This window comes from Cellulomonas sp. P5_C5, from assembly GCF_054049655.1.
Genome location: NZ_JBFULY010000005.1, coordinates 114,270 through 170,811, shown reverse-complemented (window position 1 = coordinate 170,811; position 56,542 = coordinate 114,270). Strand labels below are relative to the sequence as shown.

Annotated in this window: 56 protein-coding genes and 1 tRNA gene (2 of these 57 only partly in view); 45 read left to right on the top strand and 12 right to left on the bottom strand. The window is 72.4% G+C overall.

What is annotated here, in order from left to right:
- Window positions 1-1,606, bottom strand: partial view of a PhoX family protein gene (locus ACXJKF_RS06880; protein ID WP_456786984.1) — the 5' portion only. It extends 479 nt beyond the left edge of the window; only the first 1,606 of its 2,085 coding nucleotides appear in the window; it begins with the start codon at window positions 1,604-1,606; its stop codon lies beyond the left edge, outside the window.
- A 161-nt stretch (window positions 1,607-1,767) separates the two neighbouring features.
- Between ACXJKF_RS06880 and ACXJKF_RS06875 the strand changes: the two genes are divergently transcribed.
- Together ACXJKF_RS06875 and ACXJKF_RS06870 are read left to right on the top strand one after the other, a co-directional pair.
- Complete coding sequence (locus ACXJKF_RS06875; protein WP_456786983.1) at window positions 1,768-2,037, top strand: hypothetical protein; 270 nt, start codon at window positions 1,768-1,770, stop codon at window positions 2,035-2,037.
- 49 nt (window positions 2,038-2,086) lie between these two features.
- On the top strand, window positions 2,087-2,596 hold the full coding sequence (locus tag ACXJKF_RS06870; RefSeq protein ID WP_456786982.1) for a hypothetical protein: 510 nt from the start codon (window positions 2,087-2,089) through the stop codon (window positions 2,594-2,596).
- On the opposite strand, the gene ACXJKF_RS06865 is transcribed toward ACXJKF_RS06870, so the two are convergent.
- Window positions 2,589-3,044: a GNAT family N-acetyltransferase gene (locus tag ACXJKF_RS06865; protein WP_456786981.1), complete on the bottom strand. Its 456-nt coding sequence runs from the start codon at window positions 3,042-3,044 to the stop codon at window positions 2,589-2,591. The two genes, ACXJKF_RS06870 and ACXJKF_RS06865, sit on opposite strands and share 8 nt — an antisense overlap.
- Before the next feature lie 22 nt (window positions 3,045-3,066).
- Window positions 3,067-4,359, bottom strand: coding sequence for an RICIN domain-containing protein (locus tag ACXJKF_RS06860; RefSeq protein ID WP_456786980.1), 1,293 nt, complete (start codon window positions 4,357-4,359; stop codon window positions 3,067-3,069).
- Between the two features lie 146 nt (window positions 4,360-4,505).
- On the opposite strand from ACXJKF_RS06860, the gene ACXJKF_RS06855 reads away from it, so the two are divergent.
- The gene (locus ACXJKF_RS06855) at window positions 4,506-6,098 is read left to right on the top strand and encodes an MFS transporter (protein WP_456786979.1); all 1,593 of its coding nucleotides are present in this window, start codon (window positions 4,506-4,508) and stop codon (window positions 6,096-6,098) included.
- Here ACXJKF_RS06855 and pdxR read toward each other — a convergent pair.
- Window positions 6,095-7,513 carry a MocR-like pyridoxine biosynthesis transcription factor PdxR gene (pdxR, locus tag ACXJKF_RS06850; protein ID WP_456786978.1) on the bottom strand — a complete coding sequence of 473 codons (1,419 nt, stop codon included), beginning with the start codon at window positions 7,511-7,513 and terminating at the stop codon, window positions 6,095-6,097. The genes ACXJKF_RS06855 and pdxR overlap by 4 nt on opposite strands.
- A 73-nt stretch (window positions 7,514-7,586) precedes the next feature.
- Here pdxR and ACXJKF_RS06845 point away from each other — a divergent pair, with 73 nt between their 5' ends.
- Window positions 7,587-8,573 (top strand): aldo/keto reductase, encoded by a 987-nt coding sequence (locus ACXJKF_RS06845; RefSeq protein ID WP_456786977.1) that lies wholly within the window; start codon window positions 7,587-7,589, stop codon window positions 8,571-8,573.
- A gap of 10 nt (window positions 8,574-8,583) precedes the next feature.
- On the opposite strand, the gene ACXJKF_RS06840 is transcribed toward ACXJKF_RS06845, so the two are convergent.
- Window positions 8,584-9,087 (bottom strand): N-acetyltransferase family protein, encoded by a 504-nt coding sequence (locus tag ACXJKF_RS06840; RefSeq protein WP_456787035.1) that lies wholly within the window; start codon window positions 9,085-9,087, stop codon window positions 8,584-8,586.
- Window positions 9,088-9,092: 5 nt separating this feature from the next.
- Window positions 9,093-9,458: an ArsR/SmtB family transcription factor gene (locus ACXJKF_RS06835; protein ID WP_456786976.1), complete on the bottom strand. Its 366-nt coding sequence runs from the start codon at window positions 9,456-9,458 to the stop codon at window positions 9,093-9,095.
- 110 nt (window positions 9,459-9,568) lie between these two features.
- Between ACXJKF_RS06835 and arsM the strand changes: the two genes are divergently transcribed.
- The 15 genes from arsM to ACXJKF_RS06760 all read left to right on the top strand — a co-directional run bounded on the left by arsM (window position 9,569) and on the right by ACXJKF_RS06760 (window position 27,213).
- Window positions 9,569-10,309 (top strand): arsenite methyltransferase, encoded by a 741-nt coding sequence (arsM, locus tag ACXJKF_RS06830; RefSeq protein WP_456786975.1) that lies wholly within the window; start codon window positions 9,569-9,571, stop codon window positions 10,307-10,309.
- The gene (locus tag ACXJKF_RS06825) at window positions 10,309-10,503 is read left to right on the top strand and encodes a hypothetical protein (RefSeq protein ID WP_456786974.1); all 195 of its coding nucleotides are present in this window, start codon (window positions 10,309-10,311) and stop codon (window positions 10,501-10,503) included. Before arsM ends, ACXJKF_RS06825 begins: the two co-directional genes overlap by 1 nt.
- 25 nt (window positions 10,504-10,528) lie before the next feature.
- Window positions 10,529-11,911, top strand: coding sequence for an FAD-dependent oxidoreductase (locus ACXJKF_RS06820; RefSeq protein WP_456786973.1), 1,383 nt, complete (start codon window positions 10,529-10,531; stop codon window positions 11,909-11,911).
- A gap of 328 nt (window positions 11,912-12,239) precedes the next feature.
- A complete protein-coding gene (locus ACXJKF_RS06815; protein WP_175346430.1) occupies window positions 12,240-12,332 on the top strand; it encodes a potassium-transporting ATPase subunit F in 93 nt (30 codons plus the stop codon).
- Entirely contained in the window at window positions 12,329-13,993 is a 1,665-nt protein-coding gene (gene kdpA, locus ACXJKF_RS06810; RefSeq protein WP_456786972.1) for a potassium-transporting ATPase subunit KdpA, read from the top strand. The genes ACXJKF_RS06815 and kdpA overlap by 4 nt, the downstream gene beginning before the upstream one ends.
- Window positions 13,990-16,071: a potassium-transporting ATPase subunit KdpB gene (kdpB, locus tag ACXJKF_RS06805; RefSeq protein WP_456786971.1), complete on the top strand. Its 2,082-nt coding sequence runs from the start codon at window positions 13,990-13,992 to the stop codon at window positions 16,069-16,071. The genes kdpA and kdpB overlap by 4 nt, the downstream gene beginning before the upstream one ends.
- The gene (kdpC, locus tag ACXJKF_RS06800; protein ID WP_456786970.1) at window positions 16,071-16,712 is read left to right on the top strand and encodes a potassium-transporting ATPase subunit KdpC; all 642 of its coding nucleotides are present in this window, start codon (window positions 16,071-16,073) and stop codon (window positions 16,710-16,712) included. Before kdpB ends, kdpC begins: the two co-directional genes overlap by 1 nt.
- Entirely contained in the window at window positions 16,709-19,231 is a 2,523-nt protein-coding gene (locus ACXJKF_RS06795) for a DUF4118 domain-containing protein (RefSeq protein WP_456786969.1), read from the top strand. The genes kdpC and ACXJKF_RS06795 overlap by 4 nt, the downstream gene beginning before the upstream one ends.
- Window positions 19,231-19,917 carry a response regulator gene (locus tag ACXJKF_RS06790; RefSeq protein WP_456786968.1) on the top strand — a complete coding sequence of 229 codons (687 nt, stop codon included), beginning with the start codon at window positions 19,231-19,233 and terminating at the stop codon, window positions 19,915-19,917. The genes ACXJKF_RS06795 and ACXJKF_RS06790 overlap by 1 nt, the downstream gene beginning before the upstream one ends.
- Before the next feature lie 38 nt (window positions 19,918-19,955).
- Complete coding sequence (locus ACXJKF_RS06785; RefSeq protein WP_456786967.1) at window positions 19,956-20,972, top strand: formylglycine-generating enzyme family protein; 1,017 nt, start codon at window positions 19,956-19,958, stop codon at window positions 20,970-20,972.
- Between the two features lie 67 nt (window positions 20,973-21,039).
- Entirely contained in the window at window positions 21,040-23,406 is a 2,367-nt protein-coding gene (locus ACXJKF_RS06780; RefSeq protein ID WP_456786966.1) for a sulfatase-like hydrolase/transferase, read from the top strand.
- Window positions 23,407-23,810: 404 nt separating this feature from the next.
- Entirely contained in the window at window positions 23,811-24,377 is a 567-nt protein-coding gene (locus ACXJKF_RS06775; RefSeq protein WP_456786965.1) for an NADPH-dependent FMN reductase, read from the top strand.
- Between the two features lie 196 nt (window positions 24,378-24,573).
- Window positions 24,574-25,299: a VIT1/CCC1 transporter family protein gene (locus tag ACXJKF_RS06770; protein ID WP_456786964.1), complete on the top strand. Its 726-nt coding sequence runs from the start codon at window positions 24,574-24,576 to the stop codon at window positions 25,297-25,299.
- A gap of 10 nt (window positions 25,300-25,309) precedes the next feature.
- Window positions 25,310-25,975, top strand: coding sequence for a response regulator transcription factor (locus tag ACXJKF_RS06765; RefSeq protein ID WP_456786963.1), 666 nt, complete (start codon window positions 25,310-25,312; stop codon window positions 25,973-25,975).
- Window positions 25,972-27,213 carry a sensor histidine kinase gene (locus ACXJKF_RS06760; protein ID WP_456786962.1) on the top strand — a complete coding sequence of 414 codons (1,242 nt, stop codon included), beginning with the start codon at window positions 25,972-25,974 and terminating at the stop codon, window positions 27,211-27,213. The genes ACXJKF_RS06765 and ACXJKF_RS06760 overlap by 4 nt, the downstream gene beginning before the upstream one ends.
- On the opposite strand, the gene ACXJKF_RS06755 is transcribed toward ACXJKF_RS06760, so the two are convergent.
- The 5 genes from ACXJKF_RS06755 to ACXJKF_RS06735 all read right to left on the bottom strand — a co-directional run bounded on the left by ACXJKF_RS06755 (window position 27,170) and on the right by ACXJKF_RS06735 (window position 30,645).
- Complete coding sequence (locus tag ACXJKF_RS06755; protein ID WP_456786961.1) at window positions 27,170-27,904, bottom strand: FAD:protein FMN transferase; 735 nt, start codon at window positions 27,902-27,904, stop codon at window positions 27,170-27,172. The genes ACXJKF_RS06760 and ACXJKF_RS06755 overlap by 44 nt on opposite strands.
- Window positions 27,905-27,928: 24 nt before the next feature.
- The gene (locus ACXJKF_RS06750; RefSeq protein WP_456786960.1) at window positions 27,929-28,417 is read right to left on the bottom strand and encodes an FMN-binding protein; all 489 of its coding nucleotides are present in this window, start codon (window positions 28,415-28,417) and stop codon (window positions 27,929-27,931) included.
- Window positions 28,417-29,784, bottom strand: coding sequence for a ferredoxin reductase family protein (locus ACXJKF_RS06745; RefSeq protein ID WP_456786959.1), 1,368 nt, complete (start codon window positions 29,782-29,784; stop codon window positions 28,417-28,419). The genes ACXJKF_RS06750 and ACXJKF_RS06745 overlap by 1 nt, the downstream gene beginning before the upstream one ends.
- Before the next feature lie 88 nt (window positions 29,785-29,872).
- Window positions 29,873-29,945, bottom strand: a tRNA-Arg gene (locus tag ACXJKF_RS06740).
- A 49-nt stretch (window positions 29,946-29,994) separates the two neighbouring features.
- Window positions 29,995-30,645, bottom strand: coding sequence for a FadR/GntR family transcriptional regulator (locus tag ACXJKF_RS06735; RefSeq protein WP_456786958.1), 651 nt, complete (start codon window positions 30,643-30,645; stop codon window positions 29,995-29,997).
- 128 nt (window positions 30,646-30,773) lie between these two features.
- Here ACXJKF_RS06735 and ACXJKF_RS06730 point away from each other — a divergent pair, with 128 nt between their 5' ends.
- From ACXJKF_RS06730 to rho, 7 genes are all read left to right on the top strand, one after another.
- Window positions 30,774-32,030: an MFS transporter gene (locus tag ACXJKF_RS06730; protein WP_456786957.1), complete on the top strand. Its 1,257-nt coding sequence runs from the start codon at window positions 30,774-30,776 to the stop codon at window positions 32,028-32,030.
- Between the two features lie 30 nt (window positions 32,031-32,060).
- Entirely contained in the window at window positions 32,061-33,740 is a 1,680-nt protein-coding gene (gene argS / locus ACXJKF_RS06725; RefSeq protein WP_456786956.1) for an arginine--tRNA ligase, read from the top strand.
- Entirely contained in the window at window positions 33,737-35,098 is a 1,362-nt protein-coding gene (gene lysA / locus ACXJKF_RS06720; protein ID WP_456786955.1) for a diaminopimelate decarboxylase, read from the top strand. Before argS ends, lysA begins: the two co-directional genes overlap by 4 nt.
- Window positions 35,099-35,188: 90 nt before the next feature.
- Window positions 35,189-36,511, top strand: a complete 1,323-nt coding sequence (locus tag ACXJKF_RS06715) for a homoserine dehydrogenase (protein WP_456786954.1) — start codon at window positions 35,189-35,191, stop codon at window positions 36,509-36,511.
- On the top strand, window positions 36,511-37,602 hold the full coding sequence (gene thrC / locus ACXJKF_RS06710; protein ID WP_456786953.1) for a threonine synthase: 1,092 nt from the start codon (window positions 36,511-36,513) through the stop codon (window positions 37,600-37,602). The genes ACXJKF_RS06715 and thrC overlap by 1 nt, the downstream gene beginning before the upstream one ends.
- A gap of 8 nt (window positions 37,603-37,610) precedes the next feature.
- A complete protein-coding gene (gene thrB, locus ACXJKF_RS06705; protein ID WP_456786952.1) occupies window positions 37,611-38,543 on the top strand; it encodes a homoserine kinase in 933 nt (310 codons plus the stop codon).
- Window positions 38,544-38,824: 281 nt separating this feature from the next.
- On the top strand, window positions 38,825-40,840 hold the full coding sequence (rho, locus tag ACXJKF_RS06700) for a transcription termination factor Rho (RefSeq protein WP_456786951.1): 2,016 nt from the start codon (window positions 38,825-38,827) through the stop codon (window positions 40,838-40,840).
- A 58-nt stretch (window positions 40,841-40,898) separates the two neighbouring features.
- On the opposite strand, the gene ACXJKF_RS06695 is transcribed toward rho, so the two are convergent.
- Window positions 40,899-41,390, bottom strand: coding sequence for a DUF6326 family protein (locus ACXJKF_RS06695; RefSeq protein ID WP_456786950.1), 492 nt, complete (start codon window positions 41,388-41,390; stop codon window positions 40,899-40,901).
- A gap of 160 nt (window positions 41,391-41,550) precedes the next feature.
- Here ACXJKF_RS06695 and ACXJKF_RS06690 point away from each other — a divergent pair, with 160 nt between their 5' ends.
- The 19 genes from ACXJKF_RS06690 to nucS all read left to right on the top strand — a co-directional run.
- A complete protein-coding gene (locus tag ACXJKF_RS06690; RefSeq protein WP_456786949.1) occupies window positions 41,551-42,699 on the top strand; it encodes a sensor histidine kinase in 1,149 nt (382 codons plus the stop codon).
- Window positions 42,696-43,343 carry a response regulator gene (locus ACXJKF_RS06685; protein ID WP_456786948.1) on the top strand — a complete coding sequence of 216 codons (648 nt, stop codon included), beginning with the start codon at window positions 42,696-42,698 and terminating at the stop codon, window positions 43,341-43,343. Before ACXJKF_RS06690 ends, ACXJKF_RS06685 begins: the two co-directional genes overlap by 4 nt.
- Window positions 43,344-43,418: 75 nt before the next feature.
- Entirely contained in the window at window positions 43,419-44,273 is an 855-nt protein-coding gene (locus ACXJKF_RS06680) for a polyphosphate kinase 2 family protein (protein ID WP_456786947.1), read from the top strand.
- Window positions 44,274-44,397: 124 nt separating this feature from the next.
- A complete protein-coding gene (gene rpmE / locus ACXJKF_RS06675) occupies window positions 44,398-44,613 on the top strand; it encodes a 50S ribosomal protein L31 (protein ID WP_055918063.1) in 216 nt (71 codons plus the stop codon).
- 114 nt (window positions 44,614-44,727) lie between these two features.
- A complete protein-coding gene (gene prfA, locus ACXJKF_RS06670) occupies window positions 44,728-45,816 on the top strand; it encodes a peptide chain release factor 1 (RefSeq protein ID WP_456786946.1) in 1,089 nt (362 codons plus the stop codon).
- The gene (gene prmC / locus ACXJKF_RS06665) at window positions 45,813-46,700 is read left to right on the top strand and encodes a peptide chain release factor N(5)-glutamine methyltransferase (RefSeq protein ID WP_456786945.1); all 888 of its coding nucleotides are present in this window, start codon (window positions 45,813-45,815) and stop codon (window positions 46,698-46,700) included. The genes prfA and prmC overlap by 4 nt, the downstream gene beginning before the upstream one ends.
- Window positions 46,697-47,347: an L-threonylcarbamoyladenylate synthase gene (locus ACXJKF_RS06660; protein WP_456786944.1), complete on the top strand. Its 651-nt coding sequence runs from the start codon at window positions 46,697-46,699 to the stop codon at window positions 47,345-47,347. Before prmC ends, ACXJKF_RS06660 begins: the two co-directional genes overlap by 4 nt.
- Window positions 47,344-48,468: a glycosyltransferase family 4 protein gene (locus ACXJKF_RS06655; protein ID WP_456786943.1), complete on the top strand. Its 1,125-nt coding sequence runs from the start codon at window positions 47,344-47,346 to the stop codon at window positions 48,466-48,468. Before ACXJKF_RS06660 ends, ACXJKF_RS06655 begins: the two co-directional genes overlap by 4 nt.
- On the top strand, window positions 48,465-48,896 hold the full coding sequence (locus ACXJKF_RS06650; RefSeq protein WP_456786942.1) for a hypothetical protein: 432 nt from the start codon (window positions 48,465-48,467) through the stop codon (window positions 48,894-48,896). Before ACXJKF_RS06655 ends, ACXJKF_RS06650 begins: the two co-directional genes overlap by 4 nt.
- Before the next feature lie 146 nt (window positions 48,897-49,042).
- The gene (atpB, locus tag ACXJKF_RS06645; protein WP_456787034.1) at window positions 49,043-49,861 is read left to right on the top strand and encodes a F0F1 ATP synthase subunit A; all 819 of its coding nucleotides are present in this window, start codon (window positions 49,043-49,045) and stop codon (window positions 49,859-49,861) included.
- Window positions 49,862-49,949: 88 nt separating this feature from the next.
- The gene (atpE, locus tag ACXJKF_RS06640; protein ID WP_055918092.1) at window positions 49,950-50,156 is read left to right on the top strand and encodes an ATP synthase F0 subunit C; all 207 of its coding nucleotides are present in this window, start codon (window positions 49,950-49,952) and stop codon (window positions 50,154-50,156) included.
- Between the two features lie 38 nt (window positions 50,157-50,194).
- Window positions 50,195-50,740, top strand: coding sequence for a F0F1 ATP synthase subunit B (locus tag ACXJKF_RS06635; RefSeq protein ID WP_307488751.1), 546 nt, complete (start codon window positions 50,195-50,197; stop codon window positions 50,738-50,740).
- The gene (locus ACXJKF_RS06630) at window positions 50,740-51,552 is read left to right on the top strand and encodes a F0F1 ATP synthase subunit delta (RefSeq protein ID WP_456786941.1); all 813 of its coding nucleotides are present in this window, start codon (window positions 50,740-50,742) and stop codon (window positions 51,550-51,552) included. The genes ACXJKF_RS06635 and ACXJKF_RS06630 overlap by 1 nt, the downstream gene beginning before the upstream one ends.
- 81 nt (window positions 51,553-51,633) lie before the next feature.
- On the top strand, window positions 51,634-53,262 hold the full coding sequence (gene atpA, locus ACXJKF_RS06625) for a F0F1 ATP synthase subunit alpha (RefSeq protein WP_456786940.1): 1,629 nt from the start codon (window positions 51,634-51,636) through the stop codon (window positions 53,260-53,262).
- A 1-nt stretch (window position 53,263) separates the two neighbouring features.
- Window positions 53,264-54,157 carry a F0F1 ATP synthase subunit gamma gene (locus tag ACXJKF_RS06620; RefSeq protein ID WP_456786939.1) on the top strand — a complete coding sequence of 298 codons (894 nt, stop codon included), beginning with the start codon at window positions 53,264-53,266 and terminating at the stop codon, window positions 54,155-54,157.
- A gap of 35 nt (window positions 54,158-54,192) precedes the next feature.
- Window positions 54,193-55,680 carry a F0F1 ATP synthase subunit beta gene (gene atpD / locus ACXJKF_RS06615; protein ID WP_456786938.1) on the top strand — a complete coding sequence of 496 codons (1,488 nt, stop codon included), beginning with the start codon at window positions 54,193-54,195 and terminating at the stop codon, window positions 55,678-55,680.
- Between the two features lie 84 nt (window positions 55,681-55,764).
- Window positions 55,765-56,058 carry a F0F1 ATP synthase subunit epsilon gene (locus ACXJKF_RS06610; RefSeq protein ID WP_456786937.1) on the top strand — a complete coding sequence of 98 codons (294 nt, stop codon included), beginning with the start codon at window positions 55,765-55,767 and terminating at the stop codon, window positions 56,056-56,058.
- A 13-nt stretch (window positions 56,059-56,071) separates the two neighbouring features.
- On the top strand, window positions 56,072-56,479 hold the full coding sequence (locus tag ACXJKF_RS06605) for a DUF2550 family protein (RefSeq protein ID WP_456786936.1): 408 nt from the start codon (window positions 56,072-56,074) through the stop codon (window positions 56,477-56,479).
- A gap of 36 nt (window positions 56,480-56,515) precedes the next feature.
- A protein-coding gene (nucS, locus tag ACXJKF_RS06600; RefSeq protein WP_456786935.1) for an endonuclease NucS crosses the window boundary here: on the top strand, window positions 56,516-56,542 show its 5' portion. It continues 669 nt past the right edge of the window; 27 of the gene's 696 nt are visible here — the first part of the coding sequence; it begins with the start codon at window positions 56,516-56,518; the stop codon falls past the right edge of the window.

Sequence of the window (56,542 nt, the reverse complement as noted above, 5' to 3'; positions counted from 1 at the left end):
CGACGACGTGACCGTCGCGGTTCCCGCTGCGCGGGTTCGGCTCGGTCGCGCCCTCCTTGCCGGCCTTGCCACGGTCGGTGTTGTTGGTGCACACGACGTACACGCGACCCGACGTGGGGTGGGGCTCGACGTCCTCGCAGCGGTCCATCTTCGTGGCGCCGACGGTGTCCGCGGCCAGCCGCGTGCTCACCAGGACCTGCTCGGTGGTGAACCCCGGGACGTGGCTGACCCCGTCGATCACCAGCGGCACCCACTCGCCGGTGCCGTCGAACGCCCCGTCCGACGGGAGCGCCCCCGTCCCGGTGATCTCCTCGACCGGCGAGTCCCCGGAGAACCGGGCGACGTACAGGCTGCCGGCCGTGAGCAGCGTCTTGTTGTGCCGGCGGGCACGCAGGCTGGCGCCCGGCTTGTAGGTGTCCGTCGAGACGAACTTGTACAGGTAGTCGAACCGCTCGTCGTCGCCCATGTACGCCACGGCGCGGCCGCCTCGGCTGATCCGGACGTTGGCGCCCTCGTGCTTGAACCGGCCGAGCGCCGTGTGCTTCACGGGCGGGGTGTGCGGGTCGAGCGGGTCCACCTCGACGATCCAGCCGAACCGGTTCGGCTCGTTCTCGTACCCGGGCGTCCGCGCGTCGAACCGGGGGTCGACCGACTCCCAGCCCCGGACGGTCGCCTTGTCCGCGAGGCCGTAGCGCAGGTCGGCGGCGCTGGTGCCGGCGGTCCGGAAGTAGCCGTTGAAGTTCTCCTCGCCCGACAGCACCGTCCCCCACGGGGTCGTCCCGCCCGCGCAGTTGCCCAGGGTGCCCCGCGCGGTCGTGCCCGTCGGGTCCTCCACGGTCCGCAGCAGCGCCGACCCGGCGGCGGGCCCGCTGAACGTGAACGGGGTGTTGCCGGTGATCCGCCGGTTCAGCGGAGCGCCCACCGCGTACGTCCACGGCCTGCCCTTGCGGGTCCGGTACAGCTGCACGACCGCCATGCCGTGCGCGGCGATCGCGACGCGACGCTGCTCGTCGAGCTGCTCGGGCGTGGTGGCCGGCGGGAACATGATGTTCTCGTTGGTGTACTCCTGGTTGGCGACGAGCACGGCGCCCAGGCCCAGCGGCCCCTCGATGATGTCCAGGTAGTCGTTGTTGTAGCCGAACTGGCGCTCCTGCAGCGCCGCGGTCTGCGCGGTCGGGTCGAACACGTCGCGCTTCGAGAACAGCGGGTCGCCCCAGCGGATGATCGGTGACCACGTGTAGCCGTCCGGCACGACGAACGCGTCGACCGACGCGCTCACCGGTGCGATCGGCGTGAAGGGGAGCTTGCCCTTCACCGGTCGCCCCCACGCGGCGGCGGGCTGCGCGTCGCCGACGGCCGAGCCGATGACGATCGCTCCGCCCGCGGCGACGGCACCCCAGAGCACCGACCGGCGCGTCAGGCTCGCGCTCGCGATGTCCCGGAAGTACGCGTTGTCGCTCGTGTTCGGCACCGGGTGGAAGCACGCGTCGGCGCACTTCAGGTGGCAGGTGACCGGGGACCGCTTGCCTGCGGTGTGGCCGGCCATGGGCAGCAGGAGCCGCCGGGACGCGCCGCGCACGGCATCCCGGTCGTCGGTGGTCGTCATGGCGTCCACCGTGCCGGTCGCCGGATGCGGCAGGACGGACACCGCGTGACGGCCGCGTGAACCCCTGCCGACGAGGTGCCGCCGCAGCGCCACCCGGCGGTCACGGACCGTTCACCCGTGCCGAGCACGATGGGCGGACAACCGTCGCGAAGGAGCCTGCCGTGCGAGTCGAACGTGGTCTGACGCCGTGGTCGTCGACCGTGGTCACCGAACCTGTGTACGTCGTCGAGTTCTGGACGAGCGGCGGCGAGAGCGAGCTGTGGCGGGTGCTCGACGCGGAGGACGTCGAGGACGTCATGGACTGGGCGCGCAGCAGGCAGATCGGCCGGGTCCTGTCGGTCAGCATCGAGCACCACGACGAGTACGGGACGTCCGTGCTGCGGCTCCTGGGGGAGTCCCGCGCGCGCCGCAGGGTCGTGCGCTCGGCGTGAGTTCCGGCGAGTCGGTGACTCGCGCGCCTGGTCACGGCACTATGGGCGCGTGGGCGACGGCGCCGACGGCTCGGGCGAGGGGGTTGCAGTGATGGTGAACAGGGTTCGGCTGGTCGGCACGCTCCTGGTGGTCCTCGGCGCGTTCTCGCTGTCCGGGTGCGCCTCTCCGACGGCGATCGAGGACTTCTCCGGGGTCCCGCTCGTCCCCGTCGCGGCCGAGGGTGCCGACGAGGGCGAGGAGGCGGAGCCGGCGCTCGAGGAGGTCGAGGTCGACGAGGGGGAGACCAGCGTGTTCTACCTCGACTACGGCGACCGCCTGGCCGTGGTGACGTGGGGGAGCTCGACCTGCCCGGTCGTCGGCTCGGACATCGAGGTCGTCGAGGACGCGAACAGCGGGAACTCCGTGCGGATCGAGACGGTGGAGATCCCCGCCGACGCCATCTGCACCTCCGACTTCGTGCCGCACACGACCATCTTCGGCACCCCGGAGAACCTGACGACGACGAAGCCGCTGAACGTCGAGATCAACGGCGAGGAGATCGTCGTCCCGGTCAAGTGAGCGGGCGGACGTACCGCAGCAGCTCCGGGTAGGGCGCGAAGGTGCTGGAGGTCCGCTGACCGGTCGGCTGCCAGCCGAGCCGCTCGTAGAACCGTCGGGCGCGCGTGTTCCCCGTGAACACCCAGAGCTGGGCGTCCTGCTCGCCCTCGGCCCGCATCCGGTCGAGGACCGCGTCGAGCGCCCGGTCGGCGACGCCCGTGCCCCAGTGCTCGACGGCGATCCCGAAGTGCAGCAGCTCGTCGCCCCGGACCGCGACGAAGCCGACGACGGCGCCGTCCACGCGCACGGTCCAGCAGTCGATCCCGCGGGTCTCGATCTCCTGGCGCCAGCGGTCGGCGACCGTGTCCCGCGGGAACGGGTACCGGTCCTGGGGGAACACGTCCACGAGCGCGCGCACGGAGCCCGGCACCTGGACGTCGAGCACCCGGCCGACGTCGGCCGCCGTCATCGCACGAAGCTCCACAGGGCGGTCATACCACCGCGCGCGCCCACAGCTGGTTGTTGCCGCCCGTGCAGTCCCAGAGGTTCAGGACGGTGCCGTTCGACGTCGACCAGCCGGGGACGTCCAGGCACCGGCCGGAGCGCCGCTCGACGATCCGCACGTACCCGCTGCCGGCGTTCTGCAGCGTGAACTGCTGGTTGGTCCCGCCGTTGCAGTCCCACTGCTGCACGTACGCGCCGTTGGCTGTCCCGGACCCGTCCAGGCACTTGCCGGAGTGGGCCGACCGCAGGCGCACGTACCCGCTGCCGACGTCCTCGACAGTCCAGCGCTGCCACGCCCCGGCGTTCCACGCGTACTGGCCCACCCGTGCGCCGTTGGAGGTGTTCGGGTTCTGCACGTCGAGCACCAGGCCGCTGTGCCGGTTGGTGATCCGCTCGCTGCCGCTGCCCGCGTAGCCGGTGTCCAGGATGACCGTGCCGTGCCGGCAGCCCGAGCAGCCGACCTGGGACAGCCCGCTCCACGAGGTCAGGTTCGCGCTGGTCGACGTCCACATGCCGCCGCTGGGGTAGCGGTCGATGTAGGCGCGGTAGGTGCCGTCGGACTGGAGCACGACGGACGGGCCCTCGTGGTACTGCTGCCAGAGGTTGCCCTGGTTGGTCCAGCTGGTGAGGTTGGTCGACGTCCAGCGCTCGATCCACTTGGTCGACTCGTTCTTCACGAACGCGTGGTACGTCGACCCGCTCTTCACGATGTAGGTGTCGATGTGGTTGGCGGGGATGCCCAGGGCGGCCGGGCTGCTCCACGACGACAGCCCGCTGTTCTGCGCCGTGTACACGTACGGCGTGAACTGGTGGTCGGACGTGCCGAGGCTGACGACGACCCGCACCGTGGAGCCGTCGACGAAGAACTCCGGTGCCCAGGTGTACGCCGTGCCGGAGATCCCGGCGTTGACGCTGGTGACGTGCGTCCAGTCCCGCAGGTTCGTGCTGCGCGCGATGTGGAAGGTCGTCGACTGCGTGGTCCACGACTGGACCGTGTACGCGATGTAGTAGGTGCCGTCGCGCTTGATGATGCTGGGGTCGCGCAGCGCGCCGGACGGTCCGCGGAAGTTGGTGTCGGCGAGCGCCGAGAAGGTGGTCGCGTCGGACGACGTGTAGACCCACAGCTCCTGGTCGGCGGCGGCGTCCCCCTTGAACGTCGTGTAGATGTACGCCGTCGCTGCCTGCGCCGGGGGAGCGGTGGCGACGGCCGCCACCGCGACGAGGGCGAGCGCGAGCGCCGCGAGGACGGCCCAGAGGCGCCGGGAGAGTGGCTGAGTCATGCGGGGACTCCTTTGTCCGCCGGGCATCGTTGGGCGCCATGTTAGCGATCACATGTCCGACGTCAACGGCGCTCTGACTGGGGGCGCGCGCAACCAGATCGGTGCAATTGACCCACGCCGGACCGTTCTGCTCCTACGCTGCGGAAATGACGACACCACCCGCGGGACCCGCACCGGCGCTGGACCGGCGCCTGGCCATCCTGCTCGCGATGGCGATGTTCGTCCTGGTCGTCGACACCTCGTTCATGAACGTCTCGATCTCGGCGGTCGTCGCCGACCTCGACACCACGGTCAGCGGGGTCCAGTCGGCGATCGCGCTCGAGGCCCTCGTGTCCGCCGCGTTCATCCTGATCGGCAGCAAGGTGGGCGACCTGGCCGGTCGCAAGCGTGCATACGTCCTCGGCCTGCTCGCGTACGCGACCGGCGCGGTCGCCATGATGCTGGCCCAGAGCCTGACCGCGGTGATCATCTTCTGGGCGATCATCGGCGGCCTCGGCGCGTCGCTCCTCCTGCCCTCGATGCAGTCGCTGATCCACGGCAACTTCAGCGGCGGCGCCCAGGTGAAGGTCTACGCGCTGGTCGGGGCGTCCGCGTCGATCGCCGCCGCCGTCGGTCCCCTGCTCGGCGGGTTCATCACGACCTACCTGTCCTGGCGCGTGGCCTTCGGGCTCGAGGCGCTGATCATCCTGGTCGTGCTCAGCGGCATCAAGCTGGTCAAGGACGTGAAGTACACGGGCGACCGCTCGATCGACGTCGTCGGCGCGGGCCTGTCCGCGCTCGCCATGGGCGGCATCGTCCTCGGGATCCTCGTGTGGCAGGAGGGTGGCGAGGCGGTCGGCGCGCTGATCGCCCTCGGTGGCATCGCGCTGGCGGCGCTCGTCTGGTGGCTCCTGCGGCGCAAGCGTCAGGGCAAGCCCGTGCTGCTCGACCCCGACCTGTTCCGGCTGCCGCTGTTCCGCGTCGGGGTGTCCCAGCAGACGCTCCAGCAGATCACGCTCGGCGCCGCCATGATCACGCTGCCGATCTTCCTGCAGATGGTGCTCGAGTACGACGCGATGTCCGCGGGCCTCTCGCTCGCGCCCCTGTCGCTCAGCATGTTCGCGATGGCCCTGCTCGCCGGGAAGCGCTCGGGACGGCGCCGACCGGCCACGATCGTCCTGGTGGGCTTCGCCCTGGTGGTCGTCGGCATCCTCGTGCTCATCCCCGTGGTCCCGCGCGCGACGTCCGGCTGGTACCTCGTGCTCCCGCTGCTCGTCGTGGGCTCCGGGCTCGGCCTGCTCGTCTCGCAGCTGAACAACTACACGCTCTCGCCGATCACGGAGGAGCGCGTGAGCGAGGCCGCCGGCGTGAACTCCGCCGCCGGCTCGTTCGGGCTGTCGTTCGGGCTCGCGTTCGCCGGTGGGGTCATGCTCGCCGCCCTCTCGCTCGGCTTCACCGCGCAGGCCGACGCGAGCACTGTCCTGTCGTCCGAGGAGCAGACCCAGGTCTCCACGGCGCTCGAGGAGGACGCCGAGCTCATGAGCAACACGGCGCTCGAGGAGACCCTCGTGGGCCAGCCGGAGGACGTGCAGGCCGAGATCCTGCGCATCAACACCGAGGTCCGGCCGCGCGCCCTGCAGATCGCGCTCCTGGTCCCGCTGCTGGCCGGCATCGTCGGTGTGGTCAACGGCTTCCGGATGAGGCGGCTGCCCGACCCGCAGCCGAACGCAGCGGTCGAAGGCGCGTCCCTCGGCGGCTAGGTCGCCTCGGTGACCGCGTCGGCCAGGAGCGCCACCGCCTCGTCCAGCCGGGCGTCGACCAGGTTCCCGTAGCCGACGACGAGCGCCGGCGCCGACGCCACGGCCCCGACCCGGTACCGGCCCGACGGCACCACGCGCACGTCCCGCCGGGTGGCCAGCCGGGCGACGTGCTGCTCGTCGACGCCGGGCGGCAGCCCCAGCACGACGTGCAGCCCCGCGGCCAGACCCGTCACGGGCAGGGCCGGCAGGTGCCGCTCGAGGGCAGCCAGCAGCGACGCCCGCCGGCGCCGGTACCGGGTGCGGGCCGACCGCAGGTGCCGGTCGTAGGCGCCGCCGGACAGCAGCGCGGCGCAGGCGAGCTGGTGCAGCGACGGCGGGGCGCTCGCGTCCACGTCCAGGCCGGCGCGCGCGGCGGGGACGTCGTCGGGAGGGACGAGCCACCCCACGCCGAAGCCCGGCGCCAGCGTCTTGCTCAGGGAGCCCAGCAGGGCGACGCGGTCGGGTGCGAGCGCGCGCAGGGCCGCCACCGGCCGGCGGTCGTACCGGAACTCGGCGTCGTAGTCGTCCTCGACCAGCACGCCGTCCACGGCGCGGGCCCAGCGGACGAGCACCTCGCGCCGGGCGGGCGCGAGGGCGGCACCGACGGGGAACTGGTGCGAGGGGGTGACCAGGGCGGCGCGCGCACCTGAGCGCTCGGCGGCTGCCATCAGCGCGTCGACGTCCACCCCCTCGTCGTCGACGGGTACCGGCACCGGTCGCAGGCCGGCGGCCGCGGCGACGTCGCGCAGGCGCGGCCAGCTCGGGTCCTCGACGAGCACGGAGGTGTGGCCCGCGGCGCGCAGCGAGCGGGCGAGACGCGTCATCCCGTCCGCCGCACCGTGGGTCACGACGAGCGCGTCGGCGTCGACGAGCACCGCGCGCGTCACGGCGAGCCGGTCGGCGAGCGCCTGCCGCAGCGCAGGGACGCCGCGAGGGTCGGGCGCGACGAGGTCGCCGGGCGTGGCAGACCCGACGGCCGTGCGGACGGCCGCGACCCAGGCGGCGCGCGGCAGGTGGCGCAGGTCCGGCACACCCGGCCCGAGGTCGAACCGTGGCCGGGGCCGGACCGGGTGGTCGACGACGCGGGCCGCCGTCTGCGCGGGCCACGACGTCGACGCGACGCGGGTGCCCGCGCCGGTGCGGGCATCGAGCGCACCCTCGGCCACGAGGGCGCCGTACGCCTGCGTGACCACCCAGCGGGAGACGCCCAGGTCGCGGGCCAGCGCCCTGCTCGGGGGCAGCGGGTCGCCCGGGCGGAGGCGGCCCTCGCGGACGGCGGCGCGCAGCGACCGTTCGAGGGCGACGTGGGCCGGCTGGCCGCCCTCGATCGTGACGAGCGCGTCGCCGACCCAGCGATTGGTCTGGTCATCTGCCACAGGAATGGACCGTACTCCCGGTCCGCTGCGCGCCTAGCGTCGAACCTGTCACCAGATCGACGAGGAGAACACCATGCAGCAGCGCACCATCGGCTCCGGCCCCACCTCCACCGACGTCAGCGTCCTGTGCCTGGGCACCATGCGCTTCGGCACGCACACCCCGCGCGAGACGGCCTTCGACGTCCTCGACCGCTTCGTCGACGCCGGCGGCACGTTCCTCGACACCGCGAACAACTACAACGCCTGGGACGCGGGCGGCCACGGCCACGAGAGCGAGGACGTCATCGGCGCCTGGCTGGCGTCGCGCGGGCTGCGGGACCGCGTCCGCATCGCGACCAAGTGCGGGGCCGCCAAGAAGGACCCGGCGCTGCCGCTGTCGGGCACGCCGCCGACGAACTACCAGGGCCTGGCCGCCGAGACGATCCACCGCGAGGCCGCCACGAGCCTGCGTCACCTGGGCGTCGACCGGCTCGACGTCCTCTACGGGCACGTCGACGACCGCGACACGGCCCTGGAGGAGACCGTCGGCGCCTTCGGCAAGCTCGTGGCCGACGGGGTGGTGGGCGTGCCGGGGATCTCCAACGTCACCACGTGGCGCGTCGTCGAGGCGCGGGAGACCGCCGCCCGGCTGGGTGTCGAGCCGTACGGGCTCGTCCAGCAGCAGGGCGGCTACGTCTACCCGAGCCCGACGCCGTTCCGGTCCAACTGGGTGTCCGGGGACCTGCTCGACTACGCCGCGTCCACGGGGGTCGACGGACGCCCGCCGCTCGCCGTGACCGTCTACTCGCCGCTGCACCAGGGCGCGTACACGCGCGCCGACAAGTCGCTGTTCGGCGGTGCGGACCACCCGAGCAGCCGACGCCGGGTCGAGGTGCTGGGCGAGGTGGCGCGCGAGGTGGGCGCCACGGCGAACCAGGTCGCGCTCGCGTGGCTGCTCGGTGGGCCGACGCCGGTCATCCCCATCGTCGGCGCCCACACGGTCGCGCAGCTCGACGAGTCGCTGGGTGCGCTCGACCTCGTGCTCGACGACGAGCTGCGCACGCGGCTCGACGAGGCCTGACGGTCGCCCGTCAGGCGTCGGTGGCGAGGCGTCGTTCCATGAGGACGACGTCTCGCCACCGTCCTGCCAGCGGTCCGTAGGTCATGCGGCCGAGCCGCTCGCGGGTGCCGACCACGCGGAACCCGGCCGCGGTGTGCAGGGCGATGCTCGCGGAGTTCTCCGGGAAGATGCCGGACTGCACGGTCCACACACCCCCGGCCTGCGCGGAGCCGAGCAGCGCGTCGAGCAGCGCCCGGCCGACGCCGCGCCCGTGCGCCGCCGGGTCGACGTAGACGGAGTGCTCGATCACCCCGGCGTACACGCACCGGTCGGACACCGCCGACGCGGCAGCCCAGCCGAGGACCCGCCCGTCGTCGTCGAGCGCGACGAACCGGTGCTCGCGCACCTTGCCGGCGTCGAACGCGTCCCACGTCGGCGGTGCCGCCTCGAAGGTGGCGTGCCCGGTCGCGATGCCGGCGGCGTAGATGCGCTCGACGTCCGCCCAGTGCTCGGCGGCCAGCGGGGCGAGGTGCACCCCGGTCACGCGACGCTCCTGGTCAGGTGGGTACCGAGGTGGCGGGTCACCTGCTCGAGCGCGCCGGGCACGAGCGCGAAGTAGGCCCACACGCCGCGCTTGTCCCGGGTGATCAGCCCGGCGTCGGTGAGCACCTTCAGATGGTGCGACACGGTCGGCTGGCTCAGGCCGACGGGCTCGATGAGGTCGCAGACGCAGGCCTCCGCGCCGTCCTGCGCCGCGATGAGGGACAGCAGCCGCAGCCGCGCGGGGTCCGCGAGCGCCTTGAGCGTGCGGGCGAGCTGGACGGCGTCCTGCTCGCTGATCGCCGCGCTGGTGGCAGGGGTGCAGCACGCGGCGGGCGTCGAGACGGGCAGCAGGTCCAGAGGCATGTGGCAAGTATGCAGTGGAGATTGACGACTGTCGATATTGACACCCATGGATGTGTGGGTGCAGAGTCCCTCTCAACGCATCGACACACATCGATATCTGAGGAGACACCATGGACGACGTCCGCGAGCAGGTCCGTCAGCGCTACGCCCTCGCCGCAGTGCAGCCGGCGAACGAGGGGTGCTGCGGCGGGTCGTGCGGCCCCACCGACGACAGCTTCGGTCAGGCGCTCTACGACGCGACGGACGTCGCCGGCCTGCCCGTCGAGGCGGTCACGGCGTCGCTCGGCTGCGGCAACCCCCTCACGGTCGCGGAGCTCGCCGCGGGGGAGCGGGTGCTCGACCTCGGATCGGGAGGCGGCATCGACGTGCTGCTGTCGGCCCGCCGCGTGGGACCCACCGGGTTCGCGTACGGCGTCGACATGACCGACGAGATGCTCGAGCTGGCACGGGCGAACGCGGCGAAGGCGGGCGCGACGAACGTCGAGTTCCGCAAGGGCACCATCGAGGAGCTGCCGTTCGCGGACGGCTCGGTCGACGTCGTCATCTCGAACTGCGTCGTCAACCTCTCGCCCGACAAGTCCGCGGTCCTGGGCGAGGTGTTCCGGGTGCTCACCGACGGCGGCCGGGTCGGCATCTCCGACGTCGTCGCCGAGGACCACCTCACACCCGAGCAGCGCGCCGAGCGCGGCTCCTACGTCGGCTGCATCGCCGGCGCCCTGTCCCGCGCCGAGTACCTCACCGGCCTGGCCGACGCCGGGTTCGTCGACGCGGACGTCACCTTCACGCACCAGGTCGCGGACGGCATGCACGGCGCCGTCGTCCGCGCCCGCAAGCCCGGCAGTGAGGTCTGATGCACCCCGACCTGTACTACGTCGTCCACCAGCAGCGCGAGCGCGAGCTCGACACGAGGTTGCGCCGGCGGCTCGTCGCCGAGGAGCGCGCGGCCGCGAGGACCGCCCCACCTCCGCGGCTCCCGCGGCTCGTCGCCGGGCTCCGGGCCGCATGGCCCGCTCCCCGTCCGGCACCCGTGTGCTGCCCCGCCTGAGTCCCACCCCGACCGAAGGAACCGCATGACCACCCAGCATCCCGACCTGCCCGTCGTCGTGATCGGCGCCGGCCCGGTCGGTCTCGCCGCCGCCGCGCACCTGCGCGAGCGCGGTCTCGAACCCCTCGTCCTGGAACAGGGTGACACCGTCGCGGCCGCGGTCGCGTCGTGGGGCCACGTCCGCCTGTTCTCCCCGTGGCGGTACGCGATCGACGCCGCCGCCCGTCGGCTGCTCGACGCGACGGGCTGGACCGCCCCCGACCCCGACGACCTGCCCACCGGGGCCGACCTCGTCGAGCGCTACCTGTCCCCGCTGGCCACCGCGACGCCGATCGCCGCGCACATCCGGACCGGCACGCGTGTCCTCGGGGTCTCGCGGGACGGAGCCGACCGGACGCAGTCCCTCGGCCGCGAGCGCCGCCCGTACCGCGTCAGGACGCTCACGTCGGACGGCGAGGTCCGGGACGTCGTCGCGGCCGCGGTCCTGGACGCCTCCGGGACGTTCGGGCACCGCAACCCGGTCGGTTCCGGAGGGCTGCCTGCCGTCGGCGAGGCCGAGGCGCAGACCTACCTCACCGGACCGCTGCCCGACGTCCGCGGTGCCGACCGCGCCCGGTTCGCCGGCCGGCACACCCTGGTCCTCGGCATGGGCCACTCCGCCGCCACCAGCCTGCTGGCCCTCGTCGACCTCGCGCGCGACGAACCCGGGACGACCATCACCTGGGCGATCCGCGGAGGATCGGCCCGCCGGCTGTTCGGCGGGGGCGCGGACGACGAGCTGCCCGCCCGGGGTCTGCTCGGCAGCCGCCTGCGCGACGCGGTCGACGCCGGTGCGCTGACGCTCCTGACGCGGGTGTCGATCGATCGCCTCGCGCCCGGCGGCGACACCGTGCACGTCTCGGGGACCTCCCGCGACGAGCCGATCGGGCTCGACGTGGACGCGGTCGTGGACGCCACGGGCTTCCGGCCCGACCTCGACCTGCTGCGCGAGATCCGCCTCGACCTCGACCCGGTGGTCGAGGCACCGCGCCGGCTCGCGCCGCTCATCGACCCCAACCTGCACTCGTGCGGGACGGTCCCGCCGCACGGCGAGAGCGTGCTGGCCCATCCCGATGCGGGGTTCTACCTGGTCGGGATGAAGAGCTACGGCCGCGCGCCGACGTTCCTGCTCGCCACCGGCTACGAGCAGGTCCGCTCCGTCGCGGCGGCGCTCGCCGGTGACCGCACGTCCGCCGACGAGGTCCGACTCGAGCTGCCCGCGACCGGGGTCTGCTCGACGGACACCGCCGTCGGCAGCGAGGACGCGGCGTGCTGCGGCACGGCCTCCGGTCCGGTCGTCGCCTCCCTGGCAGCACCGGTGCTCGGCTTCCGGTCCGGGGTGCTGCACGGACGCAGCGGCGACCTGTGACGCCACCCGGACCGGCGGCCGCGCTGTCACCCCAGTGCGCGGGCTCGCCGGCCCCCGCCCACGACCGGTGGACGGGCCCGGCCCGACAACGTTGCGCTAAGGCATCGGGCGCCTGCGTCAAGGTTCCGTCAACACCGGCCGTCCACCCCCGGAGGCGGGCGTAGACCTGCGGGTGCGGCCCTGGTGAGAGGGCCGTCGGCAGCCCTCCGACGGCGCTGCCGACCGTCGTCGAAAGCGCTGTGAGACCCATGGCCGATCTGGCCTTCCTCGCGCTGACCGTGGTGTTCTTCGCCACCGTCGCGCTGCTCGCCCGCCGGGCGGACCGAACATGAGCGGCCTGGACATCACCGGTCTGGTCGTGGCCGGTGCGCTCCTCGTGTACCTGGTGGTCCAGCTGCTGCGTTCGGACAAGGTCCGATGAGCGCCACGTGGACCGCGATAGGCCAGATCGGGATCGTCGTCCTGGTCCTCGCCGTCGCGCACCGTCCCCTGGGTGACTACATCTTCCGGGTGCTGACCTCGCCGAAGCACCTCGCCGTGGAGCGCGTCGGGTACCGCGTCATGCGCGTCGACCCCGACGCCGAGCAGCGCTGGAGCACCTACCTGCTGTCCGTGCTCGGGTTCTCGCTGGCCTCCGTCCTGGTCCTGTTCGGCCTCGGCCGGCTGCAGGACAGGCTGCCCCTCGACATCGGGATGGCCCCGCTGGACCCGGCGGGCGCGTGGAACACGGCGGTCTCGTTCGTCACCAACACCAACTGGCAGTGGTACTCGGGTGAGGCGGCCGCCGGTCACCTCTACCAGATGGCCGGGCTCGCTGTGCAGAACTTCGTGTCCGCCGCGGTCGGCATCTCCGTCGTCGCGGCGCTGGCCCGCGGGTTCGCGCGGCACGGGACCGACTCCCGCGTCGGCAACTTCTGGGCGGACCTCGTCCGGGTGACCGTCCGGGTGCTGCTGCCGATCGCGTTCGTCGCGGCCCTCGTGCTCGTCGCCGCCGGCGTCATCCAGAACCTGAGCGCCCACACCGAGATCGGGACTCTGGCCGGCGGCACGCAGTCCGTGCTCGGCGGGCCGGTCGCCTCCCAGGAGGCCATCAAGGAGCTCGGAACCAACGGCGGTGGGTTCTTCAACGCCAACTCCGCCCACCCGTTCGAGAACCCGACCCCGTGGACCAATGCCCTCGAGGTCGTCCTGCTGCTGCTCATCCCGTTCAGCCTGCCCCGCACGTTCGGCCGGATCGTCGGCGACCGCCGCCAGGGCTGGGCCATCCTCGCCGCGATGGCGACGCTGTGGATCGCCGCCGTCGGCCTGCTCACCTGGGCGGAGATGGCTGGTCCCGGGCTGGTGCCCGCTGCCGCCGGAGGCGCGATGGAGGGCAAGGAGGTCCGCTTCGGCGAGGCCGCGTCCGCGCTGTTCGCGGCCTCGACGACGATGACCTCGACCGGTGCCGTCAACTCGATGCACGACTCGCTGACCGCGCAGGGCGGCGGTGTCGCCCTCGTCGGGATGCTGCTCGGTGAGGTGTCGCCGGGCGGCGTCGGCAGCGGGCTCTACGGCATGGTCGTGCTGATCATCGTCGCGGTGTTCCTGGCCGGGCTGATGGTCGGGCGGACGCCCGAGTACCTGGGCAAGAAGATCGGCCGGCAGGAGATCACGCTCGTCGCGCTGTACGTCCTGACGATGCCCGCGGTCGTGCTGATCGGCTCCGCGATCGCGATCTCGGTCCCCGCAGGTCTTGCCGGGCAGCTCCAGGGTGGTCCGCACGGCCTCTCGGAGATCGTCTACGCCTTCGCGTCCGCCGGGAACAACAACGGCTCCGCGTTCGCGGGCCTGACCGTGGGCACGCCGTTCTACAACACGTTGCTGGGCCTGGCGATGCTGGTCGGCCGGTTCGTGCCGATCGCGCTCGTGCTGGCACTTGCCGGCCGGTTCGCCAGCCAGCGGAAGGTACCCGAGGGTGCCGGCACGCTGCCGACCCACACGCCGCTGTTCGTCGGCCTCCTGGTGACCGTGACCCTCGTGGTCGTCGGCCTCACGTTCGTCCCTGTCCTGTCCCTCGGTCCCGTCGTGGAGTCCCTGTCATGAGCACCACCCTTCTCGAGAAGCCGCGCCCGGTCGCCGCCGCCCCGACGACGTTGTCCCCGGGGCAGCTCGCCACGGCCCTGCCCGGCGCCCTGCGGGGGCTGGATCCCCGCCGGCTCTGGGACTCGCCTGTCATGTTCGTCGTGGAGGTCGGCGCGGCGTTCACGACGGTCCTCGCGGTCGCCGAGCCGAGCGCGTTCGCGTGGTCGATCACCGTCTGGCTGTGGCTCACGGTCGTCTTCGCGACGCTCGCGGAGTCCGTGGCCGAGGGGCGCGGCAAGGCGCAGGCGGCGAGCCTGCGGGCCACGCAGCGGGAGACGACGGCCCGCAAGGTCGTGGGATCCAGCACCGCCGAGGTGCCCTCGTCGTCGCTGCAGGTCGGCGACGTCGTGGTCGTCGTCGCGGGGGAGACCATCCCCGGCGACGGCGACGTGATCGAGGGCGTCGCGAGCGTCGACGAGTCCGCGATCACGGGCGAGTCGGCACCGGTCATCCGGGAGTCCGGGGGAGACCGGTCCGCCGTCACGGGCGGCACGGTGGTCCTGTCCGACCGGATCGTCGTGCGGATCACCGCACCTGCTGGTCACACCTTCGTCGACCGGATGATCGCGCTGGTCGAGGGCTCGGAGCGGCAGAAGACGCCGAACGAGGTGGCGCTCAACGTGCTGCTCACCACGCTGACGATCGTGTTCCTGCTGGCGGTCGTCACCCTGCAGCCGTTCGCGGTGTACTCGGGCGCGCCGCAGACCCTGATCGTGCTGGTCGCGCTCCTGGTCTGCCTCATCCCGACCACCATCGGCGCCCTGCTGTCCGCGATCGGCATCGCGGGCATGGACCGGCTCGTGCGCCGCAACGTGCTCGCGATGTCCGGTCGCGCGGTCGAGGCCGCGGGCGACGTCGACGTGCTGCTCCTCGACAAGACGGGCACGATCACGCTCGGCAACCGGCAGGCCGCGGACCTGATCCCCGCGGCCGGGATCGACCCCGCGCTCCTCGCGGACGCCGCCCAGCTCTCGTCGATGGCCGACGAGACCCCGGAGGGGCGCTCGGTGCTGGTGCTGGTCAAGGAGCGGTTCGGGCTCCGCGAGCGGCCCGAGGGAGACCTCGTCGGCGCCGAGCTGGTGCCGTTCCAGGCGCGGACCCGGATGAGCGGCGTCGACCTGCCCGCCGCGGCGGACCGACCCGCACGGTCGGTCCGCAAGGGCGCCGCCGCCGCGGTCACCCACTGGGTCCGGTCCACGGGCGGCCACGCGGGCGACGACGTCGCGGCGACGGTCGACGCGATCTCCGCGTCGGGCGGTACCCCGCTCGTCGTCGCAGAACAGCACGACGACGGTCCGGCGCGCGTCCTGGGGGTCATCCACCTCAAGGACGTCGTGAAGGAGGGCATGCGCGAACGGTTCGATGCCCTGCGGGCGATGGGCATCCGGACGGTCATGGTCACGGGCGACAACCCGCTGACGGCCAGGGCGATCGGGCTCGAGGCCGGGGTGGACGACGTGCTCGCCGAGGCGACGCCCGAGGACAAGCTCGCGCTGATCCGGCGTGAGCAGGAGGGCGGACGGCTCGTCGCGATGGCTGGCGACGGCACGAACGACGCCCCCGCGCTCGCCCAGGCCGACGTCGGCGTCGCGATGAACACCGGGACGACCGCCGCGAAGGAGGCCGGCAACATGGTCGACCTCGACTCGAACCCGACCAAGCTGCTGGAGATCGTCGAGATCGGCAAGCAGCTGCTCATCACGCGCGGGGCCCTGACGACCTTCTCGGTGGCGAACGACGTCGCCAAGTACTTCGCGATCCTGCCGGCGATGTTCGTCGTCGCGTTCCCGCAGCTCGGCGTGCTGAACGTCATGCACCTGACCAGCCCGCAGTCGGCCATCCTCTCGGCCGTCATCTTCAACGCGCTGATCATCGTGGCGTTGCTCCCGCTCGCCCTGCGTGGCGTGCGGTACACGCCGTCGTCGGCCAGCGCCCTGCTGCGCCGCAACCTCCTGGTCTACGGGCTCGGCGGCGTCATCGCCCCGTTCCTCGGGATCAAGCTCATCGACCTGCTCGTCACTGCCCTGGGGATGTCCTGATGACCACGATCCGCCCGCACCACTCCGCAGGGTCCGACACCGTCGCCTTCGTCCGCCAGACCTGGGCCGGTCTGCGGGTGCTGCTCGTGCTCACGCTGGTGCTCGGGTTCGCCTACCCCCTCGCGGTCACCGGCATCGCGCAGGTCGCGTTCCCGTGGCAGGCGCAGGGATCGCTCGTCTCGTCGACGGGGGAGCGCGTGACGTCGCGCGACGACGCCGCGGGCTCTCTGCTGATCGGGCAGGCGTTCGACGGTCCTGAGTGGTTCCATCCGCGGCCGTCGGCCGCCGGCGACGGCTACGACACCCTCGCGTCCGCCGGGTCGAACCTGGGCCCGCTCAACGACGATCTCCTGGCCGCCGTCGAGGAGCGACGGACCGCCGTGGCGGACGCGGAGGGCGTCGAGCCGCAGGACGTCCCCGTCGACGCGCTCACGGCGTCAGGATCCGGGCTCGACCCGGACGTGTCGCCGGCGTACGCGGAGCTCCAGGTCGCTCGTGTCGCGCGGGAGCGGGGGCTCTCGCAGGACGAGGTCCGCGCACTCGTGGACGACGCCACCGTCGGTCGCGATCTCGGCGTCCTCGGCGAGCCCCGGGTGAACGTGCTCCGACTGAACCTCGCACTGCAGACAATGGGCACATGATCCGACCCGACGAGGGCGGCGCCGGCCCGCGCCGTGGCCGGCTGACCGTCTACCTCGGCGCCGCCCCCGGCGTCGGGAAGACGTACGCGATGCTCGACGAGGCCCACCGCCGGCTGTCCCGCGGGACCGACGTGGTGGTCGGCTTCGTCGAAGACCACGGCCGGCTCGCGACGGCGGCGCTCCTCGAGGGCCTCGAGGTCCTGCCGCGCCAGGTCCTGACCCATCGCGGGAGCGAGTTCACGGAGCTGGACGTGCCCGCGGTGCTCGCCCGGGCGCCGCAGGTGGTGATGATCGACGAGCTCGCGCACACGAACGTGCCCGGCAGCGTGCACGCCAAGAGGTGGCAGGACGTGCACGACCTCCTCGCGGCCGGCATCGACGTGGTGACCACCGTGAACGTGCAGCACCTGGAGTCGCTGAACGACGACGTCGAGGCGATCACCGGCGTCAAGCAGCGCGAGACGGTGCCCGACCACGTCGTGCGCGACGCGGACCAGATCCAGCTCGTCGACCTCGCGCCGGAGGCCCTGCGGCGGCGGCTCGCGCACGGCAACGTGTACCGGGCCGAGCAGATCGACGCCTCCCTGACGCAGTACTTCCGCGTCGGCAACCTCACCGCGCTGCGCGAGCTCGCCCTGCTGTGGCTGGCGGACCGGGTCGACGACGCGCTGACCACCTACCGGCGCGACCACCGGATCGAGTCGCCGTGGCCGGCACGCGAGCGCGTCGTCGTCGCGGTCACGGGCGGACCGGAGGGGGACACGCTCCTGCGGCGCGGAGCGCGGATCGCCCAGCGCGCCGCAGGCTCGGAGCTCCAGGCCGTGCACGTGCTGGCCACGGACGGTCTGCCGAGCGCGCCGCCCGCGCGGATCGCGGAGCAGCGCGCGCTGGTGGAGTCGCTCGGCGGGACGTTCCACACCGTCGTGGGGGAGGACGTCCCGAGCGCCGTCGTCGACTTCGCGCGCGGGGTGAACGCCACGATGATCGTCGTCGGCGTGTCCCGACGCAGTCGCTGGCGGGAGGCCGTCCGGGAGAGCAACGGCACCGAGATCGCCCGCCTGGCCGGCATGATCGACGTCCACCTGGTGACCCACGAGCGGGCCCGGGCCGGCCGTCGCCGGACCGGCCGCGGCTCCGCGTTGTCGGGGCCGCGGCGGACCGCCGGCTGGGTGGTCGCCCTGCTCGGGCCCGTCCTGCTCACGCTTCTGCTCTCGGTGATGGGTGACCTCGTCAGCCTGCCGACCGACCTCATGCTCTTCCTCGCGCTCACCGTCCTGGTCGCGCTCGTCGGCGGACTCTGGCCGGCCATCGTCAGCGCGGTCGTCGGCTTCCTGCTGCTCAACTGGTTCTTCACGCTCCCCACCGGGAAGCTCACCATCGCCGAACCCGAGAACGCGCTCGCGCTGGGAGTGTTCCTGCTGGTGGCGGCAGGGGTCGCCTCCGTGGTGGACCTGGCCGCCCGGCGGACGACCGAGGCGTTCCGCGCGCGCGCCGAGGCGTCCGCCCTGGCCGCGATCTCCCGGTCGGTCCTGTCGGGCGAGGACACCGCTGCTGCACTCGTCGCCCGGCTGCGCGAGACGTTCACGCTCGAGGCGGTCTCCCTGCTCGCGAGGAGCGGTGCCGGGTGGGAGGTCCTGGCGACGGACGGCGTCGACCCCGCCCTGGACCCCGACGCGGCCCAGGTGGTGCTCGTGGTCGACGACGAGCGGGTGCTCGCCCTGACCGGTCGGGTGCTGCCCGCGAGCGACCGCCGGGTGCTCGAGGCCTTCGCGTCGCAGGTCGGGATCGTGCTGGAGCAGGAGCGGCTGCGCGCCCAGGCGGAGCAGGCGCGCATCCTCGGCCAGGCGGACGCCACCCGCACCGCCCTGCTGGCTGCCGTCTCGCACGACCTGCGCACGCCGCTGGCGACCATCCGCGCCTCGGTCGACGGGCTGACGTCCACGGACCTCGACCTCGGCGACGCCGATCGGGCGGCCCTCGTCGGCACCCTCGAGGAGTCCACGGCCCGGCTGGAACGCCTCATCGACAACTTGCTCGACCTGTCACGGCTGCAGACCGGTAGCGTCCGACCCGTGCTGCGGGCGACGAGCATCGACGAGATCGTGCCGTTCGCGATCGAGGGATACCCGCCCGGCGCAGTCGTGCTCGACGTCCCGGACGATCTGCCTCTCGTGCACACCGACCCGGGCCTCCTGGAGCGCGTCGTCGCCAACCTGGTCTCCAACGCAGTGCGGCACGCGACGCCGGGCAGCCCGGTCGTCGTGGGGTCGGCGGTCGTCGGCAACGACGTCGTCGTGCGGGTGGTCGACGACGGGCCCGGCGTGCCCGACGACGTCAAGGAGCACATGTTCGCCGCGTTCCAGCGACTCGGAGACACCAGCGGCACGGGCCTCGGCCTCGGGCTCGCCGTCGCGGACGGGCTCGCGACCGCCGTCGGCGCCGAGCTGAGCGTCGAGGACACCCCAGGCGGGGGTCTCACGATGCTGGTGACGGTCCCGCTCGCGGAGACGGTGGCCTGATGGCCGGCAACAGGATCCTGGTCGTCGACGACGAGCCCGGGCTCGCGCACGCCCTGTCGATCACGCTGCGCGCCACCGGCTGGGAGGTCACGACCGCCGGCGACGGCGCCTCGGCGATCTCGGCGGCGGCGTCGCACGCACCCGACGTCGTGCTGCTCGACCTCGGCCTGCCGGACATGAGCGGGCTCGACGTCATCACCGCGATCCGCGGCTGGAGCCACGTGCCGATCGTGGTCCTGTCCGCTCGTCAGCACGGCGAGGACAAGGTCGACGCCCTCGACGCCGGTGCCGACGACTACGTGACCAAGCCGTTCGCCATGAACGAGCTGCTCGCCCGCCTGCGTGCGGCGGTCCGGCGGGCGTCCGTCCCGTCCGACACCGACGACGCGGTCGTCACCGCGGGTTCCCTGACCGTGGACCTCGCACGCCGGCGGGTGCTCCGGGACGGGGTCGAGGTCCGGCTGAGCCCGACGGAGTGGTCGATGCTCGAGGTCCTCGTCCGCAACCGTGGTCGGCTGGTCGGCCGGGTCCAGCTGCTCCAGGAGGTCTGGGGGCCGGGGTACTCCGACGAGACCCACTACCTGCGCGTGTACTCGGCTCTGCTCCGCCGCAAGCTCGAGGACGACCCGGCCCACCCGCGGCACATCATCACGCAGCCGGGCATGGGGTACATCTTCGAGCCGTGACGGGCCGTGTGCGCAGCTCAGGCCACGGCCGACGAGGAATGACGGGCTCGACGCGCGGCGGGGAGCCTCGCGAGGAGGATGGCGTCGTGACCACCGACGATGCGTGCTGCGCGCCCGGCGCCGTCCACGACCCGGCACCCCTGACGCTCGGCGTCCCCACTCTCGGCCGGGACGCGGCGGCGTCCCTGCGCGCCTCCGTCGTCGCGGACCTGGTCGACGTCCTCGGTGGCGAGTTCGTCATGGGTCACGACGGGCCTGACGGCTATGCGTCCGACGGCGAGGGCCCGGCCCACGTCGTCGCGCTGCGACCGTTCCGGATGATGCGGACGACCGTGACCAACGCCCAGTTCGCCGGCTTCGTCGGCGCGACGGGCTACCGGACCGAGGCCGAGGTCTACGGGTGGTCGTTCGTCTTCGCGGGTCTGCTGCCCGACGACTTCCCGCCGACCCGCGGGGTCGCCGCCACCCCCTGGTGGCGTCAGGTCGAGGGTGCCGACTGGCGGCACCCCGAGGGGTCGCACTCCGACGTGGTCGACCGGGCCGACCATCCGGTCGTCCACGTGAGCTGGTCGGACGCCACCGCGTTCGCCTCGTGGGCCGGGCTGCGGCTGCCGACGGAGGCCGAGTGGGAGCGCGCGGCGCGGGGCGGCCGTGCGGGCGCGCACTACCCGTGGGGGCACGAGCGGGAGCCCGGCGGCGAGCACCGGATGAACGTGTGGCAGGGGGAGTTCCCGGCGCGGAACACCGTCGAGGACGGCTACCTGGGCACGGCCCCGGCGGCCGCGTTCGCGCCCAACGACCTCGGCCTGCACAACACCACGGGCAACGTGTGGGAGTGGTGCCAGGACTGGTTCGCCGTGGACACCTACGGATCGTCGGCAGGCTCCGACCCGACGGGACCGGACCAGGGCTCGGCGCGGGTCATGCGGGGTGGGTCGTACCTGTGCCACGAGTCGTACTGCTTCCGGTACCGGGTCGACTCGCGCAGCTCGAACGCCCCGGACTCCTCGGCCGGCAACGTCGGGTTCCGGTGCGCCGCCGACGCGGCCTGGTGATGTCGGGTCGGGGGCCCCTAGTGTCGAGGAAGGCGGGCGATATGCCCGTGTCCGGACGGAGGACCCGATGCGCCCCGACAGCCACGCCCGCACCATGCTGCCGATCCCGGACCGGCCGGCGCCGACGCTGACGACGTACGACGCGAAGGACCCGGACACGGCGTTCCCGCCGATCGAGCCGCTCCTGCCGCCGCCGGGCGCACCGAACGTCGTCGTCGTCCTCCTCGACGACGTCGGCTTCGGCGCGTCGAGCGCGTTCGGGGGCCCGTGCAGCACGCCGACGGCCGAACGGCTGGCGAGCGACGGGCTGCGCTTCAACCGCTTCCACACGACCGCGCTGTGCGCCCCGACGCGGCAGGCGCTGCTGACCGGCCGCAACCACCACTCGGTCGGCATGGGCAGCATCACCGAGACGGCGACCTCGGCGCCCGGCAACAGCTCGGTGCGGCCGAACACGAAGGCGCCGCTCGCCATGACCCTCAAGCTCAACGGGTACTCGACGGCGCAGTTCGGCAAGTGCCACGAGGTGCCCGTCTGGCAGTCGTCGCCGATGGGCCCGTTCGACGCCTGGCCGTCCGGCGGGGGAGGTTTCGAGACGTTCTACGGGTTCATCGGTGGCGAGAACAACCAGTGGGACCCGGCGCTGTACGAGGGGACGACGCCGGTCGAGCCGCCCGCGACGGCCGAGGAGGGCTACCACCTCACGGAGGACCTGGCGGACCGGGCGGTGGGCTGGATCCGGCAGCAGAAGGCCCTCATGCCGGACAAGCCGTTCTTCGTCTACTTCGCGCCGGGCGCGACGCACGCCCCGCACCACGTCCCCAAGGAGTGGGCGGACAAGTACGCCGGGGTGTTCGACGACGGGTGGGACGTGCAGCGCGAGCGGACGTTCGCCCGGCAGATGGAGCTCGGGGTGATCCCGCAGGACGCCGAGCTGACCCCCCGTCACGACGAGATCCCGTCCTGGGAGGACATGCCCGACGAGCTCAAGCCCGTGCTGGCCCGCCAGATGGAGGTCTACGCCGGGTTCCTCGAGCACGTCGACCACCACGTCGGCCGGATCGTCGACACCCTGGACGACCTCGGGATCCTCGACGACACGCTCGTCTACTACATCATCGGCGACAACGGTGCGTCGGCCGAGGGCACCCTCAACGGCGCGTTCAACGAGATGGCGAACTTCAACGGCATGGCCGCCCTCGAGACGCCCGAGTTCCTGGCCGGCAAGCTCGACGAGCTCGGCTCGCCGTCCTCGTACAACCACTACGCGGTCGGCTGGTCCTGGGCGATGAACTCGCCCCTGCAGTGGACCAAGCAGATCGCGTCGCACTGGGGCGGCACCCGCAACGGGACGATCGTGCACTGGCCCGGCGGGATCGCCGAGAAGGGCGGGCTGCGCTCCCAGTTCACGCACGTCATCGACGTGGCCCCCACCGTCCTGGAGGCCGCCGGGCTGCCCGAGCCGGCGATGGTCAACGGTGTGCAGCAGTCGCCCATGGAGGGCACGAGCATGCTGTACACGTTCGACCAGCCGGACAGCCCGGAACGCCACGACCTGCAGTACTTCGAGATGTTCGGCAACCGCGGGATCTACCACCGCGGGTGGAGCGCGGTCACCAAGCACCGCACGCCCTGGATCATGGTCGGCGGCACGGTGCCGGCGTTCGACGACGACGTGTGGGAGCTCTACGACGGCTCCGTCGACTTCAGCCAGGCCCACGACCTGGCCGCCGAGCGCCCGGACCTGCTCGCCAAGCTGCAGCGCCTCTGGCTGATCGAGGCCACGAAGTACAACGTGCTGCCCATCGACGACCGCACGTCCGAGCGGCTCGAACCGTCGATGGCCGGGCGGCCGACGCTCCTGCGCGGCACGTCCCAGCTCTTCTTCGCCGGCATGGGCCGACTGTCGGAGAACAGCGTCGTGAGCATGAAGAACCGCTCGTACTCGATCACGGCCGAGGTCGACGTCCCCGGGCCGGACGTGCACGGGGTGCTCATCGCGCAGGGCGGGCGGTTCGGCGGCTGGAGCGTGTGGGTCGACCGGGGTCGCCTGACGTACACGTACAACCTCCTCGGGATCCAGGAGTTCACCGTCACCGCGGACGAGCCGGTGCCGTCCGGCAAGCACCAGCTGCGCATGGAGTTCGCGTACGACGGCGGCGGCCTGGCCAAGGGCGGCGACGTGGCCCTCTTCCACGACGGCACGCAGGTGGGCACGGGCCGCGTCGCGGCGACGCAGCCGATGATCTTCTCCGCCGACGAGACCACCGACGTCGGCTACGAGTCCGGCACCTCCGTGAGCTCGGGCTACGACTCCCGGACCAGCCGCTTCACGGGGAAGATCCACTGGGTCCAGCTGGATGTCGGCACCGACGACCACGACCACGTCATCGACCCCGAGGAACGCCTGCGCATCGCCATGGCCCGGCAGTAGCGGGGTCGGCAGAGCGTCGTGACGGGCACGGCGCCGGGGCCGCGGTCTCGACGAGCGTCCGCGAGGCGCGGACGTCCGCGGGCACTGCAGCACGTGCCCGGGTCGAGAGGCTCGAGCGCGGCGATCGTGACCGCCGAGAACGTCGGCACCTGCCATGGCCGAGGGGCACGCTCGCACGTAGGCTCGACACCGTCCGCAACGCATCGTCGGGGCGCCGACCGTCCACGTTCAGGCAGTCGGGCCCTCGACCTCCGCTCTCCGCTGGTCACACCTCCGCTGGCCAGACCCGCACAGGCGCAGGGCGTCCACGCACATGATCGGCGACGCCGGCGCCCGGTCGCCGGACCGCGTTCGCGCTGTCAGGGCGACCGTGCGCGACGCGCCACCACCAAGGCTGGTGACTCGTGGCTACGTACAAGGTCGGGTACTTCGTGGGCAGCCTGTCCTCGACGTCGATCAACCGCACCCTCGCGACGGCATTGATCCGGCTGGCGCCGGACGACCTGGAGTTCAGCGAGATCCCGATCCGGGACCTGCCGCTGTACAGCCAGGACTACGACGAGAACTTCCCGCCTGAGGCCCAGGCGCTCAAGGACGCGATCGGCGGCGTCCAGGCGCTCCTGCTCGTCACGCCGGAGTTCAACCGGTCGATCCCCGGCGCCCTCAAGAACGCCATCGACTGGGCGTCACGGCCGTGGGGTCAGAACTCCTTCGACCACATCCCGGCCGGCGTCATCGGGATCTCGATCGGCGCGATCGGCACCGCGATGGCGCAGCAGAGCCTGCGCGCAGTGCTGAGCTTCGTCAACGCCCGGCAGATGACCGCACCCGAGGCGTACCTGACGTGGAGACCAGACCTGTTCTCGGAGGACGGCGAGGTGCTCGTGGAGTCCACCAAGCAGTTCCTGACCGCGTTCATGGCCGAGTTCCGCGAGCACGTCGTCCGAGTCCTGACCGTGCTGCCGAGGTAGCACCTGGCGAAGACCGGGCACGCGACCGCGGTGCTGGAGGGTGTCTGCGGACGCGACGGCGCCGACTCGCCGGCCGGCTAGCCGCCGCGACCGCCTGACGTCCGCCACCCAGGAAGCGCCGGGCGTCGGGCCCGCTGCGGAGAGGCCAGCCACACCTTCGTGGCGCCGCGGCGCCGTGCGGCCTAGCGTCGAGCTCATGGCCGACCTCGGGAGACCGACGGCCCGACCGGTCGACACCGGCCGGGGTCGGGACGCCGCGCGGCTGAACTGGCTCCGCGCCGGCGTGCTCGGCGCGAACGACGGGATCATCTCGACCGCGGGCCTGGTCGTCGGGGTCGCCGGGGCGACGACGCAGATCGGGCCGATCCTCGTGGCAGGCATCGCCGGGCTGGTGGCGGGTGCGGTGTCGATGGCGCTCGGTGAGTACGTGTCGGTGAGCAGCCAGCGCGACGCGGAACGGGCCCTGATCGAGCAGGAACGTCGGGACGTCGAGGACGATCCCGACGGCGAGCTGGACGAGCTCGTCGGGATGTACGAGTCCAAAGGTCTCTCGCGCGGTACCGCACGCCTCGTGGCTGCGGAGCTGACCGCCCGCGATCCGCTGGCCGCTCATCTCGACGTCGAGCTCGGGCTCGACCCGCGTGCGCTGACGAACCCCGTGCACGCGGCGATCTCGTCGGGCATCTCCTTCACCGCCGGAGCGGTCCTGCCGTTGCTGGCGGTCTCGCTCGCGCCGGCGTCCGTCCGGGTCGCGGTGACGTTCGCCGCGGTCCTTGTCGCACTGGCCGTCACCGGCGGTATCAGCGCACGTCTCGGCGGTGCGCGTCGGCTGCCGGCGGTCGTGCGCCTGGTCGTCGGGGGCGCCGTGGCGATGATCGTCACCTACGCCGTCGGCCGCCTTCTCGGCGTGTCCGGTCTGTAGGGGGCCCGGCATGGGGACAGGGGTGCCGCTGCTGCTGGTCGAGGACGACCGGCAGCTGGCCGCGATGCTCGAGCAGATCCTCACGGGCGAGGGGTACGACGTGGACCTCGCACCGGACGGCCAGCGGGGTCTGCACCTCGGGCTCACCCGCAGCTACGACGTCCTCGTGCTCGATCGCGGCCTGCCTGCGATCGAGGGTCTCGACCTGCTGGCCCGCCTGCGCTCGCGGGGCGTCCTGACGCCCGCACTGGTCCTGTCCGCGCTCGGCAACCCCGCCGATCGCGTGGCAGGTCTGGATGCGGGCGCCGAGGACTACATGAGCAAGCCGTTCGACCTCGACGAGCTGGCCGCCCGGCTGCGCGCCCTGCGTCGACGGCACCGCGACGAGGCGACGACGATCGCGGTGCCGGGGGGCTCGCTCGACGTCGGTGCCCGGGCGGTGGCCCTCGCCGGCAACGGGTCCGTCAGCCTGACGGAACGCGAGAGTGCCCTGCTCGAGGTGCTGGCGCGCCGCCCCCGGCACGTGTTCAGCCGGCCCGACCTCCTGGACCGGGTGTTCCCCGACGCCGAGGACGAAGGGATCGTCGACACCTACGTCTACTACCTGCGTCGCAAGCTCGGCCGCAGGTGCGTGTCGACGGTCCGGGGGTCCGGGTACCGCCTGGGTGACGCATGACGAACCTCACGGCTCACGAACGGCTCCTCGTCCGGCGCACGTCATGGCGGCTGGGGCTCCAGATCGCCGCGCTCGTCCTCGTCGTGCTCGGTGCGGTGTCGGCGACGGTCCTCGTCGTCGTGAGCCGGTCGCAGCACGCCGCGGGCCTGTCCCAGATCAGCGCGGCCGTCCACTCGGTCGACGACGCCCACGACGCCCCGCCGGGGATGTGGGTCGCGGTCGTCCGTCACGGCGCCCTGGAGACCTCGGCGGACATGCCGACCGGCCTCCCCGACGTCGACGCCCTGCGCGACGCGGCGCAGAGCACGACCGACCTGCGCACGACCGTCTCCACCAGCGCTGGTGAGGTCACGGTCGTGACCGGGCGTTCCCGGGACCGGGTCGTGCAGGCGGCGCTCGACCCGCGCGCCGGCCACGAGGAGCGCGAGCGGCTCCTCACGGCGCTGCTCGTCGCGGGCGGGGTGGGGGTCGCGCTCGCCGGGCTCGGCGGTGCGTGGCTCGCCCGCCGCGCGGTCCGGCCGATGGTGGGCGCGCTGAGCCTGCAACGGCGGTTCGTCGCCGACGCCAGCCACGAGCTGCGGACGCCGCTGACGCTCCTGTCCACGCGGGCCCAGCTGCTGGACCGGCACATGACGGCCGACTGGGGGACGGCACCGCCGGACCGCGTGCAGCACGATGTCGTCGGGCTCCTGGCCGACACCGCCGCGCTCACGGCCGTCCTCGACGACATGCTGCTGGCGGCGGACGCCCGATCGGTCGACCCGGTCCCGGTCGACGTCGCCGGCGTGGCTGACGAGGTCGTCGAGGCGGCGCGCGCCTCGGGGGAGCACCGCGGCGTCACGCTGACCCGGTCGGGCGAGCCCCGGGCCGTGGCTCTCGCCTCGACCGCCTCGGTCCGACGAGCCGTGACGGCGCTCGTCGACAACGCCCTGGACCACGCGGCAGTCAGCGTGGAGGTCTCGGTGACGACCGCCGGCGACCGCATCTCGGTGTCGGTGCGCGACGACGGTCCGGGACTGGCTGCCGACGAGGAGGACCTGTTCCGGCGGTTCGCGTCGCGCCGCAACGAGACGGACGGCGACCCGGGGCGACGGCACTACGGGATCGGCCTCGCGCTCGTCGCCGAGGTCGCGTCCCAGCACGGGGGCTCCGTGCGGGCGTCGTCGCGCCCGGGCGCGGCCACAGGAGCGGTGATCACCCTCGAGCTGCCAGCAGCCCCGCGCCCGACCGGTCGGTGAGGACCCTCCCGTCGACAGTCACGGCGATCACCGCGCTGGCCCCCACGCCGGCCGCCCATGTCACGCCGTCCGGCCCGAGCGCCAGCACGCTCGTGGCCAGCACGTCGGCGGTGGTGAGGTCGGGGGCGACGACCGTCGCCGACAGCAGCGACGTGGCGAGGGCGCCGGTGCGGCCGTCCCACACGTGGTTGCCGCGCTCGTAGGTGCCGGAGGTCGCGACGGCACCGTCGCGCAGCTCCAGGACAGCCAGGAACGCCTCGCCGACCAGAGGGTCTCGCACGGCCACGTGCCATCCGCGGCCGGGCTCCGGCTCGCCGCGCGTCACCACGTCCCCTCCGGCGTTCCAGCAGAAGCGTGCCAGCCCGCGCGCCACCAGCAGGTCTGCTGCCCGTTGGACGGCCCACCCCTTGACCACACCGTCGGTGTCCACGGACCCGTCGGGGCGACGGACCGAGAAGGCGCCGCCCGAGTCCCGCCATGCCCGTCCCGCCAGGCCCATGACCTCCCGCAGGTCGTCGGACAGCTCCGCCGGGGACAGCTCGCCCCGCCCGAAGCGGCTGACCTCGCTGTCGGGGTCGTGCCGGCTGAACCGCCGGTCCGCCGCGTGCAGCGAGGCGAACGCGCTGGCGACGAGCCCGGGCGTCGTGGCCGGGTCGCCGTCGCGCACGTCCACCGACACGGGTATGCCCATGACGGTCTCCAGCCGGCGCACCCGTCAGCCCCGCTGGTCGATCGCCGACTGGACGGACTCGCGGTACCCCTGAGACGTGTACGTGGCGCCCGAGACGGTGTCGATGTGCGCGGACTGTGCCGCGAGCACCTCCTCGGCCAGCACGGGGACGGAGCGCTCCGAGATCTGCGCGCTCTCGCGTTCACGGTCCGGTGCCTGCAGCGTCTGCACGTCGGTGATCGTGCTGCCGGTGAAGGTCACCGCGACCTGGACCGCGCCGTAGCGGTTCTGCACGACGGAACCCACGATCGTGACGGTGTCAGAGGTCGCACCGCCGGCCGTGCCCGTCCCCGCCGACCCGGTGCCCGTGGACGCTCCGGGCGTCGCCGGAGACCTCGAGCTCTCCACGCCCGATGCGGCCGGTTGATCGGCGGGTTGCGGCACGACGCCGGCGAACCGGCTGACGCCCGCCGCAGCCATCGCGGCCGCTGCGCCCAGGAAGATCAGCGTCCCTCGCCAGGGTCGGGAGGCCATCAGCCCAGCTCCTCTCGGTGGATCGCGGCGGCCGGCACCCCGAGGGCGCGCGCCGAGCGAGCGACGGTCGTCATCATCGCGTCGGGTCCGCAGACGAACACGTCCCGCTCGGCGATGTCCGGGACGGCCCGGGCCAGGTACGCGGGCGCGAGCGGGTCGTGCCGGAGCTGTGCACGCCGGCCGGGCAGCGGGAGGTAGTGCAGCCACGGCGACGGTGTGAACTCCGCAGCGAGAGCCAGCCCGTCGGCCGTGTGCGCACGGTGGATGACGACGATCTCGTGCTCGCGTCGCAGCAGGTCCTCGGCCAGCGCGCGGATGGGCCCGATCCCGGCGCCACCCGCGACGAGGAGCACCTTGCGGGCGGTCGCGCGCTCCGCCGTGAAGCGGCCGAACGGTCCCTCGACCAGCACGCGCGTCCCGACGCGGATCTGTGCGACGGCCGAGGAGTGGTCGCCGAGCGCGCCGACGGTGAAGCGCAGGCTGTCGCCCGTCGGGACCATCGACAGCGAGTAGGGATGTGCCGTCCCGAGGTGCCCCCGGGTGAGGAAGCGCACGAGGAAGTACTGGCCACCGTGCGCGTCGAGCCGCTGCAGACCCGACCCCGTGAGCCACACGCTGGCCAGACCGCGACCCTCCGGCACGACCGCCGCCACCCGAAGGCCGTACCGCCGGTGGCCCAGGAGCGGCAGGGCCACGCGCCAGGTGAGGACCGACAGCGCCGTCCCCGCGTACAGGGCGATCCAGGCGAGCCGGGCGAGGGGGTTCGGGACGATGTGCGTCCCGCCCGCGACCTGGTGGAAGAACGTGAGGAAGATCGCCACGTAGCTGGTCAGGTGCATCGCGAACCAGACCTCGTACGACAGGCGCTGCCGGGCCAGGCGGGCGCTCGACACCCCGACGGCGAGGAAGAGCGCCGTACCGACCACGGCGGGCCACAGGTACGGCTGCGTCGCCAGGACGCTCGGCACCTCGGCCCACAGCGTCGTCCGGTCCAGCCACGCACCTCCGACGACCATCAGCACGACGTGGGTCACGATCAGCAGGACGACGCTCGTCCCGAGCGACCGGTGCCACGACACGAGGCGGTCGAGCCCGACCGAGCGTTCGAACCACGGCACCCGTGCGATGAGCAGGAGCTGCGCGCAGACCAGGAACGACCCGAGCAGCCCCGCCAGCTCACCGAGGCTCATCACCGCACCACCGGGTGTCGCACCGACCAGCGGCGACGTCCCCAGCCACCAGAACGCCAGCACAGCGAGCGAGCCCGCCCACAGCGCAGCCAGCACGCCCGACGGGCCGCGGCCCGGTCGCCGTGCCGCCGGCGCGGCGACCGACGGTCGTGCGACGTGCTCGGTGGTCGTTGCCATGTCGAGGAGTCTGTCGCCGTGTTCTCAGAGGATTCTCGGAGCCCGCGACACGCTGGCAAGACGCCAGAACGTTCCTGCCGTTCAGATGTGCCCGCGAAAGGACTCGAACCTTCGACCTTCTGCTCCGGAGGCAGACGCTCTATCCACTGAGCTACGCGGGCCGCTCACCGACCCGGGGGTCGATGCGGTGCACGACACTACCAGCCGATCTCACTCACCCAGGAGTGCGGACAGGTACCGGGTCGTCTCGTCGGCGGCCTTGCCGTCGTCGCCCGCGACGATGGCCTCGACGAGGATGTCGTGCGCGTCGTGGCCGTGCGCGTCGGTGACGAAGTTGAAGCGGATGTTCTCCCCGATCGCGTCCAGCAGGTTCTCGTAGAGGGTGACCAGCAGGGGGTTCGCGGTGGCGCGGACGATCGCACGGTGCAGGTCGAGGTCGGTGCTGACCATCGCGTCCAGGTCGCCCGCGCGGTAGGCGGCGGCCCGTTCGTCGCGACGCTGGAGCAGGGCGGCGGCGTCCGTGGCGCTGCGCCGCCGGGCGGCCAGCCGGGCGGCCTCGACCTCGAGCGCGCGGCGGACCTCGACGACGTCGCGCTGGCGGGCGTCGGCGATCTGCCGGCCCATGGTGACGGCGAGCTCCGAGCGGGACAGCACATAGGTGCCGGACCCCTGCCGCCGTTCGAGCAGCCCCGCGTGGACCAGAGACTGCACGGCCTCGCGCACCGTGTTGCGGCCGACGCCGAGGAGGTCGACGAGCGCAGGCTCCGGCGGGATCCGCGTCCCCACGGGCCACTGCCCGGTCTCGATCCGTCCCCGGAGCTCCTCGACCGCGGTGTCGATCAGTCCGGTGCGTCGCACCATCCGGTTAGGCTCCGTTTCGAGGGATCGACGTGTCGAACGTGCAGTCAACACCGGCGGTCGGGCACACGCCAGACCCCGGGGCGGATGATTCCGGCCGCCGCACCCGCCCGGACCAGGAGTTTCTCGTCGTGCCGTCCCTCATGCCGCCGCCAGCACCCTGGCGTGGCCGCATCGTCGTGCTGGCCGGCATCGTGCTCGTCGGCCTCAACCTGCGCATCGCGGTGGCGGCCGTCTCGCCGATCATCGAGGTGGTCCGGCAGGACTTCGCACTGACCGACACCCAGGTCGGCCTGCTCGGCACCGTCCCCGTCGCGTCGTTCGCGCTGTTCGGCTCGCTGGCCACCCCGGTCGCCCGTCGCCTCGGGCTCGAGCCGACGCTGATCCTGGCGCTCCTGCTGTCGATGTCCGGAGAGCTCCTGCGGGCGCTGGCCGGCAGCGCGCCGGCGTTCATCGGGTGGTCGGTGATCGCGCTCGGCGGCCTCGGGATGGGCAACGTGCTGCTCCCACCCCTGGTGAAGCGGTACTTCCCCGACCGCATCGGCACCGTCACCGCGTCGTACTCGGTGGCGATGTCCGTGAGCGCCGCGGTGCCGCCGCTCGTCGCGCTGCCCGTGGCGCAGGCCGTCGGCTGGCGCTGGTCGGTCGGGATGTGGGCGATCCTCGGGTTCGCGGCGGTCGTGCCGTGGGTGGTCGTGATCGTGCAGTCCGTGTCGGCTCGGTCGCACCTCCGCACGCTCTTGCGACGAGTGCCTCGCAGCGACCGGCCGGTGGCCCTGGTGCGCGCCGGTGCGCAGGAGAGCCGGATCGTGTGGCGCTCGCGGCTGGCCTGGGCCCTGGTGATCGTGTTCTTCGCCAACACCACGTGCACGTACGTGCTGTTCGCGTGGCTGCCGGAGATCCTCGCCGACGCGGGCCTGGGAGCCGACGTGGGCGGCCGGTGGCTGGCGGTCTTCGCGATCCTCGGCCTGCCGGCGTCGATCCTCTCCCCGGTCCTCACCGCACGGATGCGCAACCCGTACCCGCTGGTGGTCGGCTTCGTCGCGTGCTGGGTCGCCGGGCTCCTCGGGCTCATGCTCGCGCCCGCGCACGGGACCGTCGTCTGGATGGTGCTGCTCGGCATCGGGCCGGGGACGTTCCCGATCATGCTCGCGCTCATCGGCCTGCGGTCGCGCACGCCCGCGATCGCCGTCGCGCTGTCCGGGATGGTGCAGGGCCTCGGGTACGCGCTCGCGGTCGTCGGGCCGGTCGGCATCGGGGTCCTGCACGTCGCGACGGGCTCGTGGCACGAGCCGCTGCTGGTGCTGCTCGGGCTGGTGGCGCTGCTGCTCGTGGCGGGCTGGTTCGCGTGCCGGCCGACGATGCTGGGGCCGGAGCCCGCTGCATAAGCGCTCCCACCGGCTCGGTACCCTTCTCCGGTGACTCCCGCCCAGCTCTCCGAGGCCCTCCGGGCCGCCCTCGTGCACGCCGTCGACGACGGCACGTTCGCTCTCGACCCCGCCGCGATCCCCGCGACCGTGCACCTCGAGCGACCCCGGCAGCGCGACCACGGCGACTGGGCAACCAACGTGGCGATGCAGCTGGCGAAGAAGGCCGGCACCAACCCGCGCGCCTTCGCGGAGGAGCTCGCCCGCCGGCTGGAGCAGACCGAGGGCGTCGCCACGGTCGAGGTCGCCGGTCCCGGCTTCCTGAACATCCGGCTCGACGCGGCCGCCGCCGGTGAGCTGGCGCGCTCCGTCGTCGAGCAGGGCGGCGAGTACGGGAACAACGAGACGCTGGCCGGCGTCGCGCTCAACCTCGAGTTCGTGTCCGCCAACCCGACGGGCCCGCTGCACATCGGCGGCGTGCGCTGGGCCGCGGTCGGCGACAGCCTGGCGCGGGTGCTCCAGGCGTCCGGCGCGGCGGTGAGCCGCGAGTACTACTTCAACGACCACGGCGCGCAGATCGACCGGTTCTCCCGCTCGCTGCTGGCGCGGGCGCTCGGGGAGCCGGCGCCCGAGGACGGCTACGGCGGCAACTACATCTCCGAGATCGCGGAGCAGGTGGTGGCCGACGCCCTCGCCGCCGGCGAGACCGACCCACGGACCCTGCCGTTCGACGAGGCCAACGAGGCGTTCCGCGCGCGGGGCGTGGACCTGATGTTCGCGGAGATCCGCAAGTCCCTGGAGGACTTCGGCGTCGAGTTCGACGTCTACTTCCACGAGGACTCGCTGCACAAGTCCGGTGCCGTCGACCACGCGGTCGCGCGCCTGCGGGAGCTCGGTCACGTCTTCGAGGCCGACGGCGCGACCTGGCTGCGCACCACGACCTTCGGCGACGACCGCGACCGCGTGATCATCCGGTCCAACGGCGAGGCCGCCTACATCGCGGGCGACATCGCGTACTACCTGGACAAGCGGGAGCGCGGGTTCGACCGCGTCGTGATCATGCTGGGTGCCGACCACCACGGGTACATCGGCCGCATGATGGCGATCTGCGCCGCGTTCGGGGACACCCCGGGCGTCAACCTGGAGATCCTCATCGGGCAGCTGGTGAACCTGGTCAAGGACGGCTCCCCGGTCCGGATGAGCAAGCGCGCGGGCACGGTGGTGACCATCGACGACCTCGTGGACGCCGTCGGCGTCGATGCCGCCCGGTACGCGCTGGCGCGCTCGTCGGCGGACTCGATGATCGACCTGGACCTCGACCTGCTGTCGAGCGCCAAGAACGAGAACCCCGTCTTCTACGTGCAGTACGCGCACGCCCGGACGGCGAGCGTGGGTCGGAACGCGGCTGAGGCGGGGGTCCGTCGCGAGGACGGGTTCGACGCGTCCCTGCTGGACCACGAGAGCGAGTCCGTGCTGCTCGGGCGCATCGCGGAGTTCCCGCGCGTGGTCGCGCAGGCGGCCGAGCTGCGCGAGCCGCACCGGGTCGCGCGGTACCTCGAGGAGCTCGCCGGCAGCTACCACAAGTGGTACGACCAGCGCCGGGTGCTCCCGTTCGGCGACGAGGTGGTCGGCGACGTGCACCGCACCCGCCTGTGGCTGAACGACGCCACCCGCCAGGTCCTGGCCAACGGTCTGGGGCTGCTGGGCGTCAGCGCCCCGGAGCGGATGTGACCACGACGGTCCCCGGCGAGCCCTGGTCCACGGGGGTCGCCCGGACGGCCGACGGTGCCGTGGCGGTCGCGGGCGTCGACGTGCGCGAGCTGGCCGTCGAGCACGGCACGCCCGCCTACGTCCTCGACGAGGCCGACCTGCGCACCCGCGCGCGTGGCTACCGACGCGCGTTCGAGACGGCGTTCGCGGAGATCGGCGCGGGCGTCGACGTGTACTACGCGGGCAAGGCGTTCCTGTCGGTCGCGGTCGCGCAGTGGGTGCACGAGGAGGGCCTGCGCGTCGACACGGCCACGGGCGGCGAGCTCGCGGTCGCGCTGCGCGCCGGGATCCCGGGCGCCGACATCGGTCTGCACGGCAACAACAAGTCGGACGCGGAGATCGCGCGGGCGCTCGACGCGGGCGTCGGCCGGATCATCGTCGACTCGCTCGTGGAGATCGACCGGGTGGCCGACGCGGTCGCGGCCCGCGGGGGCGAGCCGGCACCCGTGATGGTCCGCGTCACCACGGGCGTGCACGCGGGCGGCCACGAGTACATCTCCACGGCCCACGAGGACCAGAAGTTCGGCCTCTCGATCGCGTCGCCCGACGGCGACTCGCCCGCGATGCTCGGGCTGCTCGCCGTGCTCGCGCGGCCCGAGCTGCGGCTGCTCGGCATCCACTCCCACATCGGCTCGCAGATCCTGGACCCGTCCGGGTTCGAGGTCGCGGCCCGCGCGGTGCTGACCCTGCGCGCGCAGCTCGCGGAGCGCACCGGCGTGCTGGTCGGCGAGGTCGACCTCGGCGGCGGCTACGGCATCGCGTACCTGCCGGGGGAGGTCGCCCTCGACCCGGACCGGATCGCCAAGGACGTCGCCGCCTCCGTGCAGGCGACCGCCATCGACCTCGGCACCCCGCTGCCGCGGTTCTCCATCGAGCCCGGTCGCGCGATCGTCGGCCCGGCCGGCCTGACGCTCTACACGGTCGGCACGGTCAAGCCCGTGCGGATCGACGACGGGAGCGTCCGCACCTACGTGTCGATCGACGGCGGCATGAGCGACAACATCCGCCCCGCCCTGTACGGCGCGCACTACCACGCCGAGATCGTCGGCCGGCTGGCGACCGCCGGGACGGTGCTGGCGCGCGTCGTCGGCAAGCACTGCGAGAGCGGCGACATCGTCGTGCACGAGGTGCAGCTGCCCGCCGACGTCCGGGCCGGCGACCTGCTGGCCGTCGCGGCGACGGGGGCGTACGGGCGGTCGATGGCGTCCAACTACAACCACGTGCCGCGCCCACCGGTGGTCGCGGTGACCGACGGCGGGTCCCGCGTGCTGGTCCGCCGCGAGACCGAGGACGACCTCCTGGCGCTCGACCTCGGCTGACCGGACCACCGCTCGGACCGCGCGTCCCGACAGGCGGGACGCACCCCTATCCTGGGGGCGCTCCCGCCCGATCCGACTGGAGGCCGTCCCGTGCCCTCGCCCGTGCCCGCCCACCCGCCCCTGCGCGTCGCCGTCCTCGGCTGCGGCGTCGTCGGTACCGAGGTGGTGCGGCTGCTCACGACGCAGGCGGCGGACCTGGCCTCGCGCGTGGGCGCGCCGCTGGAGCTCGTCGGCGTCGCGGTCCGCGACGTGGAGTCCGAGCGGGACGCGGTGGTCGACCGCGCGCTGCTCACCACCGACGCGGAGTCGCTGGTCGAGCGCGCCGACGTCGTCGTCGAGGTCATGGGCGGCATCGAGCCCGCCCGGAGCCTGCTGCTGCGGGCGATCGCCGGCGGCGCGTCCGTCGTGACCGCCAACAAGGCCCTCCTCGCGCAGGACGGCCCGACGCTGTACGCCGCGGCCGACGAGGCCGGCGTCGACGTGTACTTCGAGGCGGCCGTCGCCGGCGCCATCCCGATCGTCCGCCCGGTGCGCGAGTCGCTCGCGGGGGACCGCGTGACGCGGGTGCTGGGCATCGTCAACGGCACCACCAACTACGTCCTGGACAAGATGGCGTCCGAGGGCCTCGACCTGGACCAGGCCGTCAAGGAGGCCCAGGCGCTCGGCTACGCGGAGGCGGACCCGACGGCCGACGTCGAGGGCTACGACGCCGCCGCGAAGGCCGCGATCCTCGCGTCGCTCGCGTTCCACACCCGGGTGTCCATCGAGGACGTCTCCCGCGAGGGCATCACGTCGCTGACCGCCGACGACGTCCTGTGGGCCCAGCGCACGGGCTACGTGCTCAAGCTCCTGGCGATCGCCGAGCGCGGCACGGCCGACGGCGTGGAGGGCGTGCAGGTCCGGGTGCACCCCGCGCTGGTGCCCGTGAGCCACCCGCTCGCGAACGTCCGCGGCGCCTACAACGCGGTGTTCGTCGAGGCGGAGGCCGCGGGCGAGCTCATGTTCTACGGCCGCGGCGCCGGCGGCGAGCCCACGGCGTCGGCGGTGCTCGGTGACGTCGTGTCGGTGGCGCGTCACCGCGTGCTGGGCGGCAAGGGGCCCGTCGAGTCCCGCTACGCCGAGCTGCCCGTGCTGCCGGCCGCCGCGGCGCGCACCCGCTACCAGGTGCGGCTCGAGGTCGCGGACCGGCCCGGGGTGCTGGCCCAGGTCTCGACGGTCCTGGCGTCGCACGACGTGTCGATCGAGGCCGTGCGCCAGACCCCGGTGTCCGAGACGCCCGACGCCGACTACGCGCGCCTGGTGATCACCACGCACGCCGCCCCCGAGCATGCGTTGCGCAGCACCGTCGAGGCCATCCAGGGTCTCGACGTCGTGCGTCGTGTCGTGTCCGTCCTGCGAGTCGAGGGAGCCTGATGGCCCACCAGTGGCGTGGCGTGATCGCCGAGTACGCCGACCGTCTGCCCGCCCACGTCCAGGAGCGCGTCATCACGCTCGGGGAGGGCGGCACGCCGCTCGTCCCGTCGCCGACGCTCTCCCAGCGCACGGGTGCCGAGGTCTTCATCAAGGTCGAGGGCATGAACCCGACCGGGTCGTTCAAGGACCGCGGCATGACGACCGCCATGTCGGCCGCGGCCGGCCGCGGGGCCAAGGCCGTGGTGTGCGCGTCGACGGGCAACACGTCCGCCTCGGCCGCGGCGTACGCCACGCGCGCGGGCATGGTCTGCGCGGTACTGGTGCCGGACGGCAAGATCGCGATGGGCAAGCTCAGCCAGGCGATCGCGCACGGCGCGACGCTGCTGCAGGTCGACGGCAACTTCGACGACTGCCTGGTCGCCGCCCGCAAGCTCGCCGAGTCCTACCCGGTCGAGCTGGTGAACTCGGTCAACCCCGACCGCATCGAAGGCCAGAAGACGGGTGCGTTCGAGATCGTCGACGCCCTCGGCGACGCCCCCGACATCCACGTCCTCCCGGTCGGCAACGCCGGCAACATCACGGCGTACTGGAAGGGCTACCGCGAGTACGCGGGGCTCGACGCCGGTGCAGCTCACACTGCGGTCGCCACGCACACCCCGATCATGTGGGGCTTCCAGGCCGCCGGCGCCGCGCCGATCGTCAAGGGCCACCCGGTCGACCAGCCCGAGACCATCGCCACGGCGATCCGGATCGGCAACCCCGCGTCCTGGCAGCAGGCCGAGGAGGCCCGCGACGTGTCCGGCGGTCTCATCGAGGCGGTCACCGACGAGCAGATCCTCGCCGCGCACCGCGTGCTCTCCGCCGAGGTCGGGATCTTCGTCGAGCCCGCGTCCGCGTCCGGCGTGGCGGGGCTGCTGCGGCTCAGCGACGAGGGTCGCGTCCCGGCCGGCGCCCGCATCGTCATCACGGTCACCGGGCACGGGCTCAAGGACCCGCAGTGGGCGCTGCGCACCCCCGACGGCAGCGACGTCGTGCCCGTGCGGATCTCGTCCGACGTGGTGTCCATCGCCACCGCCCTCGGCCTGGACTGAGGCCCGCGATGCGCCTGGGTGCGGACCACGTCCGCGTCCGCGTCCCCGCCACCAGCGCCAACCTCGGGCCGGGGTTCGACGCGTTCGGCATCGCCCTCGGGCTCTACGACGAGCTCGAGGTGCGGGCGCTCGCCTCGCCGGGCGTCACGGTCGAGGTCACGGGGGAGGGCGCCGGGCAGGTACCCGACGACGAGCAGCACCTCGTGGTCAGCTCGCTGCGCGCCGCCCTGGACCACGTCGGGGCGTCGCAGACCGGCCTGCACCTCGTCTGCCACAACCGCATCCCGCACGGCCGCGGGCTCGGCTCGTCCGCCGGGGCGGTCGTGGCGGGGATCGTCGCAGCCCGCGGGCTGATCGCCGAGCCGGAGGCGCTGTCCGACGACGTCGCGATCGACCTGGCCGCGCGCATCGAGGGGCACCCGGACAACGCGGCACCGGCGCTGCTGGGCGGGGCGACGCTCGCGTGGCGTGACGACGGCCGGTTCCGCGCCATCGACCTCCAGGTCCACGACGACATCGCGCTGCTCGCGATCGTCCCCCCGAACCACCTGTCCACCAAGGCGGCCCGCGGGGTCCTGCCCGCGACGGTCCCGCACGCCGACGCCGCGTTCCAGGCGGGCCGCGCGGCCGTGCTGGTCGAGGCGCTCGCCCGGCGTCCCGACCTGCTCCTGACCGCCACCCAGGACCGGCTGCACCAGGAGTACCGACGGTCCGTCATGCCGGGCTCGCTGTCGCTCGTCGACGTGCTGCGGGCCGAGGGCGTCGCCGCGGTGGTGTCCGGCGCGGGCCCGACGGTGCTGGTGCTCGCACGCCACGACGGCGACGGGAAGACCGACGCCGACGACGCCGTCCGCGTGGCGTTCGGCGGGGCGATGGGCGGCTGGCAGATCCTGCCTCTGCCGGTCGACCGCACGGGCGCGACCGTCCAACGGGTGACATGACCGGGTGAAGTACACCCGCGTCGTTCACCCCGCCGGATGGCGGAGCCGACAGTGGTAGCATCGACGCGTTCCCCGGACCTCGCCCTCCGGCGGCCCGCGTCGTACGTGACCGGCCGCCTCAGAATGAGTAGACGAGCCGGGAGCGATCCAGCCCACCGTGCGCAGACGTCGTCGTACGCAGCGCGTGTGTGGCTCCAGCACCGTCTCGGTCACCCCCGACCGGGCGTCGGCCGATCCCCGAACCATCGGGTCCCGGCCACCGACGAGGGGAAGGGTCCTTCGTGACAGACATCATCGATCCCGCCGTGAGCAGCTCCGGCGGGTCCGCCCGCAGCGCAGGCATCTCGGCACTCCGCCTGCCCGAGCTGCAGGCGATGGCGTCCGACCTGGGCGTCAAGGGCACGTCCAAGATGCGCAAGGGCGACCTCGTCCAGGCGATCTCGGACGCCCGCGGGGGCTCGCGGCCGCAGGCACTGGAGCCGCGCCGCGACCAGAGTGTCGCCGTCGCGGACGCGCCGCCGGCGCGACGCGCCCGCGCCCCGCGGATGCAGGCACCGCAGCTCGACCTGGGCGGGACGGACACCCTCGCGCCGACGCAGGACAGCACGCAGGACGTCACCTCCCGCGCACCGCGCGGTGACGCGCTCGCCGGCCTCGAGGCCGCGCTGGACGCGAAGCTCGCACCGGCCGAGCAGCGCGACGACCGCGCCGCGCGTGCGGCCGACGCCGTCGGTGGCGTGACCGGGGAGCGGCGCTCGCGCCGGGCCGGGCGCGGTGCGGGTGCGTCGCAGGGCGACGAGGGCGACCGCGCGCAGTCGAACGGCCAGCAGTCGAACGGCCAGCAGGCCGAGCGTCAGCAGGGCAGCCAGCAGCGGGACACCGCGCAGCAGGCGGACCGTCAGCAGGGCCAGCAGCGCGACCAGCAGGGCAACCGCCAGCAGGGTGCCACCCAGCAGGGCGCCACCCAGCAGGGCAACCAGCCGCGTCGCGACTCCGAGGAGGACGGGCTCGACGAGCGCGGCGGCCGCCGTCGCCGTTCGCGGGACCGCTACCGGGACCGCGACCGTGACCGCAAGGGCCGCGGCACACGCGGTCGTCCCGGCGTCGGCGAGCTCGCGGGCCTGGACGACATCGAGGTCACCGACGACGACATCCTGCTGCCCGTCGCGGGCATCCTCGACCTGCTGGACAGCTACGCGTTCGTCCGCACCACGGGCTACCTGCCCAGCGCCAACGACGTGTACGTGTCCCTCAACCAGGTCAAGCGGTACGGCCTGCGCCGCGGCGACGCCGTCACGGGTGCCGTCCGCCAGCCGCGCGAGGGCGAGCAGCCGCCGCAGGGCAACCGCCCCAGCAAGTTCAACGCGCTGGTGCGGCTCGACTCGGTCAACGGCCTGGAGCCCGACGGCGCCCGCGTGCGCCCGGAGTTCAACAAGCTGACTCCGCTGTACCCGCAGGAGCGCCTGCGCCTGGAGAGCGAGCAGAACCGGCTGTCGCCGCGTGTCATCGACATCGTCGCGCCCATCGGCAAGGGCCAGCGCGGCCTCATCGTCGCGCCCCCCAAGGCGGGCAAGACGATCATCATGCAGCAGATCGCGAACGCCATCACGACCAACAACCCCGAGGTCCACCTCATGGTCGTGCTCGTCGACGAGCGCCCCGAAGAGGTCACGGACATGGAGCGGACGGTGAAGGGGGAGGTCATCGCCTCGACCTTCGACCGCCCCGCCTCCGACCACACGATCGTCGCCGAGCTCGCCATCGAGCGCGCCAAGCGGCTGGTCGAGCTGGGCCAGGACGTCGTCGTGCTCCTCGACTCGCTCACGCGGCTGTCGCGGGCCTACAACCTGGCCGCCCCCGCGTCCGGGCGCATCCTGTCCGGTGGTGTCGACGCCTCGGCGCTGTACCCGCCCAAGCGGTTCTTCGGTGCGGCGCGCAACATCGAGAACGGCGGCTCACTGACGATCCTCGCCTCGGCGCTGGTGGAGACCGGCTCCAAGATGGACGAGGTCATCTTCGAGGAGTTCAAGGGCACCGGGAACATGGAGCTCCGGCTCTCCCGCTCGCTCGCGGACAAGCGCATCTTCCCGGCGGTCGACGTCAACGCGTCGGGCACGCGCCGCGAGGAGATCCTCATGCCGCACGACGAGCTGAAGATCATCTACAAGCTCCGCCGGGTGATGGGTGCGCTCGACCAGACGCAGGCCATCGAGCTGCTCATCGGCAAGCTCAAGGACACCAAGTCGAACGTCGAGTTCCTGCTCCAGGTCCAGAAGACGACCCCGGGCAGCGACTGACCGCTGACGCACGGCCGACGGCCCCGTTCCCCGAGAGGGGAGCGGGGCCGTCGTCGCTCTATCGACGCTGGCTCTCCAGAGGTTCCTCGTGCACGCCGCCGACCGCGGCCACCGGCGATGCCGCGCGGCGGGGCCAGGTCCATGCCAGCCGAAGGATGACGGCGAGCAGGACCACCTCCAGGACGACGGCGAGCCCGTAGTAGTACGTCCAGGACTCGCCCACGGCGTTGAACATGGCGTAGGGGACCTGGACCGACGCCACGACGAGGTTCGTGATCCGGGCCGCGCGGGCCGGCAGCACGGCGGACAGCACCACCATCAGGATCGGGACGGCCATGAGCGTGAGGAACGTGGTCAGCAACGTCTGCGTGATGTCGAACTCGAAGACGACGCCGACCAGGATGTCGTCGATCTTGCCCGGCACGAAGAAGCCCAGGATGTCCACGTAGGCGTACAAGAACATGACGCACGTCCACGCCGCCACGAGCTTCGCCCGCACGGGGAGGCGGGACTCGTCCAGTGCGGTGGTGGTGTCTCGGCGAGTGCTCATCACGTGCTCCGATGTCTGGGTGAGGTGGCTCCTCCACGGTCGCGGACCCGCGTGCTGGGCGGACCAGCCGCAGAGCCTGACCTGCGCTGGCCTTTTGCTCAGTGGCCCTCTTGTGCTTTCGGCCGATACGCCGCTCGCAGCGCATCCCTACGCTGACCGGATGGTCACCGACGTGCTGCGCGCGCTGTGGGCCGAGCCTCGACCGGCGAACCCGCCCGCCCGGATCCCCAGGGACTGGGCACTCGTCGCCGTGCTGACCGTCTGGTCCGTCGCCGAAGCGGTGCTCCGTGACGACCTGGCGCCGCTCCCGCTGGTCCTCGTCGCCGCGCTCGTCATCGTCGGCCCCCTGCTCTGGCGACGCACTCACCCGCTCCGGGCGGTCGTGGTCTCCTTCGGCGCGTTGACCGTGGTCGACCTCATCAGGATCGGGACGGGCTCGGAGGGCGGCCTGCTGACGAGCACCGGGGCAGCGCTGATCCTGGCCTACGCGCTGTTCCGGTGGGGAGCGGGTCGCGAGGCAGTGACCGGGCTCGGCGTCATCCTCGTCTGGCTGGCCGTCACCAACGTGGCAGACCCGACCAGCTTGGCGGATGCGGTGGGCGCGTACGCCTTCTTCCTGTTCTCCGCGGCGCTCGGCGCGGCCATCCGCTATCACGCGGGAGCCCGCATCCGCGACATCGACGACGCCAAGACCCGTGTGCGCGAGCAGATTGCTCGCGAGCTCCACGACACCGTCGCCCACCACGTCTCCGGCATCGCCATCCAGGCTCAGGCGGGACGTGCCGTCGCAGTCTCGGACCCCGAGCGTGCCGTCGAGGCCCTGGTCACCATCGAGGACGCCGCCACCCGGGCGCTCCTCGAGATGCGTGCCATGGTGGGCGTCCTGCGCGCCTCGCAGGGTGCGGAGTTCGCGCCGCAGCCCTCGGTGGCCGACCTCGAGCGGCTGACCAGCGGTGTCGAGGCGCGTCCTCGCGTCCAGGTGACGCTGTCCGGGGAGCTCGAGGACCTCAGCCCGGCCGTCGGGGCCGCGATCTACCGCCTGGCCCAGGAGTCGGTCACGAACGCCCGCCGGCACGCCCGCCACGCGACGCGAGTCACCGTGGTCGTCGTCGGTCACGCCGAGGACGTGCTGCTGACCGTCGACGACGACGGTGCGCCCCGCGCGGCCGACGGCGGCATCGCGGGCTACGGCCTGGTGGGGATGCAGGAACGCACCACGCTGCTCGGTGGGACGTTCCACGCGGGCCCGGCCGCCGACCGTGGCTGGCGGGTCCAGGCGACGTTGCCCCGCACCCGGACCGCACGATGAGCATCCGGGTCCTGATCGCCGACGACCAGCACATCGTCCGCTCCGGCCTGACGACGCTGCTCGACGCCCAGCCCGACATCGAGGTGGTCGGCGCGGCCGCGGACGGCCGCGAGGCAGTACGCCTCGCGCGCCAGCTCCGCCCGGACGTCGGCCTGTTCGACGTCCGCATGCCGCTGATGGACGGCATCGAGGCCACCCGTCACCTTGCCGGATCCCACGTCACCGACCCGCTGCCCATCGTGGTGATCACCACCTTCGATCTCGACGAGTACGTCCACGAGGCGCTCAAGGCCGGCGCCCGCGGGTTCCTGCTCAAGGACGCCGGACCCGCGCTGCTGACCCAGGCCATCCGCGCCGCGGCCGACGGAGACGCGCTCATCGCACCGAGCGTGACCGTCCGCCTCCTCGCAGCGTTCGCGCACTCCCAGCCCGGACCTGCACGGCAGCCTCTCGAGCCGCTCACGGCCCGGGAGGAGGAGGTTCTCGTCCCGGTGGCGCAGGGCCGCACCAACGACGAGATCGCCACGGAGCTGTTCATCAGCACCAGCACCGTGAAGGCCCACCTGGCGAGCCTCATGAGGAAGCTCGGCGCCCGCAACCGCGTGGAGCTCGCCATGTGGGCTCATGAGACCCGCCGCATCTAGTGCTCGGCGAGGCCGCCGTCAGGTGTGCGCGCTAGCGTGCGGTGTCCGCACCGTTGCGCAGCCGGAAGGTCCGAGATGACGAAGTCGTGGAGCACGCCACCGGGGGAGGCCCTGCGGGTCGGCCCCGGCTTCGACCTCTCGGCCGTCGACGCAGCGTCGCACCCTGGCTGGGAGCACGGGCGCTCGTCGGCGGAGAACAAGCTGGAGGCGGACGGCAACCGGCTGAGCGAGGTGCAGGAACGCCTGTACGCGCACGGTCGGACCGGCGGCTCGCGCGCGGTGCTCCTGGTGCTGCAGGGCATGGACACCGCCGGCAAGGGCGGGATCGTCCGGCACGTCCTGGGCATGGTCGACCCGCAGGGCGTGCAGCTGCACTCGTTCGGCGTGCCGACCCAGAAGGAGCGGTCGCAGCACTACCTGCAGCGGATCCGCGAGGCGCTGCCCGCCGGCGGGCGCATCGGGGTGTTCGACCGCTCGCACTACGAGGACGTCCTGGTGGTCCGGGTCAACGAGCTCGCGCCGCGAGAGGTGTGGGAGCCGCGGTACGACGAGATCAACGCCTTCGAGCAGGAGGTCGTCGACTCCGGCACGGTCGTGGTCAAGGTCATGCTGCACGTCTCCCAGGAGGAGCAGAAGGCCCGCCTGCGCGAGCGGCTCGAGCGCCCGGACAAGTACTGGAAGTTCAACCCGAAGGACGTCGACGAGCGCGCCAAGTGGCCGGCGTACCAGGAGGCGTACCAGGCCGTCCTGGACCGGACGAGCACCGAGCACGCGCCGTGGCACGTCGTCCCCGCCGACTCCAAGTGGTACGCCCGGCTGGCTGTCGGCGCCCTCGTGCTCGCGGCCGTCGAGAGCCTGGACCTGGGCTGGCCGCCGGCCGATTTCGACGTCGAGGCGGAGACGGCCCGGCTGGACGCGCAGCCGTTCTGACGGTCGTGCACGGGATGATTTCGGGCCCCGTCGCTGTTCTGGCACAATGGTTCGCTGGTCTGCGGTTCACCGGCGCCGTCTCGCGCGTCCGGACCCGGAGACATCCACCCGAGGAGAAGTTTTCGTGAAGGCTGACATCCACCCCGAGTACGTCCTGACCGAGGTCACCTGCACCTGTGGCAGCACCTTCGTCACGCGCTCGACCGTGACCTCCGGCAAGATCCACGCCGACGTCTGCAGCGCCTGCCACCCGTTCTACACGGGCAAGCAGAAGATTCTCGACACCGGCGGCCGCGTGGCCCGGTTCGAGGCGCGCTACGGCAAGAAGGCCGGCAACTAGCACCCTCGCAGCGCCGGTGCCCGGCGCGGACCACTGCCCTCCATGGCAGTGTCCGCGCGGGCACCGGCGCTGTGTCGTTGCCGGACTCACACCAGCCACCCGAAGGACACCCGCATGAGCGAGGCATTCGCCGCCGCCGAGCCGCTGCTCGCCGAGCACGCGCAGATCGAGGCCCAGCTGGCGGACCCGGCGGTGCACGCGGACGCGGCGAACGCCCGCAAGCTCGGCCGCCGCTACGCCGAGCTCGGCCGGGTGGCGCAGGCCTACACCGCGTGGAAGGCCGCGTCCGACGACGCCGAGGCCGCCGCGGAGCTGGCGGAGGTCGACGAGAGCTTCGCCGCCGAGCTGCCGTCGCTGCGGCAGGCGGCCGACGCGGCCGCGGCCCGGCTGCGCGAGGTCCTCATCCCGCGTGATCCGGACGACTCCCGCGACGTGATCCTCGAGGTCAAGGCGGGGGAGGGCGGCGAGGAGTCGGCGCTGTTCGCCGCGGACCTGCTGCGGATGTACACGCGGTACGCCGAGAAGATGGGCTGGGCGACGCAGCTGCTCGGCGCCACGGAGTCCGACCTGGGCGGCTACAAGGACGCGCAGCTGGCCATCAAGGCTCGGGGCACGGTCGCTCCCGAGGACGGCGTCTGGGCGCACCTGAAGTACGAGGGCGGCGTCCACCGAGTCCAGCGGGTGCCCGTGACCGAGTCGCAGGGCCGCATCCACACCTCCGCCGCGGGGGTCCTGGTGTTCCCCGAGGCCGAGGACGAGGCAGAGGTCGCGATCGACGCCAACGACCTGCGCATCGACGTCTACCGGTCCTCCGGCCCGGGCGGGCAGTCGGTCAACACCACCGACTCGGCCGTCCGCATCACGCACCTGCCCACGGGCATCGTCGTGTCGATGCAGAACGAGAAGTCGCAGCTGCAGAACCGGGAGGCCGGCATGCGCGTGCTGCGCGCCCGGATCCTGGCCGCACGCCAGGAGGAGGCCGCCGCCGCGGCGAGCGAGGCCCGTCGGTCCCAGGTCCGCACGGTCGACCGCTCCGAGCGGATCCGGACGTACAACTTCCCGGAGAACCGCATCGCCGACCACCGCACCGGCTACAAGGCCTACAACCTCGACGCGGTCCTCGGTGGTGAGCTCGCGCCGGTCGTGCAGTCCGCGATCGATGCCGACGAGGCTGCCCGGCTGGCGTCGGCGGGCCAGTCATGACCGCGCCGGACCTGCGCGCTCTCGTCGAAGGCGCCTCGCGGATCCTCGCCGACGCCGGCGTGCAGTCGCCGCGCCACGACGCCACCGCGCTGGCCGCGCACGTGCTCGGGCAGGAGCGCCTCGAGCTGGTCCTGGCCCCACCGGTGCCCGACGGGTTCGCCGAGCAGTTCGCGGGCCTGGTGGAGCGCCGACGCAACCGCGAACCGCTGCAGCACCTCGTCGGGTCGACCGGCTTCCGCTACCTGACGCTCCTCGTCGAGCCCGGCGTGTTCGTCCCACGCCCGGAGACCGAGGTCGTCGCGCAGGTGGCGATCGAGGAGGCCGCGCGGCTCACCGACCCGCTCGTCGTCGACCTCTGCTGCGGCGCCGGCGGCATCGCGCTGTCGGTCGCCACCGAGGTCCCCGGCGCCCGGGTGGTCGCGGTCGACCTGTCGCTGGAGGCCGTCGACCTGACCCGGCGCAACGCGGTCGCCGTCCAGGCCGAGCTGCGCGTCGAGCACGGCGACGTCGCCGACCCGGGTCTGATGCACGAGCTCGACGGCACGGTCGACGTCCTCGTCGCCAACCCGCCCTACATCCCGCCCGACGCCGAGCCGGTGGACCCCGAGGTGCGCGACCACGACCCCGACCTGGCTCTCTACGGCGGCGGGCTCGACGGCCTGGACGTCCCCCGCGCGGTGCTGCGCGCAGCCGCACGCCTGCTCGTGCCCGGCGGGCTGCTCGTGATGGAGCACGCCGAGGTCCAGGACGCGGCCGCACGCGACGCCGCCCTGGCCACGGGCGCGTTCGTGGACGTCGAGTCCCGGCCGGACTTGACCGGCCGGCCGCGGATGCTCGTCGCCCGGCGAGCCACCCAGCCACACGTGACAGACTCGGCGCCGTGAACGAGCGGATCACCCCCGCGAGCGACCCCACCACCTGGGGCCCTGCGCTCGACGAGGCGGTCAACGTCCTGTCCCGTGGGGGACTCGTGGTGCTCCCCACGGACACCGTCTACGGCATCGCCGCGGACGCGTTCACCCCACCCGCGGTGCAGGCGCTGCTGGACGCCAAGGGCCGCGGCCGGCAGATGCCGCCGCCCGTGCTGATCGGCGACGTGCGCACGCTCGACGGCCTGGCCACCGACGTGCCCGCCGGTGCGCGCGCCCTCGCGGAGGCGTTCTGGCCCGGTGGGCTCACGCTCATCGTCCGCGCGCAGCCGTCGCTGGCGTGGGACCTGGGGGAGACGCACGGCACCGTCGCGCTGCGGGTGCCGGACCACGAGACCGCGCGCGCCCTGCTGCGCCGGACGGGTCCGCTCGCGGTCTCCAGCGCGAACCGGACCGGCTCGCCGGCCGCCGTGACCGCGCAGGACGCGTTCGACCAGCTCGGTGAGTCCGTCGCGGTCTACCTGGACGCCGGCGACGCCCCGGGCCAGGTCGCGTCGAGCATCGTCGACGCCACGGGACCGACGCTGCGGCTGGTGCGCGCGGGGGCGCTCAGCCTCGAGCAGCTCAACGAGGTCAGCCCGGTCGAAGGGCCCCCCGCGTGAGGGTCTACCTGCTCGCACTGCTCATCGCGGCCACCGTGGCGTACCTGCTGACGCCGCTGGCCCGCTGGTGCGCGCTGCGGTGGGGCGCCATCACGGCGGTGCGTGACCGGGACGTGCACGCGATCCCCACCCCCCGGCTCGGCGGCATGGCGATGTTCGGCGGGATCCTCGTGGCGATCCTCATGACCAGCCGGCTGCCGTTCCTCGAGAACGTCTACGCCAACCCGCGTCCGCTCATCGGCATCGTCGGCGGCGCCGCGATCGTGTGCGCGCTGGGGGTGGCCGACGACATCTGGGACCTCGACTGGCTCACCAAGCTCATGGGCCAGGTGCTGGCCGCCGGGTTCCTCGCGTGGCAGGGCGTGCTGCTCTACCAGCTCCCCACCGGGGACGTGCAGACCATCGGGTCCACCCGGATGTGGGCGTTCTTCACGGTGCTCACGGTCGTCATCGCCATGAACGCGGTGAACTTCGTCGACGGGCTCGACGGCCTCGCGGCAGGCGTTCTGGCCATCGGCGGGACCGCGTTCTTCCTGTACGCGTACCTGCTGACCGCGGGCGCCAACCCGGGCGCGTACGCCAACGCCAACCTCGCGGCCCTCGTGCTCGCCGTGCTGGTCGGCGCGTGCATCGGCTTCCTGCCGCACAACGTCTACCCGGCGCGCATCTTCATGGGCGACTCGGGCGCGATGGTGCTGGGCTTCGTGTTCAGCGCCGCGGCGATCGTCGTCACGGGGCAGATCGACCCCGAGCAGGCGCTCGTGCGGCAGCGGTTCCCCGCCTTCCTGCCGATGCTGCTGCCCTTCGCGGTGCTGCTGCTCCCGCTGCTCGACATGGGGCTCGCGATCGTCCGCCGGGTCGGCGCCGGCAAGTCCCCGTTCCACCCGGACCGCATGCACCTGCACCACCGGATGCTGCAGCTGGGCCACTCGCACCGCCGCGCGGTCGCGATCATGTACGTCTGGACCGCCGTGTTCGCCTTCGGGGTGGCCGCCCTGGTCCGGTGGGAGACCACCGTCGTCCTCATCACGTTCGGCGTCGCCGTGCTCGTCGCCACCCTGCTGACGCTCGGACCGCTGCGCGGCCGCTCCGACACCCCGCCCCTGGAGGCCGTCCGATGACCACCGCTGCACACACGCCGACCCCGGCTTCCGGCAATGAGGCCGTCTTCCGTCAGTCGCTGCGGGACATGCTCGTGCTGCTCGGCGTGCTCACCGTGCTCGGCGTCGGCATCGGCTTCCTGGTCGACGGCATGGCCGGCGTCTGGGGTGCGCTGCTCGGCGTGGGCATCGCGCTGATCTTCTCCGGGACCACCGTGGTCTCGGTCCTGCGCACGGCGCACTCGGCCCCGACCACGATGATGGCGGTGATCATGGGAGCCTGGCTGGGCAAGCTGATCGTCGTCATCGTGGTGCTGGTGATCCTCAAGCAGTTCGACTTCTACAACCCGCAGGTGCTGTTCCTGGTGTCCATCGCCGGGGTCATCGGGTCGGCCGTCCTGGACGCTCGTGCGGTGCAGCGCGGGCGGGTCGGCTACTTCGAGGCGTAGCGCCTCCTGAGGCCTCCCGGGGGCCTCTGCGGGGGTCAAGACCAAGGGCTTCCATAGGTTAGGCTTTCGCCATCCAAGACGGCCCGGCGCCGTGCTCGTGCCCGCACTGATGCGGCACTCGGCGCACACGACCACAGGAGACCGCCCTGTTCAGCCTTGCGACGATCCTGCCGCTCGCCGCGGAAGAAGACGGCGGCGGCAGCTTCCATCCGCCCTCGCTCGCCGACTTCTTCCCGCCGGCCATCTGGTTCGAGGGCACGCCGTTCGAGATCAACCGGATCATCCTGGTCCGGTTCATCGCGGTGATCGCACTCATGCTGATCTTCATCATCGGGGCCCGCCGCGCCAAGCTCGTGCCCGGCCGGTTCCAGAGCGTCCTCGAGATGGGCCTGGACTTCTGCCGCAACTCGATCGCGTACGAGATCCTCGGCGAGAAGGACGGCAAGAAGTACGTCCCGATCATCACGACGATCTTCTTCGCCGTCTTCTTCTTCAACATCACGGGTGTGATCCCGTTCCTGAACATCGCGGGGACGTCCGTGATCGGCCTGCCGATCATCTTCGCCCTGTGGGTGTACTTCCTGTACCTGTGGCAGGGCGTCAAGAAGTTCGGCGTCGGCGGGTACCTCAAGCACAGCCTGTTCCCGCCCGGCGTGCCGTGGCCCATCTACATCCTGCTGACGCCGGTCGAGTTCCTGCAGGTCTTCCTGCTGCGGCCCGCCACGCTGGTCATCCGGCTCCTGGCCAACATGATGGCCGGACACCTGCTGCTGGCCCTGTGCTTCGCGGCGACCTCGTTCCTGTTCTTCGAGGCGTCCGGCGCGGTCAAGGCGTTCGGCGCCGTGACGTTCGTCGCCGGCTTCGCCTTCTTCCTGCTCGAGGTCTTCGTGGCCGCCCTGCAGGCGTACGTGTTCTCGATCCTGACCGCCGTCTACCTGCAGATGTCGATCTCCGAAGAGCACTGATCGACAGCCTCACCGCGACGGGCTGATCCCCGGACCGTCGCCCCTGACCGGACGCGCCGCGCGGCGCGCAGATGAAAGGAACCACCCCGTGGAAATCACCGGACTCGCTCTCGTCGGATACGGTCTCGCGGCCATCGGCCCCGGCATCGGTCTCGGCATCCTGTTCGGCAAGACGATCGAGGGCATGGCGCGCCAGCCCGAGATGGCCGGCCAGCTGCGCTCGACCATGTTCGTCGGCCTGGCCTTCATCGAGATCCTCGCCCTCCTGGCCATCGCCACCCCGTTCTTCCTGTGATCACCGCGCCGCTCGTCGCTGCCGCGCACAGCGCGGTGGTGGCTGCTGAGGAAGTCGAGGAGGTCAACCCCCTCCTCCCGCACACCTACGACATCGTCTGGTCGTTGGTGATCGTGGTGATCATCGCCGTCGTGTTCATCAAGTACGCCCTGCCGAAGTTCCAGGCCGTCCTCGACGAGCGCGCGGAGAAGATCGAAGGTGGGCTGCAGCACGCCGAGGCCGCCCAGGCCGAGGCAGCCGAGCTGCGCGCCGAGTACGAGCAGCAGCTCGCCGACGCGCGCACGGAGGCAGCCCGCATCAAGGAGGCCGCCCGCGCCGAGGGTGGTGCCATCGTCACCGAGCTCAAGGCGAAGGCGGCAGCCGAGGCTGCGCGCACGGTCGAGACGGCCCAGCGCCAGATCGAGGCCGAGCGTCAGCAGGCGGCGGTCTCGCTGCGCAACGACGTGGGTGCGCTCGCCACCGAGCTCGCCTCGAAGATCGTCGGCGAGTCCCTCGAGGACACCGCCCGCCAGTCGCGGGTCGTCGACCGCTTCCTCGCGGAGCTCGAGGCATCTGCTACCACGAGCGCCGGCAAGGAGAACTGATGCGCGGCACGAGTCTGGCGTCGCTCGGCGCGGCACAGCACCGGTTCGAGCCGGTGCTGTCCGCGGCGGGTGCGCAGGGGATCACGCTCGGCGAGCAGCTGTTCGCCGTCGTCGACGCCTTGGACTCCTCGGGCTCGCTGCGGCGGACCCTGTCGGATCCCGCCATCGACGGCGACGCCAAGGCAGGGCTGGTGTCGAGCGTGCTCGGCCGGCTCGACGCCCGGGTCGTCGACGCGGTGTCGGACCTCGTGAAGTCGCGCTGGTCGTCCGCCGAGGACCTCATCGAGGCCGTCGAGCGCCTGGGCTTCGACGCCGTGCTCGCGTCGGCGCAGGCCGGCAAGGAGCTCGAGCGCGTCGAGGACGAGCTGTTCCGCATCACGCGGTCGCTCGTCGGCCAGCGTGAGGTGCGCCAGGCGCTGTTCGACCCGCGGGTCCCCGGCGACAAGCGCGCCGACCTCGCGGAGAACCTGCTGCGCGGCAAGGTCACCGACGCGACCCTCGCGGTGGCACGGCGTGCGGCCGCGTCCCCGCGCGGTCGTCGCTTCGTCGCGACCCTCGGCCTCGTGGGCGAGCTCGCCGCGGCGCGGCGCGAGCGCCTCGTGGCGTCCGTGACGTCCGGCAGCGAGCTCTCGCAGGCGCAGCTGGACCGCCTCGGCGCCCTCCTGCAGCAGGAGTACGGGCAGGACCTGCAGCTCAACGTGACGGTGGACCCCGCGATCCTCGGGGGACTGCGCATCCAGGTGGGCGCGGACGTGGTCGACTCGACCGTGCTCGCCAGGCTCGCCGACGCACGACGACGACTTGCCAGCTGAGAATCGGCCCCCGGCCGGTCCCTTGAACGACGTGCACGAACGTACGACCGCCCGACCGGCGGTCACGACAGGAGAAGAGCAATGGCTGAGCTGACGATCCGGCCGGACGAGATCCGGGCCGCGCTGGACAGCTTCGTGAAGTCCTACGAGCCGACGGGCGTGGTCTCCGAAGAGGTCGGCCGCGTGACCCTGACGGCCGACGGCATCGCGCAGGTCGAGGGCCTCCCGGGCGCGATGGCGAACGAGCTGCTGCGGTTCGAGGACGGCACGCTCGGCCTCGCGCTCAACCTCGACGTCCGCGAGATCGGCGTCGTCGTGCTGGGCGAGTTCACGGGCATCGAGGAGGGCCAGGAGGTCCGCCGCACGGGCGAGGTGCTCTCCGTCCCGATCGGTGACGGCTACCTCGGCCGCGTCGTCGACCCGCTGGGCCAGCCCATCGACGGTCTGGGCGAGCTCGCGACCGAGGGCCGCCGCGCCCTCGAGCTGCAGGCCCCCGGCGTCATGGCCCGCAAGAGCGTGCACGAGCCCCTGCAGACCGGCCTCAAGGCCATCGACGCGATGATCCCGATCGGCCGTGGCCAGCGTCAGCTGATCATCGGCGACCGCCAGACGGGCAAGACGGCGATCGCGATCGACACGATCATCAACCAGAAGGCCAACTGGGAGTCGGGCGACGAGTCCAAGCAGGTCCGCTGCATCTACGTCGCCATCGGTCAGAAGGGCTCCACCATCGCCGCCATCCGCGGCGCCCTGGAGGAGGCCGGCGCGCTCGAGTACACGACCATCGTCGCGGCCCCCGCGTCCGACCCGGCCGGCTTCAAGTACCTCGCGCCCTACACCGGCTCGGCCATCGGCCAGCACTGGATGTACCAGGGCAAGCACGTCCTCATCGTGTTCGACGACCTGTCGAAGCAGGCCGAGGCCTACCGTGCCGTGTCGCTGCTGCTGCGTCGCCCGCCGGGCCGCGAGGCGTACCCCGGTGACGTGTTCTACCTGCACTCCCGTCTGCTCGAGCGTTGTGCCAAGCTCTCGGACGAGCTGGGCGGCGGCTCGATGACGGGTCTGCCGGTCATCGAGACCAAGGCCAACGACGTGTCGGCGTACATCCCGACCAACGTCATCTCCATCACGGACGGCCAGATCTTCCTGCAGTCCGACCTGTTCAACGCGGACCAGCGCCCGGCCGTCGACGTCGGCATCTCGGTGTCCCGCGTCGGTGGTGCCGCGCAGGTCAAGGCGATGAAGTCGGTCTCCGGCACGCTGAAGCTGGACCTCGCGCAGTTCCGGTCGCTCGAGGCGTTCGCGATGTTCGCGTCCGACCTCGACGCCGCCTCGCGCGCCCAGCTGACCCGTGGCGCCCGCCTCATGGAGCTGCTCAAGCAGGCGCAGTACACGCCGTACCCGGTCGAGGACCAGGTCGCGTCCATCTGGGCCGGCACCAAGGGCAAGCTGGACGACGTCCCGATCGCCGACGTGCGCCGGTTCGAGTCCGAGCTGCTCGACCACCTGCGCCGCAACACCGAGGTGCTCTCGACGATCGCGTCGACCGGCAAGCTCGACGACGACACGGAGGCGGCCCTCGGCGCAGCGATCGACGAGTTCCGGAACGGCTTCCTGATCGGCGACGGCACGACGCTGGTCGGCTCGTCCGACGACGGCGCCGAGGTCGAGATCGAGCAGGAGCAGATCGTCCGGCAGAAGAAGGGCTGACGTGGCAGGTCAGCAGCGCGTCTACCGGCAGCGGATCCGGTCGACAGAGTCGCTGAAGAAGATCTTCCGTGCGATGGAGCTCATCGCCGCCTCGCGCATCGGCAAGGCACGCGACCGGGTGACGGCGGCGACGCCGTACTCCCGCGCGCTGACCCGTGCGGTGTCGGCCGTGGCCACGCACTCGAACGTGACCCACCCGCTCGTCACGGAGCGGACGGACACCAAGCGGGTCGCGGTCCTGGTCGTCACGTCGGACCGCGGCATGGCCGGTGCCTACTCGGCGAGCGCGATCCGTGAGGCCGAGCGCCTCATCGGTCGCCTCACCGAGCAGGGCTTCGAGCCGATCGTCTACGCCGTCGGCCGCCGTGCCATCTCGTACTACACGTTCCGTGGTCGTGAGCTGGCGCAGCAGTGGTCGGGCAACTCGGACGCCCCGTCCGTCGAGACGGCCGCCGACATCGCCGAGACGCTGCTCGCGGCGTTCGAGGCGCCGGTCGACGAGGGCGGCGTCGCGGAGCTGCACGTCGTGTTCACGCACTTCCGGAACATGGTGTCGCAGTCCCCGCGGGTCATCCGGCTGCTGCCGCTCGAGATCGTCGAGGGCGTCGAGGCGCGCGACGAGAACGAGATCCCGCCGCTGTACGAGTTCGAGCCGTCCCCGGAGGCCGTGCTCGACGCGCTGCTGCCGATGTACGTGCGCAGCCGCATCTACACCTGCCTCCTGCAGGCGGCGGCCTCCGAGCTCGCTGCCCGGCAGCGCGCGATGCACACCGCGACCGAGAACGCCGAGGACCTGGTGCGCATGTACACCCGGCTCGCCAACCAGGCCCGCCAGGCCGAGATCACCCAAGAGATCAGCGAGATCGTGTCGGGCGCCGACGCGCTCGCCTCCTGACGACTACGTCCCCACAGACGAACCGGAGAAACACCATGACTGCTACCACTACCGAAGCTGCCGTCGAGCACGCGTCCGGTCCTGGCGTGGGTCGGGTCGCGCGGGTCATCGGCCCCGTCGTCGACATCGAGTTCCCGTCGGACCAGATCCCCGAGATCTACAACGCGCTCCAGGTCGACATCGACCTGTCGACGCAGGGCGAGGGCGAGGCCGAGGGCGTCACGACGATGACGCTCGAGGTCGCCCAGCACCTCGGCGACTCGCTCATCCGCGCCATCGCGCTGAAGCCGACCGACGGCCTGGTCCGCGGCGCGCTCGTGCGCGACACCGGCGAGGCGATCAGCGTGCCCGTCGGCGACATCACCAAGGGCCACGTCTTCAACGTCATCGGCGAGGTGCTGAACCTGGCGGAGGGCGAGAAGCTCGAGATCACCGAGCGCTGGCCCATCCACCGCAAGCCCCCGGCCTTCGACCAGCTCGAGAGCAAGACCGAGATGTTCGAGACCGGCATCAAGGTCATCGACCTGCTGACGCCGTACGTGCTCGGCGGGAAGATCGGCCTCTTCGGTGGTGCGGGCGTCGGCAAGACGGTCCTCATCCAGGAGATGATCCAGCGCGTCGCGCTCAACCACGGTGGTGTGTCGGTGTTCGCCGGTGTCGGCGAGCGCACCCGTGAGGGCAACGACCTCATCGTCGAGATGGAGGAGGCCGGCGTCTTCGACAAGACGGCGCTCGTCTTCGGCCAGATGGACGAGCCGCCGGGCACACGTCTGCGCGTCGCCCTGTCGGCCCTGACGATGGCGGAGTACTTCCGCGACGTGCAGAAGCAGGACGTGCTGCTCTTCATCGACAACATCTTCCGGTTCACGCAGGCCGGTTCCGAGGTCTCGACGCTGCTCGGCCGCATGCCGTCCGCGGTCGGCTACCAGCCGAACCTCGCCGACGAGATGGGCCTCCTCCAGGAGCGCATCACCTCGACGCGTGGTCACTCGATCACCTCGCTGCAGGCGATCTACGTGCCCGCCGACGACTACACCGACCCGGCCCCGGCCACGACGTTCGCGCACCTCGACGCGACGACGGCGCTCTCGCGTGAGATCGCGTCGCGCGGTCTGTACCCCGCCGTGGACCCGCTGACGTCGACCAGCCGCATCCTCGACCCCCGCTACGTCGGCCAGGCGCACTACGACGCCGCGACGCGCGTGAAGTCGATCCTGCAGCGCAACAAGGAGCTCCAGGACATCATCGCGATCCTCGGTGTCGACGAGCTGTCGGAGGAGGACAAGACGGTCGTCGCACGCGCCCGTCGCATCCAGCAGTTCCTCTCGCAGAACACGTACATGGCCGAGAAGTTCACCGGTGTCGTCGGCTCGACGGTCCCGCTCACGGAGACGGTCGAGGCCTTCGGCAAGATCGCCGACGGCGAGTTCGACCACATCTCCGAGCAGGCCTTCTTCAACATCGGTGGCCTCGAGGACCTCGAGCGCAACTGGGCCCGCATCCAGAAGGACTACGGCGTCTGAGAACCGACGCGCGGGGCGTGAGTGATCACGCCCCGCGCGCTGGCCTTCTCGAGCTAGTCCCGCACATCATCGAAGGAGGGTCTCGTGGCTGACATCGAGGTCGAGCTCGTCGCCACCGCCGGCAAGCTCTGGTCCGGCACCGCCCGCATGGTCTCGGCCAAGGCCGGGGAGGGTGAGATCGGCATCCTGGCCGGTCACGAGCCCGTGCTGTCCGTGCTCCAGCCCGGCGAGGTCCGCGTGTTCCCCGTCGGGGGCGGCGAGCCGAAGCGCTGGCAGGTCGAGGGCGGGTTCCTGTCCTTCGACTCGAACCACCTGACCATCGTCGCCGACAACGTCATCGAGGGCGCTCGCCCCGCGACGTCGCCCGCCTCGCACTGAGGGCGCCGAGACGGTGAGCGGACACGTCGTCGCACTCCTGAGTGTGATCGTCGTGGTGCTGCTCGCCGTCGTCGCCCTGTGGTTCTCCCGGGTGCACACGCTGAACCGTCGGGTCGGTTCGTTCCACTGTGCGCTGGGGCGGACCGCCCACGGCCCGTGGTCCTCGGGTGTCGCGCAGTACGGCACCGACCGGCTCTACTGGTGGCGCTACCGGTCGTTGCGCGCCCGGCCGCACACGCGCTGGCAGCGGGTGGGCCTCGTCGTCCTGACCCGCACCGACTGGCACGCGGGCCAGGTCGTCGTGACCTGCCGGCCGGGCTCCGAGACCGAACCCGTCCATCTGCTGATGAGTGCCGAGGCGTACGCCGGCCTCACGTCGTGGATCGAGGCGACGCCGTCGCGCGTCGGCTCGGTCATCTGACTCCTCGGTCACCCTGACTCCTCGGGAAGAGAGCTCATGCGCCTCGTCGTGGCGTCCTGCTCG

Coding starts and splice junctions, on each gene's coding strand:
- ACXJKF_RS06865 (WP_456786981.1), bottom strand. CDS start 3,044: ATGACGGCGGCCGACGTCGGCCGGGTGCTCGACGTCCAGGTGCCGGGC.
- ACXJKF_RS06860 (WP_456786980.1), bottom strand. CDS start 4,359: ATGACTCAGCCACTCTCCCGGCGCCTCTGGGCCGTCCTCGCGGCGCTC.
- ACXJKF_RS06855 (WP_456786979.1), top strand. CDS start 4,506: ATGACGACACCACCCGCGGGACCCGCACCGGCGCTGGACCGGCGCCTG.
- ACXJKF_RS06845 (WP_456786977.1), top strand. CDS start 7,587: ATGCAGCAGCGCACCATCGGCTCCGGCCCCACCTCCACCGACGTCAGC.
- ACXJKF_RS06835 (WP_456786976.1), bottom strand. CDS start 9,458: ATGCCTCTGGACCTGCTGCCCGTCTCGACGCCCGCCGCGTGCTGCACC.
- arsM (WP_456786975.1), top strand. CDS start 9,569: ATGGACGACGTCCGCGAGCAGGTCCGTCAGCGCTACGCCCTCGCCGCA.
- ACXJKF_RS06825 (WP_456786974.1), top strand. CDS start 10,309: ATGCACCCCGACCTGTACTACGTCGTCCACCAGCAGCGCGAGCGCGAG.
- ACXJKF_RS06820 (WP_456786973.1), top strand. CDS start 10,529: ATGACCACCCAGCATCCCGACCTGCCCGTCGTCGTGATCGGCGCCGGC.
- ACXJKF_RS06815 (WP_175346430.1), top strand. CDS start 12,240: ATGAGCGGCCTGGACATCACCGGTCTGGTCGTGGCCGGTGCGCTCCTC.
- kdpA (WP_456786972.1), top strand. CDS start 12,329: ATGAGCGCCACGTGGACCGCGATAGGCCAGATCGGGATCGTCGTCCTG.
- kdpB (WP_456786971.1), top strand. CDS start 13,990: ATGAGCACCACCCTTCTCGAGAAGCCGCGCCCGGTCGCCGCCGCCCCG.
- kdpC (WP_456786970.1), top strand. CDS start 16,071: ATGACCACGATCCGCCCGCACCACTCCGCAGGGTCCGACACCGTCGCC.
- ACXJKF_RS06795 (WP_456786969.1), top strand. CDS start 16,709: ATGATCCGACCCGACGAGGGCGGCGCCGGCCCGCGCCGTGGCCGGCTG.
- ACXJKF_RS06790 (WP_456786968.1), top strand. CDS start 19,231: ATGGCCGGCAACAGGATCCTGGTCGTCGACGACGAGCCCGGGCTCGCG.
- ACXJKF_RS06785 (WP_456786967.1), top strand. CDS start 19,956: ATGACGGGCTCGACGCGCGGCGGGGAGCCTCGCGAGGAGGATGGCGTC.
- ACXJKF_RS06780 (WP_456786966.1), top strand. CDS start 21,040: ATGCGCCCCGACAGCCACGCCCGCACCATGCTGCCGATCCCGGACCGG.
- ACXJKF_RS06770 (WP_456786964.1), top strand. CDS start 24,574: ATGGCCGACCTCGGGAGACCGACGGCCCGACCGGTCGACACCGGCCGG.
- ACXJKF_RS06765 (WP_456786963.1), top strand. CDS start 25,310: ATGGGGACAGGGGTGCCGCTGCTGCTGGTCGAGGACGACCGGCAGCTG.
- ACXJKF_RS06760 (WP_456786962.1), top strand. CDS start 25,972: ATGACGAACCTCACGGCTCACGAACGGCTCCTCGTCCGGCGCACGTCA.
- ACXJKF_RS06755 (WP_456786961.1), bottom strand. CDS start 27,904: ATGGGCATACCCGTGTCGGTGGACGTGCGCGACGGCGACCCGGCCACG.
- ACXJKF_RS06750 (WP_456786960.1), bottom strand. CDS start 28,417: ATGGCCTCCCGACCCTGGCGAGGGACGCTGATCTTCCTGGGCGCAGCG.
- ACXJKF_RS06745 (WP_456786959.1), bottom strand. CDS start 29,784: ATGGCAACGACCACCGAGCACGTCGCACGACCGTCGGTCGCCGCGCCG.
- ACXJKF_RS06735 (WP_456786958.1), bottom strand. CDS start 30,645: ATGGTGCGACGCACCGGACTGATCGACACCGCGGTCGAGGAGCTCCGG.
- thrC (WP_456786953.1), top strand. CDS start 36,511: ATGGCCCACCAGTGGCGTGGCGTGATCGCCGAGTACGCCGACCGTCTG.
- thrB (WP_456786952.1), top strand. CDS start 37,611: ATGCGCCTGGGTGCGGACCACGTCCGCGTCCGCGTCCCCGCCACCAGC.
- ACXJKF_RS06695 (WP_456786950.1), bottom strand. CDS start 41,390: ATGAGCACTCGCCGAGACACCACCACCGCACTGGACGAGTCCCGCCTC.
- ACXJKF_RS06690 (WP_456786949.1), top strand. CDS start 41,551: ATGGTCACCGACGTGCTGCGCGCGCTGTGGGCCGAGCCTCGACCGGCG.
- ACXJKF_RS06685 (WP_456786948.1), top strand. CDS start 42,696: ATGAGCATCCGGGTCCTGATCGCCGACGACCAGCACATCGTCCGCTCC.
- ACXJKF_RS06680 (WP_456786947.1), top strand. CDS start 43,419: ATGACGAAGTCGTGGAGCACGCCACCGGGGGAGGCCCTGCGGGTCGGC.
- prfA (WP_456786946.1), top strand. CDS start 44,728: ATGAGCGAGGCATTCGCCGCCGCCGAGCCGCTGCTCGCCGAGCACGCG.
- prmC (WP_456786945.1), top strand. CDS start 45,813: ATGACCGCGCCGGACCTGCGCGCTCTCGTCGAAGGCGCCTCGCGGATC.
- ACXJKF_RS06650 (WP_456786942.1), top strand. CDS start 48,465: ATGACCACCGCTGCACACACGCCGACCCCGGCTTCCGGCAATGAGGCC.
- ACXJKF_RS06630 (WP_456786941.1), top strand. CDS start 50,740: ATGCGCGGCACGAGTCTGGCGTCGCTCGGCGCGGCACAGCACCGGTTC.
- atpA (WP_456786940.1), top strand. CDS start 51,634: ATGGCTGAGCTGACGATCCGGCCGGACGAGATCCGGGCCGCGCTGGAC.
- atpD (WP_456786938.1), top strand. CDS start 54,193: ATGACTGCTACCACTACCGAAGCTGCCGTCGAGCACGCGTCCGGTCCT.